59 protein-coding genes (2 of these 59 cut by a window edge) are annotated in these 54,455 nt (G+C 64.3%); 28 read left to right on the top strand and 31 right to left on the bottom strand.

Annotated elements, in window-relative coordinates:
- The 9 genes from M2S36_RS01835 to ureG form a co-directional block, all read left to right on the top strand.
- Positions 1-443, top strand: partial view of a site-specific integrase gene (locus M2S36_RS01835; protein WP_207838005.1) — the 3' end only. It extends 472 nt beyond the left edge of the window; 443 of the gene's 915 nt are visible here — the last part of the coding sequence; its start codon lies beyond the left edge, outside the window; its stop codon occupies positions 441-443.
- Between the two features lie 396 nt (positions 444-839).
- Positions 840-1,673 carry an urease accessory protein UreD gene (locus M2S36_RS01830; protein WP_233687430.1) on the top strand — a complete coding sequence of 278 codons (834 nt, stop codon included), beginning with the start codon at positions 840-842 and terminating at the stop codon, positions 1,671-1,673.
- A 9-nt stretch (positions 1,674-1,682) separates the two neighbouring features.
- Positions 1,683-1,985, top strand: a complete 303-nt coding sequence (locus M2S36_RS01825; protein ID WP_003256923.1) for an urease subunit gamma — start codon at positions 1,683-1,685, stop codon at positions 1,983-1,985.
- 19 nt (positions 1,986-2,004) lie between these two features.
- Entirely contained in the window at positions 2,005-2,322 is a 318-nt protein-coding gene (locus M2S36_RS01820) for an urease subunit beta (RefSeq protein ID WP_025339426.1), read from the top strand.
- Positions 2,319-4,022 carry an urease subunit alpha gene (gene ureC / locus M2S36_RS01815; protein ID WP_063913453.1) on the top strand — a complete coding sequence of 568 codons (1,704 nt, stop codon included), beginning with the start codon at positions 2,319-2,321 and terminating at the stop codon, positions 4,020-4,022. The genes M2S36_RS01820 and ureC overlap by 4 nt, the downstream gene beginning before the upstream one ends.
- A gap of 10 nt (positions 4,023-4,032) precedes the next feature.
- On the top strand, positions 4,033-4,530 hold the full coding sequence (gene ureE, locus M2S36_RS01810; RefSeq protein WP_241106629.1) for an urease accessory protein UreE: 498 nt from the start codon (positions 4,033-4,035) through the stop codon (positions 4,528-4,530).
- A gap of 17 nt (positions 4,531-4,547) precedes the next feature.
- A complete protein-coding gene (locus M2S36_RS01805) occupies positions 4,548-5,093 on the top strand; it encodes a HupE/UreJ family protein (protein WP_207838014.1) in 546 nt (181 codons plus the stop codon).
- Entirely contained in the window at positions 5,093-5,767 is a 675-nt protein-coding gene (locus tag M2S36_RS01800; protein ID WP_333956616.1) for an urease accessory protein UreF, read from the top strand. Before M2S36_RS01805 ends, M2S36_RS01800 begins: the two co-directional genes overlap by 1 nt.
- A gap of 11 nt (positions 5,768-5,778) precedes the next feature.
- Positions 5,779-6,402, top strand: a complete 624-nt coding sequence (gene ureG / locus M2S36_RS01795; RefSeq protein WP_010953755.1) for an urease accessory protein UreG — start codon at positions 5,779-5,781, stop codon at positions 6,400-6,402.
- Between the two features lie 145 nt (positions 6,403-6,547).
- On the opposite strand, the gene M2S36_RS01790 is transcribed toward ureG, so the two are convergent.
- The 11 genes from M2S36_RS01790 to mcpP form a co-directional block, all read right to left on the bottom strand.
- Positions 6,548-7,276, bottom strand: coding sequence for a DUF899 domain-containing protein (locus tag M2S36_RS01790; protein WP_333956613.1), 729 nt, complete (start codon positions 7,274-7,276; stop codon positions 6,548-6,550).
- A 95-nt stretch (positions 7,277-7,371) separates the two neighbouring features.
- Positions 7,372-9,573, bottom strand: a complete 2,202-nt coding sequence (locus tag M2S36_RS01785) for an LTA synthase family protein (RefSeq protein ID WP_333956612.1) — start codon at positions 9,571-9,573, stop codon at positions 7,372-7,374.
- 135 nt (positions 9,574-9,708) lie between these two features.
- Positions 9,709-10,989 carry a hypothetical protein gene (locus M2S36_RS01780; RefSeq protein WP_207835121.1) on the bottom strand — a complete coding sequence of 427 codons (1,281 nt, stop codon included), beginning with the start codon at positions 10,987-10,989 and terminating at the stop codon, positions 9,709-9,711.
- A gap of 46 nt (positions 10,990-11,035) precedes the next feature.
- Positions 11,036-11,788 (bottom strand): hypothetical protein, encoded by a 753-nt coding sequence (locus M2S36_RS01775; RefSeq protein ID WP_233687425.1) that lies wholly within the window; start codon positions 11,786-11,788, stop codon positions 11,036-11,038.
- Positions 11,789-11,833: 45 nt separating this feature from the next.
- Entirely contained in the window at positions 11,834-12,514 is a 681-nt protein-coding gene (locus M2S36_RS01770; protein WP_333956611.1) for a C39 family peptidase, read from the bottom strand.
- A gap of 62 nt (positions 12,515-12,576) precedes the next feature.
- Entirely contained in the window at positions 12,577-13,887 is a 1,311-nt protein-coding gene (locus tag M2S36_RS01765; protein WP_333956610.1) for a heme utilization protein, read from the bottom strand.
- A 49-nt stretch (positions 13,888-13,936) separates the two neighbouring features.
- Positions 13,937-14,515, bottom strand: a complete 579-nt coding sequence (locus M2S36_RS01760; RefSeq protein ID WP_333956609.1) for an adhesin — start codon at positions 14,513-14,515, stop codon at positions 13,937-13,939.
- Position 14,516: 1 nt separating this feature from the next.
- Positions 14,517-14,951, bottom strand: coding sequence for a hypothetical protein (locus M2S36_RS01755; protein WP_233687424.1), 435 nt, complete (start codon positions 14,949-14,951; stop codon positions 14,517-14,519).
- 297 nt (positions 14,952-15,248) lie between these two features.
- Complete coding sequence (locus M2S36_RS01750) at positions 15,249-15,818, bottom strand: AAA family ATPase (protein ID WP_207835110.1); 570 nt, start codon at positions 15,816-15,818, stop codon at positions 15,249-15,251.
- Positions 15,815-16,381: a nicotinamide riboside transporter PnuC gene (gene pnuC / locus M2S36_RS01745; RefSeq protein ID WP_207835108.1), complete on the bottom strand. Its 567-nt coding sequence runs from the start codon at positions 16,379-16,381 to the stop codon at positions 15,815-15,817. Before pnuC ends, M2S36_RS01750 begins: the two co-directional genes overlap by 4 nt.
- Before the next feature lie 260 nt (positions 16,382-16,641).
- Entirely contained in the window at positions 16,642-18,276 is a 1,635-nt protein-coding gene (mcpP, locus tag M2S36_RS01740) for a methyl-accepting chemotaxis protein McpP (protein ID WP_233694194.1), read from the bottom strand.
- A gap of 299 nt (positions 18,277-18,575) precedes the next feature.
- Between mcpP and M2S36_RS01735 the strand changes: the two genes are divergently transcribed.
- The gene (locus tag M2S36_RS01735) at positions 18,576-19,406 is read left to right on the top strand and encodes an undecaprenyl-diphosphate phosphatase (RefSeq protein ID WP_003258998.1); all 831 of its coding nucleotides are present in this window, start codon (positions 18,576-18,578) and stop codon (positions 19,404-19,406) included.
- The gene (locus M2S36_RS01730; RefSeq protein WP_333956608.1) at positions 19,399-19,812 is read left to right on the top strand and encodes a DUF1294 domain-containing protein; all 414 of its coding nucleotides are present in this window, start codon (positions 19,399-19,401) and stop codon (positions 19,810-19,812) included. Before M2S36_RS01735 ends, M2S36_RS01730 begins: the two co-directional genes overlap by 8 nt.
- A gap of 120 nt (positions 19,813-19,932) precedes the next feature.
- On the opposite strand, the gene M2S36_RS01725 is transcribed toward M2S36_RS01730, so the two are convergent.
- Complete coding sequence (locus M2S36_RS01725; RefSeq protein ID WP_207835096.1) at positions 19,933-20,292, bottom strand: MmcQ/YjbR family DNA-binding protein; 360 nt, start codon at positions 20,290-20,292, stop codon at positions 19,933-19,935.
- Positions 20,285-21,187, bottom strand: coding sequence for a LysR substrate-binding domain-containing protein (locus M2S36_RS01720; RefSeq protein ID WP_207835094.1), 903 nt, complete (start codon positions 21,185-21,187; stop codon positions 20,285-20,287). Before M2S36_RS01720 ends, M2S36_RS01725 begins: the two co-directional genes overlap by 8 nt.
- A gap of 133 nt (positions 21,188-21,320) precedes the next feature.
- Between M2S36_RS01720 and M2S36_RS01715 the strand changes: the two genes are divergently transcribed.
- Positions 21,321-21,932: an FMN-dependent NADH-azoreductase gene (locus M2S36_RS01715; RefSeq protein WP_049277030.1), complete on the top strand. Its 612-nt coding sequence runs from the start codon at positions 21,321-21,323 to the stop codon at positions 21,930-21,932.
- Between the two features lie 54 nt (positions 21,933-21,986).
- On the opposite strand, the gene M2S36_RS01710 is transcribed toward M2S36_RS01715, so the two are convergent.
- The 3 genes from M2S36_RS01710 to M2S36_RS01700 all read right to left on the bottom strand — a co-directional run bounded on the left by M2S36_RS01710 (position 21,987) and on the right by M2S36_RS01700 (position 25,850).
- On the bottom strand, positions 21,987-23,189 hold the full coding sequence (locus tag M2S36_RS01710) for an NAD(P)/FAD-dependent oxidoreductase (RefSeq protein WP_207835084.1): 1,203 nt from the start codon (positions 23,187-23,189) through the stop codon (positions 21,987-21,989).
- Positions 23,190-23,258: 69 nt separating this feature from the next.
- Complete coding sequence (locus tag M2S36_RS01705) at positions 23,259-23,858, bottom strand: helix-turn-helix domain-containing protein (protein ID WP_063914864.1); 600 nt, start codon at positions 23,856-23,858, stop codon at positions 23,259-23,261.
- Positions 23,859-23,897: 39 nt separating this feature from the next.
- Positions 23,898-25,850 carry an oxidoreductase gene (locus tag M2S36_RS01700; protein WP_207835082.1) on the bottom strand — a complete coding sequence of 651 codons (1,953 nt, stop codon included), beginning with the start codon at positions 25,848-25,850 and terminating at the stop codon, positions 23,898-23,900.
- A gap of 176 nt (positions 25,851-26,026) precedes the next feature.
- Here M2S36_RS01700 and M2S36_RS01695 point away from each other — a divergent pair, with 176 nt between their 5' ends.
- Together M2S36_RS01695 and M2S36_RS01690 are read left to right on the top strand one after the other, a co-directional pair.
- Positions 26,027-27,070, top strand: a complete 1,044-nt coding sequence (locus M2S36_RS01695; RefSeq protein ID WP_207835073.1) for an ABC transporter substrate-binding protein — start codon at positions 26,027-26,029, stop codon at positions 27,068-27,070.
- 23 nt (positions 27,071-27,093) lie between these two features.
- Positions 27,094-27,849, top strand: a complete 756-nt coding sequence (locus M2S36_RS01690; protein ID WP_333956607.1) for a class II aldolase/adducin family protein — start codon at positions 27,094-27,096, stop codon at positions 27,847-27,849.
- A gap of 84 nt (positions 27,850-27,933) precedes the next feature.
- Here the strand turns inward: M2S36_RS01690 and M2S36_RS01685 are convergent, their stop codons facing one another.
- Positions 27,934-29,331: a purine-cytosine permease family protein gene (locus M2S36_RS01685; protein WP_233687419.1), complete on the bottom strand. Its 1,398-nt coding sequence runs from the start codon at positions 29,329-29,331 to the stop codon at positions 27,934-27,936.
- 235 nt (positions 29,332-29,566) lie between these two features.
- On the opposite strand from M2S36_RS01685, the gene M2S36_RS01680 reads away from it, so the two are divergent.
- The 4 genes from M2S36_RS01680 to M2S36_RS01665 all read left to right on the top strand — a co-directional run bounded on the left by M2S36_RS01680 (position 29,567) and on the right by M2S36_RS01665 (position 31,682).
- Positions 29,567-30,451, top strand: a complete 885-nt coding sequence (locus M2S36_RS01680) for an EamA family transporter (protein ID WP_233687418.1) — start codon at positions 29,567-29,569, stop codon at positions 30,449-30,451.
- Between the two features lie 130 nt (positions 30,452-30,581).
- On the top strand, positions 30,582-30,902 hold the full coding sequence (locus M2S36_RS01675; protein ID WP_207835052.1) for a YbjQ family protein: 321 nt from the start codon (positions 30,582-30,584) through the stop codon (positions 30,900-30,902).
- Between the two features lie 139 nt (positions 30,903-31,041).
- Positions 31,042-31,230 carry a hypothetical protein gene (locus tag M2S36_RS01670; protein WP_003253897.1) on the top strand — a complete coding sequence of 63 codons (189 nt, stop codon included), beginning with the start codon at positions 31,042-31,044 and terminating at the stop codon, positions 31,228-31,230.
- Positions 31,231-31,370: 140 nt separating this feature from the next.
- Positions 31,371-31,682 (top strand): hypothetical protein, encoded by a 312-nt coding sequence (locus M2S36_RS01665; protein WP_207835050.1) that lies wholly within the window; start codon positions 31,371-31,373, stop codon positions 31,680-31,682.
- A gap of 46 nt (positions 31,683-31,728) precedes the next feature.
- On the opposite strand, the gene M2S36_RS01660 is transcribed toward M2S36_RS01665, so the two are convergent.
- Both M2S36_RS01660 and ampC read right to left on the bottom strand, forming a co-directional pair.
- The gene (locus tag M2S36_RS01660; RefSeq protein ID WP_003253895.1) at positions 31,729-32,061 is read right to left on the bottom strand and encodes a hypothetical protein; all 333 of its coding nucleotides are present in this window, start codon (positions 32,059-32,061) and stop codon (positions 31,729-31,731) included.
- Between the two features lie 301 nt (positions 32,062-32,362).
- Positions 32,363-33,505 carry a class C beta-lactamase gene (gene ampC, locus M2S36_RS01655; RefSeq protein ID WP_333956598.1) on the bottom strand — a complete coding sequence of 381 codons (1,143 nt, stop codon included), beginning with the start codon at positions 33,503-33,505 and terminating at the stop codon, positions 32,363-32,365.
- 119 nt (positions 33,506-33,624) lie between these two features.
- On the opposite strand from ampC, the gene M2S36_RS01650 reads away from it, so the two are divergent.
- Entirely contained in the window at positions 33,625-34,614 is a 990-nt protein-coding gene (locus M2S36_RS01650; protein ID WP_207835046.1) for a bile acid:sodium symporter family protein, read from the top strand.
- Between the two features lie 139 nt (positions 34,615-34,753).
- Here the strand turns inward: M2S36_RS01650 and M2S36_RS01645 are convergent, their stop codons facing one another.
- Both M2S36_RS01645 and M2S36_RS01640 read right to left on the bottom strand, forming a co-directional pair.
- The gene (locus M2S36_RS01645; protein WP_333956597.1) at positions 34,754-35,347 is read right to left on the bottom strand and encodes an eCIS core domain-containing protein; all 594 of its coding nucleotides are present in this window, start codon (positions 35,345-35,347) and stop codon (positions 34,754-34,756) included.
- Positions 35,334-35,897 carry a TetR/AcrR family transcriptional regulator gene (locus M2S36_RS01640; protein ID WP_207835042.1) on the bottom strand — a complete coding sequence of 188 codons (564 nt, stop codon included), beginning with the start codon at positions 35,895-35,897 and terminating at the stop codon, positions 35,334-35,336. The genes M2S36_RS01645 and M2S36_RS01640 overlap by 14 nt, the downstream gene beginning before the upstream one ends.
- 89 nt (positions 35,898-35,986) lie before the next feature.
- On the opposite strand from M2S36_RS01640, the gene M2S36_RS01635 reads away from it, so the two are divergent.
- Together M2S36_RS01635 and M2S36_RS01630 are read left to right on the top strand one after the other, a co-directional pair.
- The gene (locus tag M2S36_RS01635; RefSeq protein ID WP_207835040.1) at positions 35,987-36,718 is read left to right on the top strand and encodes an SDR family oxidoreductase; all 732 of its coding nucleotides are present in this window, start codon (positions 35,987-35,989) and stop codon (positions 36,716-36,718) included.
- A gap of 29 nt (positions 36,719-36,747) precedes the next feature.
- Positions 36,748-37,359: a 2-hydroxychromene-2-carboxylate isomerase gene (locus tag M2S36_RS01630; RefSeq protein ID WP_333956596.1), complete on the top strand. Its 612-nt coding sequence runs from the start codon at positions 36,748-36,750 to the stop codon at positions 37,357-37,359.
- A gap of 94 nt (positions 37,360-37,453) precedes the next feature.
- Here M2S36_RS01630 and M2S36_RS01625 read toward each other — a convergent pair whose 3' ends face one another.
- The 4 genes from M2S36_RS01625 to M2S36_RS01610 form a co-directional block, all read right to left on the bottom strand.
- The gene (locus tag M2S36_RS01625) at positions 37,454-37,999 is read right to left on the bottom strand and encodes a cupin domain-containing protein (RefSeq protein ID WP_046616603.1); all 546 of its coding nucleotides are present in this window, start codon (positions 37,997-37,999) and stop codon (positions 37,454-37,456) included.
- 81 nt (positions 38,000-38,080) lie between these two features.
- Positions 38,081-39,286 (bottom strand): MFS transporter, encoded by a 1,206-nt coding sequence (locus M2S36_RS01620; RefSeq protein WP_241106635.1) that lies wholly within the window; start codon positions 39,284-39,286, stop codon positions 38,081-38,083.
- Positions 39,287-39,371: 85 nt separating this feature from the next.
- Positions 39,372-39,905, bottom strand: a complete 534-nt coding sequence (locus tag M2S36_RS01615; RefSeq protein WP_233687415.1) for a cytochrome b — start codon at positions 39,903-39,905, stop codon at positions 39,372-39,374.
- Positions 39,902-40,954 (bottom strand): catalase family peroxidase, encoded by a 1,053-nt coding sequence (locus M2S36_RS01610; RefSeq protein ID WP_207835130.1) that lies wholly within the window; start codon positions 40,952-40,954, stop codon positions 39,902-39,904. The genes M2S36_RS01615 and M2S36_RS01610 overlap by 4 nt, the downstream gene beginning before the upstream one ends.
- Positions 40,955-41,078: 124 nt before the next feature.
- Here M2S36_RS01610 and M2S36_RS01605 point away from each other — a divergent pair, with 124 nt between their 5' ends.
- Positions 41,079-41,600 carry a sigma-70 family RNA polymerase sigma factor gene (locus M2S36_RS01605; RefSeq protein WP_233694185.1) on the top strand — a complete coding sequence of 174 codons (522 nt, stop codon included), beginning with the start codon at positions 41,079-41,081 and terminating at the stop codon, positions 41,598-41,600.
- Positions 41,597-42,349, top strand: a complete 753-nt coding sequence (locus M2S36_RS01600) for an anti-sigma factor family protein (protein ID WP_241106637.1) — start codon at positions 41,597-41,599, stop codon at positions 42,347-42,349. The genes M2S36_RS01605 and M2S36_RS01600 overlap by 4 nt, the downstream gene beginning before the upstream one ends.
- Positions 42,350-42,470: 121 nt before the next feature.
- On the opposite strand, the gene xthA is transcribed toward M2S36_RS01600, so the two are convergent.
- Positions 42,471-43,283, bottom strand: a complete 813-nt coding sequence (gene xthA / locus M2S36_RS01595; protein ID WP_063914848.1) for an exodeoxyribonuclease III — start codon at positions 43,281-43,283, stop codon at positions 42,471-42,473.
- 133 nt (positions 43,284-43,416) lie between these two features.
- Here xthA and M2S36_RS01590 point away from each other — a divergent pair, with 133 nt between their 5' ends.
- The 3 genes from M2S36_RS01590 to M2S36_RS01580 are packed head-to-tail and all read left to right on the top strand — an operon-like array spanning position 43,417 to position 49,533.
- The gene (locus tag M2S36_RS01590; protein ID WP_196188811.1) at positions 43,417-44,067 is read left to right on the top strand and encodes a GNAT family N-acetyltransferase; all 651 of its coding nucleotides are present in this window, start codon (positions 43,417-43,419) and stop codon (positions 44,065-44,067) included.
- Positions 44,068-44,119: 52 nt separating this feature from the next.
- Complete coding sequence (locus tag M2S36_RS01585) at positions 44,120-45,862, top strand: autotransporter assembly complex protein TamA (RefSeq protein ID WP_135002720.1); 1,743 nt, start codon at positions 44,120-44,122, stop codon at positions 45,860-45,862.
- A complete protein-coding gene (locus M2S36_RS01580; RefSeq protein WP_333956595.1) occupies positions 45,859-49,533 on the top strand; it encodes a translocation/assembly module TamB domain-containing protein in 3,675 nt (1,224 codons plus the stop codon). Before M2S36_RS01585 ends, M2S36_RS01580 begins: the two co-directional genes overlap by 4 nt.
- A gap of 18 nt (positions 49,534-49,551) precedes the next feature.
- On the opposite strand, the gene M2S36_RS01575 is transcribed toward M2S36_RS01580, so the two are convergent.
- The 4 genes from M2S36_RS01575 to M2S36_RS01560 all read right to left on the bottom strand — a co-directional run bounded on the left by M2S36_RS01575 (position 49,552) and on the right by M2S36_RS01560 (position 52,030).
- Positions 49,552-50,106, bottom strand: a complete 555-nt coding sequence (locus M2S36_RS01575) for a DUF2589 domain-containing protein (RefSeq protein WP_233687412.1) — start codon at positions 50,104-50,106, stop codon at positions 49,552-49,554.
- Positions 50,107-50,176: 70 nt separating this feature from the next.
- The gene (locus M2S36_RS01570; RefSeq protein ID WP_333956594.1) at positions 50,177-50,878 is read right to left on the bottom strand and encodes a DUF2589 domain-containing protein; all 702 of its coding nucleotides are present in this window, start codon (positions 50,876-50,878) and stop codon (positions 50,177-50,179) included.
- Between the two features lie 61 nt (positions 50,879-50,939).
- Complete coding sequence (locus M2S36_RS01565) at positions 50,940-51,320, bottom strand: Mor transcription activator family protein (RefSeq protein WP_063914843.1); 381 nt, start codon at positions 51,318-51,320, stop codon at positions 50,940-50,942.
- A 251-nt stretch (positions 51,321-51,571) separates the two neighbouring features.
- Positions 51,572-52,030 (bottom strand): hypothetical protein, encoded by a 459-nt coding sequence (locus tag M2S36_RS01560; RefSeq protein WP_207835013.1) that lies wholly within the window; start codon positions 52,028-52,030, stop codon positions 51,572-51,574.
- 151 nt (positions 52,031-52,181) lie between these two features.
- Between M2S36_RS01560 and M2S36_RS01555 the strand changes: the two genes are divergently transcribed.
- A complete protein-coding gene (locus tag M2S36_RS01555; protein WP_003248064.1) occupies positions 52,182-52,370 on the top strand; it encodes a hypothetical protein in 189 nt (62 codons plus the stop codon).
- A 36-nt stretch (positions 52,371-52,406) separates the two neighbouring features.
- On the opposite strand, the gene M2S36_RS01550 is transcribed toward M2S36_RS01555, so the two are convergent.
- Positions 52,407-52,781: a fe2+ zn2+ uptake regulation protein gene (locus M2S36_RS01550; RefSeq protein WP_333956587.1), complete on the bottom strand. Its 375-nt coding sequence runs from the start codon at positions 52,779-52,781 to the stop codon at positions 52,407-52,409.
- A gap of 198 nt (positions 52,782-52,979) precedes the next feature.
- On the opposite strand from M2S36_RS01550, the gene pvdQ reads away from it, so the two are divergent.
- Positions 52,980-54,455, top strand: the 5' portion of a protein-coding gene (gene pvdQ / locus M2S36_RS01545; protein WP_333956586.1) for a bifunctional acylase PvdQ. The gene runs 837 nt beyond the window's last position; only the first 1,476 of its 2,313 coding nucleotides appear in the window; the start codon lies at positions 52,980-52,982; the stop codon falls past the right edge of the window.

Raw genomic sequence — 54,455 nt, 5'->3', positions numbered from 1 at the left:
TGGACATCGACCTGGACCAGGTCGATTTCGAGGCGCGCAGCCTGCAGGTGCTGGGCAAGGGTAACCGCCAGTTGATCAAGTACGCCCCGCCATGGGCGTTCGAGAAGTTGCAGGCGTGGCTGGACCTGCGCCGCCAGGACCTGCCGGCAGGGGCTGAAGACGACCCGTTCCTGTTCAACCGCATCCGCCGTGGCAGCCACATCACCCGGGCGCGTATCACCAAGCATGCCATTTACTACATCGCCCGCCAGCGTGGCGCGCAGGTGGGCGTGAAGATCATGCCGCACGACTTCCGCCGGGCGTTCATCACCCGGGTGATCGAAGAGCATGACCTGTCGATTGCGCAGAAGCTGGCGCATCACGCCAATATCCAGACCACGGCCATCTATGACCGGCGTGATGACAACGAACGCCGGCGTGCGGTGGACCGCTTCGATTACTGAGGCTTTGCCGCTGTATAAAGGGCTAGCTCCAACCCTGTGGGAGCGGGTTCACCCGCGAACACGGGCGAAGCCCGTGCCATGCACTGGGTGGGATGCTTCGCGGGTAAACCCGCGCCCACAGAGGCCGTGTCACAGCATCGGGTAATTTTTTGCCTTGAGATGGCCCGGCACCGAAACAGGGCCGATGCACGCCCCCGCCTTGTGCGCCATCCCCCCGTATGCCCGATGCCAGAGCGGCTGCGGCAAAAGTTTCATTTTCGTTCACCTGCGGAGTTGGCCCGCAACCTGCTATATCCAGCCTGAGAATTTGATCGAGTGGTCAGGCCGCGCGCGCTGTAGCCGTGCGTGCCTGCCCCTCTAAACGGCCAGCAGGCCACGGATTTCAGGGGCCGCAGGATGTCGCTCGCGGAGCAGATTGAACAACAGCAAGACGATGCAGGCTGGAGCGCCCACCTGCAGTTGCGCTTCGTCAGGCGCGACGAGGTGACCCGCCTTGGTGCGTGGCGGCATTTCGGACCTCTTTTGGTGCAGCGGCCGTTCTATCCGGAAGGTGCACCGTGCCATGTCTACGTGCTGCACCCACCCGGCGGCATCGTCGCCGGCGACCGCCTGGAACTGGACATCCAGCTGGAACCGGGCAGCCACGCGCTGCTGACCATGCCCGGCGCCAGCAAGTTCTACCGCAGCATCGGCCCGACCGCGCGGCTGGCCCAGCGCTTCCACCTGGCCGCTGGCAGCACCCTGGAGTGGCTACCGCAGGACAGCATCTTCTTTTCCGGCGCCCGTGCCAGCCTGCAAAGCCGTTTCACCCTCGAACCGGGGGCGCGCCTGCTGGCCTGGGAAACCCTGTGCCTGGGGCGCCCGGTGATGGGCGAGCGTTTCGACCAGGGTGCCCTCGACAGCCGCCTGCACATCGAACTGCCCGACGAAGTCGGCCTGCACGAGCGCCTGCGTCTTGAAGGCGGGCGCCTGGACAAGCTAGGCGGGCATCCGCTGCTGGCCACCTTCTGCGCCGCACCAGCCGACCAGGCCGTGCTGGAGCTGGTGCGCCCGCTGCTTGACGAACTGGCCAACCCGGCTGGCGCGACCCTGCTCGGGTCGCTGCTGGTGATCCGCGTGCTCGACCATGACAACCAACACCTGCAACGCACCCTGCAACGCCTGTGGCATGTGCTGCGCCCGGCCGTCCTCGGCCTGCCTGCCTGCCCGCCGCGTATCTGGGCTACCTGAGAGAGCGCCATGGAGCTGACCCCGAGAGAGAAAGACAAACTGCTGCTGTTCACCGCCGCGTTGCTGGCGGAGCGGCGCCTGGCCCGTGGCCTGAAGCTCAACTACCCGGAAGCGGTGGCGCTGATCAGTGCCGCCGTGCTCGAAGGCGCCCGTGATGGCCGCACCGTCGCCGAGCTGATGAGCCTGGGGCGCGAAGTGCTGAGCCGCGAGCAGGTAATGCCCGGCATTGCCGAAATGCTCCACGACGTGCAGGTCGAAGCGACCTTCCCGGATGGCACCAAGCTGGTGACCGTGCATGACCCCATCGTCTGAAACTGCCCAGGAGCCCCGCATGATCCCAGGTGAAATCCAGGTCGCCGCCGGCGACATCGAACTGAACAGCGGCCGCGCGACGGTCAGCGTCAGCGTGGCCAACCATGGCGACCGGCCGGTGCAGGTCGGCTCGCACTACCACTTCTATGAAGTCAACGAGGCGCTGGTGTTCGAGCGCGCACCGACCCTGGGCTTTCGCCTGGACATCCCCGCGGGTACCGCCGTGCGTTTCGAACCCGGCCAGGCGCGTACCGTGCAACTGGTGGCCTACGCCGGCAAGCGCGAGGTCCATGGCTTTCAGGGCAAGGTGATGGGCGCGCTGGAGGGCAGGGCATGAGCCGTATTTCCCGCCAGGCCTATGCCGATATGTTCGGCCCCACCGTGGGCGACCGCGTACGCCTGGCCGACACTGCGCTATGGGTCGAGGTGGAGCAGGACTTCACCATCTATGGCGAAGAGGTCAAGTTCGGTGGCGGCAAGGTCATCCGCGATGGCATGGGGCAGGGCCAGATGCTGGCCGCCGAAGCCATGGACCTGGTACTGACCAATGCCCTGATCATCGACCACTGGGGCATCGTCAAGGCCGATATCGGCATCAAGCACGGGCGCATCGCGGTGATCGGCAAGGCTGGCAACCCCGATGTGCAGCCCGGCGTGAACGTGCCGGTGGGCCCCGGCACCGAGGTGATCGCGGCCGAGGGCAAGATCGTCACCGCCGGTGGCGTCGACTCGCACATCCACTTCATCTGCCCGCAGCAGGTGGACGAAGCGCTGAACAGCGGTGTCACCACCTTCATCGGTGGCGGTACCGGCCCGGCCACCGGCACCAACGCCACCACCTGCACGCCCGGCCCCTGGTACCTGGCGCGCATGCTTCAGGCCGCCGACAGCCTGCCTATCAACATCGGCTTGCTGGGCAAGGGCAACGCCTCGCGGCCGGAAGCACTGCGCGAGCAGATCGCGGCCGGTGCCGTGGGCCTCAAGCTGCACGAAGACTGGGGTTCGACACCGGCGGCCATCGACTGCTGCCTGGGTGTGGCCGAGGAAATGGACATCCAGGTGGCGATCCACACCGACACCCTCAACGAGTCCGGCTGTATCGAAGACACCCTGGCGGCCATCGGCGACCGCACCATCCACACCTTCCACACCGAGGGTGCGGGTGGCGGCCACGCCCCGGACATCATCCGCGCAGCGGGGCAGGCCAACGTATTACCGTCCTCGACCAACCCGACCCTGCCGTACACGGTCAACACCGTGGACGAGCACCTGGACATGCTCATGGTCTGCCACCACCTGGACCCGAGCATCGCTGAAGACGTGGCCTTTGCCGAGTCGCGCATCCGCCGCGAAACCATCGCCGCCGAGGACATCCTCCACGACATGGGCGCCTTTGCCATGACCTCGTCCGACTCCCAGGCCATGGGCCGGGTTGGCGAGGTGGTGCTGCGCACCTGGCAGGTGGCCCACCAGATGAAGCTGCGCCGCGGGCCACTGGCGCCAGATACCAGCTACAGCGACAACTTCCGGGTCAAGCGCTACATCGCCAAGTACACCATCAACCCGGCACTGACCCATGGCATCGGCCACGAAGTGGGCTCGGTGGAGGTCGGCAAGCTGGCCGACCTGGTGCTGTGGGCGCCGGCGTTCTTTGCGGTCAAGCCGGCCCTGGTGATCAAGGGCGGGATGATCGTCACTGCGCCCATGGGCGACATCAATGGCTCCATCCCCACGCCGCAACCGGTGCATTACCGGCCGATGTTCGGCGCCCTGGGCGCGGCACGGCATGCCACGCGCATGACCTTCCTGCCCCAGGCAGCGATGGACCGCGGCCTGGCCGAGGAGTTGAACCTGCGCAGCCTGATCGGCGTGGCCCACGGCTGCCGCCGGGTGCGCAAACCGGACATGGTCCACAACACCCTGCAGCCGCTGATCGAGGTCGATGCGCAGACCTACCAGGTGCGTGCCGACGGCGAACTGCTGGTCTGCGAGCCGGCCCGCGAACTGCCGCTGGCCCAGCGTTACTTCCTGTTCTGAAGGAGCATCGATGATTGTCTTGACCCGCCGTATCACCGACCCCGGCACGCTGGGCGAAACCGGTACCGTCACCCTGGACGTGGACAGCCGCATCAAGAGCCGCCTGCGGGTGACCCTGGATGATGGCCGCGAGGCCGGGCTGATGCTCGAGCGCGGCCACCTGCTGCGCGGAGGCGAACTGCTGGCCGATGCCGAGGGTACACAGCTGATCCGTGTGCTGGCGGCACCCGAAGCAGTGTCCACGGTGCGCTGTACCGACTCGCACTTGCTGGCCCGCGCGGCCTATCACCTGGGCAACCGCCATGTGCCGCTGCAGATTGAACCCGGCCTGTTGCGCTTCCAGCACGACCATGTGCTGGACGACATGTTGCGTGGTCTGGGCCTGACGGTAGAAGCCGAACAGGCACCCTTCGAGCCCGAAGCGGGCGCCTACCAAAGCGCGCCGCACAGCCATAGCCATGCCCACGGCCACGATCATCCGTTCGTGCGCCTGCCTGCCCATTCCTGAACTGCCTGGAGCAACCGATGAAAAAGACTTTCGCCCTGTTTCTGCTGATGCTGGCGCTGCCAGCCTTCGCCCACCCCGGGCACGACGCCAACCCGCTGCAGGACGGCCTGCTGCACCCGCTGACCGGGCTTGACCACCTGCTGATGCTGCTGGGCACCGGTGTGCTCGCCGCGTTGACCCGGCGCAGCCTGACGCTACCCCTGGCAACCCTCGCGGCGATGTTCGGCGGCGCGGTGTGCGGCCACCTGTTCGGCGATGTGCTGGGCATGGAAACCCTGATTGCCGTGTCGCTGCTGGTGGCTGCCGGGGCCGTGCTGCTGCCTCGCCGTCAACTGCTGCTGGCCATGGCCATGCCGGTGTTCGCCCTGTTCCATGGCTGGGCCCATGGCGTGGAGGCCACACCAAGCGCGTTCTGGCAATTCAGTGCCGGCTTCGTCACGGTCAGCGGCCTTTTGCTGGCGGCCGGCTTCGCGGTCGGTTGTCTGCTGCGCAGGCATAGTGGCTTGCAGAAAGCCTTTGGCGGTGGCCTGCTGGCCGGCGCCGCGCTGGTACTGGCCGGTTGATGGACAGCGACCTGGCGTTGCTGCGCCTGTTGCAGCTGGCCAGCCCTGGCTTGCCGGTGGGTGGTTTTACCTACTCGCAAGGCCTGGAGTGGGCGGTCGAAGTCGGCTGGGTACGGGACGTGGATGGTTTCGCTGCCTGGCAGCGCGAACAGATCGACGACACCCTGGCCTGCCTCGACTGGCCGGTGCTGGCGCGCCTGTACCGTGCCTGCCAGGCCGAGGACGCCGAGGCTTTCGGCCACTGGAGCCGCTTTCTGCTGGCCAACCGCGAAACCGCCGAACTGCGCCTGGAAGAGCAGCAGCGCGGCGCGGCGCTGGCACGGCTGCTGGATGGCTGGCAACTGGGTCAGGCGCCGGCCTGGCGTGCCAGCCTCGAACTCACCCAGCTGGGCGGTATGGCCTGGCTGGCTGCGCACTGGGCGATCCCATTGCGCGAGTTGGCCCTGGGTCATGGCTTTGCCTGGCTGGAGGGCGCGGTAATGGCTGGGGTCAAGCTGGTGCCGTTCGGCCAGCAGGCTGCCCAGACCTTGCTGCGCGACCTGGGGGCAGGGCTGCCTGCAGCCCTCGACCGGGCACTGGCCCTGGGCGATGACCAGCTTGGCGGCGGCCTGCCGTTGCTGGCCATTGCCTCATCGCGTCACGAAACCCAATACACCCGTTTGTTCCGTTCCTGAGGACTGCCTGCATGCAAAGCTATCAACAACCCCTGCGCGTCGGTGTCGGCGGCCCGGTCGGCTCCGGCAAGACGGCGCTGCTCGAGGCCTTGTGCAAGGCCATGCGCGACCACTACCAGATCGCTGTGGTCACCAACGACATCTACACCAAGGAAGACCAGCGCATCCTCACCGAAGCCGGGGCCCTGGAGCCGGAGCGCATCGTCGGGGTGGAAACCGGCGGTTGCCCGCACACGGCGATTCGTGAAGACGCCTCGATGAACCTGGCGGCGGTCGAAGCACTGGCGCGCAAGTTTGGCAACCTTGAGGTGATCTTCGTCGAAAGCGGCGGTGATAACCTGAGTGCCACGTTCAGCCCGGAGCTGGCCGACCTGACCATTTACGTGATCGATGTGGCCGAAGGCGAGAAGATCCCGCGCAAGGGCGGGCCGGGGATTACCAAGTCGGATTTCCTGGTGATCAACAAGACCGACCTGGCGCCCTATGTGGGCGCTTCTCTGGAAGTGATGGAGCGCGATACCCAGCGCATGCGCCCACAGCGGCCATGGACCTTCAGCAACCTGAAGAAGGGCGAGGGGCTGCAGGCGGTGATCGATTTCATCGTCGAGCGCGGGATGCTGGGCGTGCGCGGGTGATGTAACGGGTTGAACGCCGTCTGGACCATGGCGCAATTCCTGTGGGAGCGGGTTTACCCGCGAACACCGGCGCAGCCGGTGCCACCCACCGCGTTGGCTTCTTCGCGGCTAAAGCCGCTCCCACAGGGATATATGTTGCCTCACGTTATGTATGGCAGCAGTGAGGTTTGTCCGGCTGCCCTTCATAATGGTCATGGTGCCGCACCCAGTCCATGGTCCCACCCTCATTGCGCCCCAGTGGCGCAATGTCGAGGAAGTTGTAGGTATTGACCAGGATATCCAGCCCGCGGGCATAGGTTGAGTAGGTGTGGTACACGCTGCCATCCGGCTCGCGGTAGAACGCACTCAGCCCGGGAAGCTCGCTTTCGTTGCCGTCATAGGGCTCATAGTTGTACTGCCGCTGGCCCTCACTGCCAACGCTGACGCCAAAGTCCTCGTTGAACCCGCTGCCATGTGACGAATACCAGGGGAACTGCCAGCCCATGCGCCGGCGGAAGGCCTGGAACTCGGCATACGGCGCCCGCGACACCGCCACCAGTGACACGTCGTGATGCGCCAGGTGCAGGTTGGCGCCGTCAAAGTGGTCGGCCAGGAACGAGCAGCCGGGGCAGCCTTCGCTCCAGCCCTCGGCGAACATGAAGTGGTAGACCAGTAATTGGCTGCGGCCCGCGAACAGGTCGGCCAGGCTCAGTTCGCCGTCCGGCCCGTGGAAGCGATAGCCGTGCTCCAGCTTGACCCAGGGCAGGGCGCGACGGGCTGCGGCCAGCGCGTCGCGGTGGTGAGTAAAGGCTTTTTCGTGCAGCCACAGCTGCCGGCGGGCCGCCAGCCACTGGCTGCGGGAAACCACCGGGTGACTGCTTTCGCTCGTGCTCATGGTGCTATCTCCACATTGGGGGATTCACACACTAGTCGAGCACGGGCGGGTTGAATCGACAGGCCGCGCAGGCCGGGCGATGAGCGGTACTGCGCTTAGCCCGAATGGGCGATATGCCCCTCGCTCAGTTCATCCGCTGCCTCATCTTCCCCAGGCAGCGCGGTGATCACGCTGAAGTCGCTGATTTCCACCTGGCCACCGCCATAGCCCAGCAAATGGAAGGAAAACGCCTTGCGTGCGGTCGGGTTGTCGAAGCTGAACTCCATCTCCAGCGGCTCATCGGTGGTGACTTTCACTTCGTCAGGCAAGCCCAGCGGTACGTCCTGCTCCAGCTGCTTGGCCTTGAGCTGGATATAGGCTGCGCGCTGAGGGTCCAGCGAGCGTACCTTGACCCGCACGCGGGTATGCGAGCCCTCGGGCATTTCCAGGTACTGGGCGCCGATCAGGTTGTCGGCCCAGTCATCGTGAATGCGCTTGCGCAGCTTGATCGGCGATGGGCCGCCGAACTGGTAACGCAGGTTGAGCGGTGTTTGCAGCAGGGACTGGTCGAGCACCCCGGCGAGGGCAACGATCTGCTGGCCGAGCAGGCTGTCGCCAGGGCCAAGGTAACGTGCCTGGTCGGCGATGAAGCCCTCGCTGGCGTAACGCCGGCAGCGCTGTTGGAAGTCGCATTCGGTGAACACGCCCTGGCCGTCGTGATAACGCAGCATGCCGTTGGTGTAGGAGATCATCTCGCGACCGCTGTCGTAGTCGCGGTACAGCGAGCGACCGCCGAGCGCCACTGGGATGGGCAGGGCAAAGTAGTCGAGCAGGGAAGTGGCCAGGTCAATATGGCCGTAGGTTCCGCGCTTGATCCGTGGCAACTGCGCCTGCTCCGGCGCCAGGGTGAGGTTGAAGCCCCAGGACGAGGCCAGGCGCACACCGTCGATGCCGTGGGACTCGTCGGAAGTTACCACCACCAGGGTGTCCTTGAGTACGCCCTGGCGTTCGAGGTTGTCGAGGAACGCCCCGAGCGCGTCGTCCAGGTAGGCGACTGCCGCCTGTTTCGGCGTGTCATAGCGCTCCAGGTATTCGGCCGGTGCCGAGTACGGCTGGTGGGTGCCCACGGTGAGCAGGGTCAGCATCCAGGGTTTGTCCTGCTTTTGCAGCTGCCCGACATAGTCCAGCGCACCTTCGAAGAAGGCCCGGTCATCCTTGCCCCAGGGGAAGTCCAGGTAGTTCTTGTTGCGGAACCACTCCTGGCCGTGCACCGCGTCAAAGCCGATGTGCGGCATGATGCGGTCCTTGGCCATGAAGCGCAGGCCGGCGCCTTGCAGGTAGTGGGTGGTAAAACCGGCCTGGCGCAACTGCGCCGGCAGGCAGGCCTGGTTGCGTTCGTTCTGGGTCAGCAGTTCCATGCCCTTGGGCGTGCCGTTGGCCAGTTTGTCGTAGTCACCGCACAGCATCGCGTACAGGCCACGGATGGTCTGGTGGGTATGCAGCACGTAGTCCGGGGTGTTCATGCCGCGCTCGGCCCACTGGCTGAGCTTGGGCATCAGCTCTTCGTCGAAGCGGCTGTGCAGGGCCTGGCGGTTGGGCCGCAGGTAGGCCCCGGGGATGCCTTCCACGGTGATGACCAGCAGGTTGCGGGCGTTACCTGGGCCGGCTAGCAGGCGTTGGCCATGCAGGTCGGACTGGGTCAGGCCAGTGCTGGCCAGGGGCGTGAAGATTTGCGTCCGGCCCATCCAGCCTTCGACCTGGCGTTGCAGGTTACCGGCCCCGGCCGACAGCAGTTGGTGGGTGAGGTTGTATTGCCGCCATTGGTCGGCGTCGGAAGGTACCAGTTGCTGGCTGCCCCAATGGGCGCCAAACAGCAGCAGCGGAATGGCCCAGGCCTTGCGTGGCAGTGGCTGGCTGCGCTGTGTGCGGCTGCGCCAGGCGGTGGCCAGCCAGGCCAGCAGGCCGGCGCCCATGGCCCAGGGCAGCCAGGCATGGGCCAGACCGCCACCGGTCGAATTGCCCATGAACTGCGGGTCGACCAGATACGTCAGGTCGGCGCTGGTGGGCAGGCGGCCCACCGCGCTCACCAATTCGGCCGAAGCCACCCAGAGGGCCACCCAGGCCAGCAATACGGGCAGCGCCAGCCACCACGGCCGACGGTGCAGCAGCAAGACCAGCAGGCTGCCGAGGGCAAGGTCGGACAGGTAACCGAGCGGGTTGGACCAACCCAGCATGGCGCGCGTACCCAGTGGGATCACCAGTACCAGGGTCGCCAGGGCGACAAGCCGGGTACGTGGGTGGTCTGACAGGTTCTTCACAAAAACATCCCTTTTGCCATTAAAACGTCATGCATCTGTGCTTGATGATAACAGGACGGGGCAATGAAGGCGGTCCGGGACAAGGCTGGTAACCAAAAGCCGGGCCCGTTCGCGCGGGCCCGCCGATGGCAAGTCTCAGAAGTAGTAGGGGAATTTCAGGCTGAAGGAAAAGTCTGGCGCGTCATCGGTCAGACCAATGGCCAGGTTGGGCACGATGGTCAGGTTGTCGGTGGCGGCGAAGGTCATGCCGATATTGAAGTTGGCCGCGTTGTAGTCGCTGTTGGAGATCGACTGCCAGTCGCCGCCATCCGGTTTGATCTTGCTCTTGCGGGCGAACTGGTCGGACACCGAGAACGACATGCTCATCTTCTCGTTCAGGGCAAAGGCGATACCGCCGCCGATCTGCCAGGAGTCCCCCAGCTTCACGTCACCCGGCACCTTGCTGTTGGCCTGCGGGCTGATGTCGCTGAACGAGTCTTCCATGTTGTAGGTGTAGGACAGGCTGCCGAACAGCACGGCCGGGTCGAAGGTCTTGACCAGCGAGATGCCTGGCGTGATCGACCAGACGCCGTTGCCGGTCGGCAGGCTTTCCGGCACTGACAGGTTGTCGTTGCCGGGCACTTCGCGCAGCTTGATGCCATACGGGTCCTTGCCGGTGGGTGCCTTGATGCGCAGGGTGGCCACGGCGTCGGGCCAGGTCTCCGATTCGTCGAGGAACTTGTAGGCCACGCCAACGTTGATATCGCCGATTTCCGGATCGCGAGTGACGGTTTCGTCGGAGGTGCTCGGCCCGGCACCGCCCGCGCCGCCGGAGGAATAGGTGGACTGGCGATACACCACCGGTACGTTGATGTCGAACTGCCAGCGCTGCGCCACGTTATAGCGCGCGGTCATGTCCAGGGTCCAGTTGTCTGCCTTGATCCGGTCGAGGTTGATGCTGCCCAGGAAGATAGAGTCCAGCGCCAGGAAACCGTTGAGCACCAGTGCCCGGGTATCGTAGTGGGTGTAGGTGACGCCGGTCTCGAAGCTGAACTTGCCGCCGCCGAAGAAGCCGCTGGCCTCGTCATACAGGTTGGATACGCTCTGTGCCGGTTCGGCGTCGGCGGTCAGCGCCTGGCCATAGGAGCTGCCGGTGGTGCCCGGCGCGCCCGAGGCCACTGTCTGCGCGCCCTTTACCCCTTCGGCGGGGGACCTGACCAGGCGTTTGGGTGGCGGCGCTGCCGGGGTTTCCTCAACCTGGCGTACGCGTTGCTCCAGCACCATCAGCGCTTGCTGCTGGGCTTCGTAGCGCCGTTTCAGCTCGTTCAGTTCCTGCTTGAGAGCCTCGACCTGAGGGTCGGCAGCTGCATAGAGCAATGTGGCCGGGGCCAAGGTAGTCAAGCATACAAAAGCTTGTAGCGTTAAAGATCGGTGCATGGAATTGCCGTCCCTGCCGACTACTTTTGATGAGACTGAGCGTAGATCAGTATCCGAAAGTGCGAAGACCTTTGAGCTGGTCGAGACTGCCGTTCAGCGACGCGGCTGTCGGCACGTTCTCGCGCATGACCACGTTGAGGGATGTGACGTTGTTGACGTGGTTGCCATTGCCAAGCAGCGTCGAGTTCTGCATCAGGCCACCCTGGGCCAGGCGCTGTACGCTGCTACCCTGGTTGTTGCTGGCATTGATGTTGAGTTGCACGCCAACACCGGTCGACGACACGCTGAACGAGCCTGCACCGTTTTCGCCGACCAGGGTCTGGCCCGCGGCCAGTACCTGGCCCTGTGGTTGTGTGGCTGGTGCCTGGTTGGCCTTGGTCACATTGATGTCAACGTTGTTGTAGGCAGTGTTGTTGTCACCGGCCGCGCGCACCACCTGGGTCACCCCTTCGGTGTTGTTGAGCCCGCTGCCGCCGGTGACCGTACCGTTGCCGGCGGAGGCAGCGCCGGCGGCGGTCGAACCGCTGCCTTTTTCGTCGATCAGCGACACATAGAACTGTGGCTTGATGGTCGACTGCTGGATCTGCAGGGTGGAAGTCGCACCGATCACCTCACCGTTGGCGTTCTGCCAGGTGCTGGTCATGACGATGCCGAAACTGACGATGCGCCCCGGCAGCACATAGCGCCCGCGCAAGTTCGCCAACTCCTGGTCTTTCAGTTCGATGGGCTTGAACGTTTCGGCGTGGGCCGGCAGGCTGGCTGCCAGGCAAACCACAGCGAGCCAGAATGGATTCTTCATTGGGTGCTCCCCGGAGCGTCGTGCTCCTTGTCGTTGCAAGCGTCGTTAGAAGAAGTCGCTTTTGATGAAACCGAAGTCCAGAAGCTCTGCGTCCTGCACCGGGGTGAAGTTGTTCACCCGGCCCTTGGCGGTCAGGGGCAGGGGCGGATCGAGCAAGACGTTGTTCTTGTCGTAGCCCTGGCCGATCACGGCGAAGATGATGCCGTTCCAGCCCTTGAGAAAATCATCGACCTTGTAGCGCTTGTGGCCCAGTACCGGGTCACCGATGTACACCCAGCCCTTGTCGACCTTCTGCATGACCACGAAGTGCTTGTAGCCGCGCACGTCCATCAGTACCACGACCGGGATGCGCACGCTGTGCAGGGTCTCGGGTGCTACCCGGTAGCCGCGGGCACGCATTCCCAGGCTTTCCACGTAGCGTTTCATGTCGAGCATCGAGAAGCCTTGCGTGCGCACCAGGTCCTGGTCGGCGTGGGCCAGCATGCCCTCGATGATCTGTTGTTCGTCGACATCCAGCCAGTAGGCCTGGCGCAGGATGGTGGCCAGTGCGGCGGCGCCGCAGCTGAAGTCGGTCTTCTGTTGCACCAGGTCGGCGAACTTGCGTTCGCGTACGCTCTGGATGGGCTTGAACACCACGGCACCACCCGGCAAGACGGACAGCGGCATTTGTGCCGCTTCGCTCACGCTGGTCAGGCACAGCAAAAACGCCAAGGCAATAATGCGCATTGTCGGATGCCTTCCGGTTCTGTTGAAGAAAGGCCCCCCGAAGGGGGCCTCAAGCACAACGATCAGAACGAGGTGTTGGAGATGGCCAGCGAGTTGCTCTGCTGGTTGCCCACACCGGCTGCCACGTTCACGCCCAGGTTGCCGCTGCCACCGTTCACCGAACCGCTCAGGGTTGCGGTGTTGGTCACAGGGTTAGCCCAGCCGGTCGGGGTCAGTACCTGGAAGGACACGGTATTGCTCAGGTCGTACGAGCTGCTTTCGCTGTAGCTCTTCACCACGTCTTTCGACGACTCCTTCTGCTTGCTACCCGATTTCTCGAAGGAGGAGTCGAAAGCTTCCTCGAACGAGGAGTCAAACGACTTCTGGAACGACGAACTGGACGACTTGTCGCGGGTTTTTTCGATGGACGCCTCAAGCGATGCGCTCAGCGAAGCGTCCACAGACTCGCTGCGAGTGTGGTCGTGACGGCCATGGTCGCGGGTGACGGTGTGCGAAGCTTCGGCGGCCGCTTCCAGGGTCGCGCTCAGCGTCGCGTTGTAGCTGGAGCTCGATTCCTTGTTGCGCGAGCCGCTGACATCCACCGACTTGGAGCCGCTGGCATCCCAGCTGTTGCTGCCCCGCTTCTCGAAGCTCGACGACGAGCTCTTGTCGATGCTCAGGTTCGACGCGCTTTCCCGAGAGGCACTGCCGCTGGCCGATTTGGTGAAGGTCAGCGTATCAACCCGGTAGGTGCGGTCGGCGCTGTTGTTCACCACCAGGCCTGGGCCGTCCTGGTCGGCAGAGGCGGTGGCCGTGGCGTTACCCAGTGGTGCGTGGGTGTTGGCAATGGCCATGGTGTTTTTCTGCTGGTTCAGGTCGCCGCCAGCAATGTTGACACCCACGTTGCCTTCAGCGCCGTCGGCCGAGCCGCTCATGATCGCCGAAGACTGGGTAGACCAGTTGTCGACGCGGTTGCCGTTGCTGTACTGGCGAACGTCAGCGGTGGCTTCGGCGGTGCCGAAGACAAAGCTGTTGTCCAGGTTCGAGTCGGACGCTGCGTTGGCAATGGCCGCGGCATTGTCCTGCTGGTTGCCGTTACCGGCCGCAACGTTGACACCAACGTTACCGCTGGCGCCAACGGCCGACTGGTTCATCTCGGCTTCGTTGATGGTCCCTTGGTTGGTGATGGTGTTGTCGGTGCTACTCTGGTTGTCCCAGGCATTGGCCGTTGCATACACAGGGATCTTGGTTGGAGGAGGCGTGTGATGACCATTGTTATGGTGGTGGCCGTTATGGTGGTCATTACGCCGATCATTTTGCCCAGCTTGTACAGCAACAGCCATGATCGCAGCAATTGCGAAAACCAGAGGCTTGATTGCCATCGAGGGTTTCATGGTGATTCTCCGTACTTTATAGGTTAAGTGTTGTTCTTAACTGGATGGGTCAATCCGCGACCCGTATGCTCAAGGTGTTGGCCATTCGGTTTCCCACCCCGGCACTCTGATTCAGCTGGATCACCCCGCGGCCACCGGTGAATGCCTGGTCACTGGTGGTGACCTGGCGATGGCCGGGTGGGGTGTCAGCTGGATCGGAGTTGTTGAACAGCGCCACGTTCTGTTGCATGAGGACGCTGTCGTCGATGCTTTGCGGCTGGGCACTGAGGCTTATGCGCAGTGCATTGGCTTGCTGGGTGTTGGCGCCGGCGCTCTGGTTCACCCCGAGGGCACCGCTGCCGTTGCTGAAGGCGTTGCCCTGGATGCTCGAGCGGGCATCCATCGCCGGGGCTGCGGGGGTGTTCAGGCGTTGGCGGATCAGCGTAGTGGCGCTGGCCCCGGGCCCCACGGCGAAGGCGCGGGCGTTGGCTTGTTGCTGCTGGTCACCGGCTGTCTGGTTGACCGACAGGTTGCCCTGGTAACGGCTGCCCGAACTATTGATGTCTGCGTTGTTGATCACCGGAACCGGGGATTGCGCGAAGGCCGAAGTACTGCACAATGTGGCCAGGATCAGCAGCGTGTGCTTCATCTCACTTGCCTCCGGTCAGGATCTGCAGCGGCGCCAGGCCGCGCTGCAAACTCGAATTGACCATGTTCGAGATGCCACTGCCCGAGCCTGTACCACGGCCACCGGCCAGGTTGGGCAACTGGGTCTGATTGTTGAGGTTGCCGCCCAGGTTGTTGGTCTGCTGGGTAATCAGTGTGCTGATACCCGCACCGCTGCTGATGTTGGCGAAGTCGCCATCACTCAGTTCGCTGGTTTGCTTGAGGATGTGGGCGGAAGGGTTGGCGTTGGCGGTGGTGGGGTTCGGGTCGGGTCGCAACGGCGGGACCACGGCGTTGCGTGTCTGCACATCACGGGTTATCACGATGATGCCGTTGTCGGCCTGGGCCGTCAGGCTCAACGAGCCCAGCACACAGCTCATCAGCAACAGGTAATAAAGGCCTTTGTCAGGTTTCCTCACGACGGCAACTCCTTCTATAGAACGCTGGCCCTGTTCAGCGATACGAAGGAGCGAGCAGAAGGTGTGCCGCTTTTGAGAAGCGTTTTCAGATCAACAGCTTAAGGTCAATGCCTGACAAACTGCGGCGTATTCTGTCTCAGGGTTGAAACAGGCAGCCGTGAGCGCTGCCGGCAAAGCCCGTGGTGGCCTTGATTGGAAGGGTCTTTGCAAGGGTGTATCAGCGGCTTGACACTACCCCCGAAGCAGGGGGAAACCCCGCAATTTCGGGGCCTTTGCCCCTTGGAGTGTGTCAGTGGGTTAACATTCGGTGGGGCAGGATGGCGCATCGCTATCAATGAGCTTAGCCACTGTTTGCAGTGCCAGCAACTGGCGCTGTGGCCAATTGCCTTCAATTATTTGGTATGCCTGGTCATGCCGTTGCAGCCAGTGCAGGCTGTCGTCGAAAAAGCGCTGGCGGTCGCTCAGTTCGGGCTGGCTGCGCTGGCCATCGGCAACCCAATCCACGCCCTGCGGGCTTAGCAACAGATGCAGGTGGTAATGCCGCGCCAGCAAAGCCTGTTCCAGCCAGGCAGGGCAGTCGTCGAAGAGGGCGTGGCTCCAGAGCATGTTGCTGAGCAGGTGGGTGTCGAGAATCAGTAGCGGCGGCGCCTGCTCGCGGGCGTGGTCTTCCCAGGCCAGCTGGCCGCGGGCGATGGTGGGGATATCGGCGTAGCAGGTGTCGCGGCCTTCCTGGTCGATGAAGTGGCGCACGTATTCGGCCACCACCACGCCGCCGAAATGCGCCTGGATCACCCCGCTGAGCCAGCTTTTGCCGCTGGATTCCGGGCCGCACAGCACCACCACTTTCATGGCCTGCGCCGCGCTCATGGCTGCACCAGCGCCGGGTCACGGCGCCATTCCAGCCAGCCGCGCACGGCAATCAGGGTCAGCACGGCGAAGAAGCCCGCGGTGAAGTACAGCTGCTGGTGCAGGTACAAGCCCACGTAGACGATGTCTACCACCACCCACAGCGGCCAGCACTGCAGGCGCTTCTGCGCCATCCACAGTTGTGCCACCAGGCTGAAGCCGGTCAGGCTGGCGTCCAGCCAGGGCAGGGCGGCGTCGGTCCAGTTGGCCATGGCCGCGCCCAGGGCGGCGCTCAGCAGCACCCCGACGGCGAGGCCGGTGAACAATGCCGGGCGTTGCAGGCGTGAGACCTGGCGGGCGTCTTCAGCATGGCCTGGGCGCTTCCATTGCCACCAGCCGTAAACTTGCAGGATGGCGTAGGCCAGTTGCAGCAGCATGCCCGAATACAGCTTGACTTCGTAGAACAGCCAGCCATAGATCAGCACCATGACCAGGCCGATCGGCCAGCACCAGGCGTTCTGCTTGACCGTGAGCCAGACAGCGGTGACGCCGAGGACGGCGGCGATGAGTTCAAGGCCGGACATCGGCGATCCTTGGAGACTACGGGGGAGGGGCGCGATTGTAGCGGGTCGGCCGGGGAAGGTGTAGGGCGTTGGGGCCACTCCCACAGGACTGCACATGACTCATTGAGTTAGCAGGGAGCCTGTGGGAGCGGCTTTAGCCGCGAATACCGGCGCAGCCGGTGCCAAGCACCGCGCTGGATTCTTCGCGGCTAAAGCCGCTCCCACAGGGTACGCGGATTGCTTGCAATTTCAGTTATCTACGCGACCACAGGGGCTTGGCCTTATACCCGGAACTGCCGCAACAGCTGCTCCAGCTCTTCGCTCAACTGCCCCAGTGCCACCCCGGCATCGCTGGACTGTCGCGCCGCATCGGCGGTCTGCTGGGACAACCCCGCCGTATCCAGCACATTGCGGTTGATCTCTTCGACTACATGCGACTGCTGCAAGGTGGCGCTGGCAATGGAGGCATTCAACGCGGTGAGGTTGTTCAGCGCCTGGTTGATGGCATCCAGACTGGCACCGGCCTCGCGGGCCTGCTCGACGGTCTGGCGCGAGGCCTCGCTGCTGGTGTCGATGGCTTTGACCGCAGCGTCCGACTGGCTTTGCAGGTGCTCGATCATGGTATGGATCTCGGCCGTCGACTGCGCCGTGCGCTGGGCCAGCAGGCGGACCTCGTCGGCGACCACGGCAAAGCCACGGCCTTGCTCGCCGGCCCGCGCCGCCTCGATGGCTGCGTTCAGCGCCAGCAGGTTGGTCTGTTCGGCGATGGAGCGGATCACGTCCAGCACACCACCGATGCGCGTGCTGTGCCCGGCCAGGTCACGGATCACCTGCACGGCCTGGTCGATGGTCAGCGACAGCCGGTCGATCTGCGCCAGGCTGCCGTGAATGGCCTCCTGACCGTGTGCCACCTGCTGTTGCGCGGTGCGCATTTCCCCGGCAGCCTGCTCGGCGGTCTTGGCCACGTCCTGCACGGCGTAGGTCACTTCGTTGACCGCAGTGGCCACCTGGTCCATCTGCAACGATTGCTGGGCGCTGTGCTGTTGCGCGGCCCCGGCATTGTCACCGACATGCCCGGCGGACTGGGCCAGGGCATGGGCCGCCCCTTGCAACTGGCCGATCACGCCTTGCAGCTTGCCGTTGAAGCGGTTGAAGTGCTCGCCCAGCTGGGTGATTTCGTCGCGGCCGTGAGTGTCCAGGCGCCGGGTCAGGTCGCTTTCGCCGCTGGCGATGTTACCCATGGCCTGCACTGCCTCTTGCAACGGGCGGGCGATGCTGCGGGCAATCAGCATGACCACCAGCGCCATCAGCAGAGCAATGGCCACGCCCACCAGCGAGGCATCGCGCAACTGACGGGCGAATTCGGCCTGCACGTCGTCGACGTACACGCCTGAGCCGATGATCCAGCCCCACGGCTTGAACAGCTGGATATAGGACGTCTTGGCCACCGGCTCGCTGGCACCGGGCTTGGGCCAGCGGTAGTTGACCGGCCCGGCATCCTGCTGTCGGGCCAGGGCGACCATCTCGTTGAAGACGGCAAAGCCATCGGGGTCGCGGATGGCCGACAGGTCCTGGCCGTCGAGCTTGGGGTTGGCCGGATGCATGATCATCTTCGGCCCCAGGTCGTTGATCCAGAAGTAGTCATCGTGGTCGTAGCGCAGCGCGCGTACCACTTGCAGTGCCTGTTGCTGGGCGGCTTCGCGGCTGAGCGTGCCGGCCGCCTCCAGGCCTTGGTAATAGGCCAGCACACCGGCTGCGGTCTGCACCACGTGGCGGGTCTTTTCCGCTTTGGCCTGGTACAGGTCACCGTGGATCTGGCGCAGCATCAGCAGGCCCAATACCACCAGCATGGCCACCGCCACCAAAAGGATCAGCCACAGACGGCGGCTGATAGACATCGATCTCAGGGTTTTCATCCCACAGCTCCCGCATTGTTCTTTTTATTCAGGCGCATCCAAGCATGCTTTGCGTCTGGCCCCCACCCGACTAATGGCTAAGTGCTATCCATCCAATAGTCTGCAGCAGGTTGTACAAGGCGTTTGCAAAGGCGCTCTGCTAGGATTTCGGCCGCGCCAGATGAAACCTTTAGGCGGCGTGAACTTTTCTACTGGCATTGCGCCCAACAGTCGCTGTAAAACAGCCGGGCCGCGTGCGGCAATTTCAAGCAAATCAAGAACAAGGGGCCTGCAACGAGCAGCGCTCCATCGGGGGAACGATGGATTTTTGGACTGCCTTCCAGGCAATCATCTTAGGCGTGGTCGAAGGGCTGACGGAGTTTCTGCCGATCTCCAGTACTGGCCACCAGATCATCGTCGCCGACCTGATCGGGTTTGGCGGCGAACGGGCCATGGCCTTCAACATCATCATTCAGCTGGCGGCGATCCTGGCGGTGGTATGGGAGTTTCGCGGCAAGATCTTCGACGTGGTCTTCGGCCTGACCAGCCAGCCCACGGCGCGGCGTTTCACCGGTAACCTGTTGCTGGCGTTCCTGCCGGCAGTGGTGCTGGGTGTGCTGTTCGCCGACCTGATTCACGAATATCTGTTCAACCCGATCACCGTGGCGGCGGCGCTGGTGGTGGGCGGGGTGATCATGCTGTGGGCCGAGCGCCGCGAGCACCGCGTGGAGGTGGACCACGTGGACGACATGCGCTGGAGCCACGCGCTGAAGATCGGCTTCATCCAGTGCCTGGCGATGATCCCGGGCACTTCGCGCTCCGGCTCGACCATTATCGGTGGCCTGCTGTTCGGCCTGTCGCGCAAGGCAGCGACCGAGTTCTCGTTCTTCCTGGCGATGCCGACCATGGTCGGTGCTGCGGTGTACTCGGGCTACAAGTACCGCGACCTGTTCCAGCCCGGCGACCTGCCGGTCTTTGCCATTGGCTTCGTGACCTCGTTCATCTTTGCCATGATTGCCGTGCGTGGCCTGCTCAAGTTCATTGCCAACCACAGCTACGCGGCGTTCGCCTGGTATCGCATTGCCTTTGGCCTGCTGATTCTGGCGACCTGGCAGTTTGGCTGGGTCGACTGGGCGACGGCTCATGGCTGAGGCCGCACGGGGGCAAGGGGGGGAGGGCGTACGTAATGTGCGCCTGAAGCTGCTGGTGTTGGGCCTGCTGTGCCTGCTGCCGGGTCTGGGCGCGGCGCGCATGGCCTGGGTCGATCAGGCCTGGTGGCCGCTGGCGCTGTACCCGGCAATGAGCCTGATCAGCCTGTTGCTGTATTGGCAGGATAAACAGCAGGCGCGTACCCAGGCCTGGCGAACGCCCGAGAAAGTGCTGCATGCCAGTGAGCTGCTGGGCGGCTGGCCGGGGGCGCTGCTGGCGCAGCAGCTGTATCGGCACAAGACGCGCAAGGTGTCGTACCAGTTGGTGTTCTGGGGCATTGTCCTAGTGCACCAGGTGTTCTGGGCGGACTGGCTGTTTCTTGGTGGGCGCTATCTGGCTTTTGGTTGACAGGTGGCTGTGCCGGCCTCTTCGCGGGCTTGCCCGCTCCCACAGGTACTACACAAGTCTTGAGGGCAGTGAAAATCCTGTGGGAGCGGGCAAGCCCGCGAAGAGGCCGGCACAGGGTATCTAGATCACCAACCCCACCTGCAACCGCTTCGGCAACCGCCGCACCACCAGCTGGTGCGAGCGTTGCAACGCATCACACAGCTCATCACGCCCCATGGGGTAGGGCAGCGCCATGCTGATCCATCGCGCCCTCGCCAGGTACGGCGCAGGCCGCACCCCCGGGCGGTCGCAATAGCCGAGAAACAGTTCGTCGGCCACCTTGAACGACAACCCCGCACCTGCCAGGTCGAGCACCGCGAACATCTTGTTGCCTGCCACCGAAAACACCCGAATGCCGCCCCATTTGTAGTCTTCCCGCGCACCCGGCAGGCTCAGGCAAAACGCCGCCACCTCGGCTTCGCTCATGGTTCGCTCAGACATACTTTTCTCCACAGGCCTCGAACGACGTCGCCAGATGATCGATCCACACCCGTACCGCAGGCAGCAAACCGCGCCGGTGCGGGTACACCGCCTGCAAGTAGCCACCCGGTAGCGACCAGTCGGGCAGCAGGCGCACCAGTTCGCCGCGTTCCAGCTCTTCCTCGCAGAACATGCTGGGCAGCGCGGTAAATCCGAGGCCAGCGCGTACAGCAGCATTACGTACTACGAAATCATCGATGGCAAGGCGCGGTTCAAGGGCGATTTCCTGCTGCTTGCCATGGGGGCCGAACAGGCGGAAGTGTACCAGCCGGTCTGCCTCGGCGGCGCCCAGCACCGGCAAGGAGGCCAGTTCGCCCGGTTCGCGGATGTGGTCGGCGAAACCAGGCGCGGCAACCAGTTGCATCTGTGCCTGGCGCAGGCGGCGGGTGACCAGGGCCGGGTCTTCATCGCCCAGGTCGCGCACGCGCAAGGCTACGTCGATGCCTTCGGAAATCAGGTCGACCCGGCGGTTGAGCAGCACCATGTCCAGTTGCACCAGCGGGTACTGCGCGAGAAATCGGCTGATCACATCTGGCAGGAAGGCGTGGGCCAATGCCACCGGGCAGGACACCCGCAAACGCCCGCGCGGTTCGCTGCTCATGCTGGCCACGGCTTCATCGGCGGCTTCGGCTTCCAGCAGCATGGCCTGGCAGTGGTGCAGGTAGCGCTCGCCCACCGCGGTGAGCTTCAGTTGCCGGGTGGTGCGTTGCAGCAAGCGTGTGCCCAGGCGTTCTTCAAGCTCGGCGATACGCCGCGACAGGCGCGACTTGGGGATGCCCAGCTGGCGGCCGGCAGCGGCGAAACCACCGGCTTCGACTACGCGGGCAAAGTAGAAGAGGTCGTTGAGGTCTTGCATGGGAATGTCTCACTGTTCCATCTGTGGGACAAACTAACGCATTTTTGCCGACTTATCAGCCATTGGTGAGGTCGGTAGGATTCTCCCCATCGTGATCGCCCAACATCGCGGTCTTCATTCACAGGAGAGTCCCATGAAACTGTTGCATATCGATTCGAGCATCCTGGGCGACAATTCCGCCTCCCGCCAACTGAGCCGCGAAGTGGTCGAAGCCTGGAAAGCCGCCGACCCGAGCGTGGAAGTGGTGTACCGCGACCTGGCCGCTGATGCCATCGCCCACTTCTCTGCGGCTACCCTGGTAGCGGCTGGTACCCCGGAAGACATGCGCGACGCAGCCCAGGCCTTCGAAGCCAAGCTGAGCGCGGAAACCCTGGAAGAGTTCCTGGCTGCCGATGCCGTGGTGATTGGTGCGCCGATGTACAACTTCACCGTGCCGACCCAGCTCAAGGCCTGGATCGACCGCGTCGCCGTCGCCGGCAAGACTTTCCGCTACACCGAAGCCGGCCCGGAAGGCCTGTGCGGCAACAAGAAGGTAGTGCTGGTTTCCACCGCTGGTGGCCTGCACGCTGGCCAGCCGACTGGCGCCGGGCATGAGGACTTCCTCAAGGTGTTCCTGGGCTTCATCGGTGTCACCGACCTGGAAATCGTCCGTGCCCATGGCCTGGCCTATGGCCCTGAGCACCGCAGCCAGGCGATCGATGCTGCCCAGGCGCAGATTGCCAACGAGCTGTTTGCTGCTGCCTGATCCTGCTGTCTTGCGCAAGCCTCTAAGGCTTGCGCGAACTCTGTGGGAGCGGCCTCAGGCCACTGGAATAGCAGGGTCAGCCGCCGCCAGCGCCGTGGCACGATCGGCTGCTGGCGGATAGATCCACACCGTATTGATCTGCGCCTTCAACACCTTGGCCTCGGCCTTGTCCTCCGGTGGCGACACCGTGCGCTCCCACCCTTCGGTATACACCGCTCCCCAGGCCCCAAGGTCCAGGCAGGTCACGTACTTGGGCTGGCTGTAGGTCTTCGGTGCCACGCCAATCAGCTCGGCCGCCGCATTGTTGCCTGCATGACGTCCCAACGGAATCGCATGCTGGCAGGACATCACCGCGTAGTTGCCAAGCTCGTCGCAGGCGGCGTAGGCCACATCACCCGCTGCGTACACGGCAGCATTGCCTGCCACCTTGAGATTGCCATCGACATGCAAGCGGCCCTGGCGGTCGCGCTCGCCACTGATCTGTTCGGTGAGCGGGTTGGCCTTGAAGCCCACGGTCCAGATCACCGTGCTGGCGTCGATGCGCTGGCCGTTGTCCAGCTGCACGCCGGCAGGGTCCACCGAGGCTACCGTGGCGCCACAGATCCACTCCACGCCCAGGGCCTCGGAGGCCTGCTCGATGGCGGGGCGGATGCCATCACCCAGGGATGCGCCAATCCTCGCCCCACGGTCGACCACCACCACGCGCAACGCCGGGCCCTCTCCGAGGATTTCGCGCAGGCGGGCCGGCAGTTCGGTGGCGGTCTCGATGCCGGTAAATCCACCGCCGGCCACCACTACGGTATTGCGTGCCGGTGTGTCGGGCAGGCTGGCCAGTGATTTCAGATGGGTTTCCAGGCGCGCGGCGCTGTCGAGCTTGTCGACATCGAACACATGCTCGATGCCGACCATGTCAGGCCGGTTGAGCTCGCTGCCGCAGGCCATGATCAGCCGGTCGTAGGGCAGGGCGCACTGGGTGCCGCTGCGGGTGCGGTAGCTGACGCGGCGGGCCGCTTCATCGATGTGGAAGGCCGTGCCTTGCACGAAGCGGACGTTGACGGCATCGAACAGCTCCTGCAACGGCGCGGCCATGGTGTGTACGTCGGGTTCGTAGAAGCGCGGGCGCACATGCAGCTCGGCCTGGGGGGCAAGCAAGGTGACCTCGACATCCTTGCGGCCATGGAGGTCAAGCTGGCGGACGGCGCTGAGCGCGCTCCACAGGCCGGCAAAGCCCGCGCCAATGATCAGGATCTGCTTCATGGTGGTGCTCCTCTAAAGTTCGGTTAACAAGGTAGACCCTGTTGCTGGATATTGGGGAGCGAGCATGCTTCAGAATGTTGGCGGCGTGATTACCCAGATCACCACGGCATCCACCTCGCCGGGGTTGCCATAGCGATGCGGTTCCTGGCTCGAGAAGCTGAAACTGTCCCCCTCACCCAGCTGGAAATGCCGTTCGCCCACCCATAGCTCGAAGCTGCCACTGAGGATGTAGCCAGCCTCTTCACCGTCATGGCTGTAGCTCTGCTGGCTGTAGCTGCCCGGGGGGAAGCGCGAATGCAGGATTTCCAGCTGGCGGTTGGGCTGGGGCGTGAGCAGTTGATCGACGATGCCATCTTCGTAGTGCACGCTCAGGCGGCTGTTGCGTCGTACCACATAGCCCTGGTCCTCGGGCGCAGTGGTGGCTTCACTGGCGAAGAACCACTGGATGGTTACACCCAGGCTGCGGGCGATGTTGAACAGCGCCGGGATCGACGGATAGGAGAGGTTGCGCTCCAGCTGGCTGATGTAGCCAGCGGTCAGTTCACTGTGCGTGGCCAGCTCCGCCAGGGTCATGCCACGGCGCTTGCGCAGGCCGCGAATGCGGCTGCCGAGAAACTGCGGCGCGGCGCCCCCGGCTTCGCTGGTGGGGGGCTGGGGGAGTTGGCTCATGCACGTCGGTCCATCGTAAAAGCTGCAGTATGTACAGCCTCAGAGCGCCCAGGCAACCGTCAGGCCATCATGAATCGCTTCTTCGACGGTACGCGGCGCCAGGCAGTCGCCAACGCGGCGCACCTCCACCAGGCCAGCCAGCTCCATGGCCAGGCGGTCTTCCGGTTGATGGCCCAGGCACAGTACCAGGGTGTCGATGCCTTCGAAGATCATCGGTTCGCCGCTGGCGGTGTGCTGCAGGTACACCGTGTTGTCGTCGCTGCCATACAGGCGGGCATAGGGTGTGATGGGGATGCCCAGGCGATGCAGCTCGCCGGCCAGTTGGTCGCGCACGTACAGCGGCAGGCTTTCGCCGCAATGAGTGCCATTGACCGCCAGTTGTACCTGGTGGCCCTCGCGCACCAGGCGTTCGGCGATGCCTGGGCCGATCCAGTCGCAGCGCCAGTCGATCACCAGCACCGAGCGCCCCGGTTTTGCTTCATTGCGCAGTATTTGCCAGGCATCCACTACCTGTAGATCACCGGTACGCTCGAACGCCGGCCAGTAGGGGGTGGCACCGGTGGCCGCGATCACCAGGTCGGGGCGTTCACGCGCGACCAGTGCGCGGTCGACCCGGGTGTTGCGCACCACTTCCACGCCCGCCAGGGCCATTTCCCGTTGCAGGTTGGTACTGGCGCCACCGAACTCGCTGCGCCGTGGCAGCAACTGGGCCAGCAGCACCTGGCCGCCGAGCTGCGGGCCCGCTTCGTACAGCGTGACCTGATGCCCGCGCGCAGCGGCTACTGCGGCGGCTTTCATGCCGGCGGGCCCGCCACCGGCCACGAGAATACGTTTGGGATGGGGGGTGGGTGTCAGCTGCCCGTACTGCAACTCGCGGCCGGTTTCCGGCCGCTGGATGCAGGAAATGGGCAGGCCACGGTGGAAATGGCCGATGCAGGCCTGGTTGCAGGCAATGCAGGCACGTACGTCCTCGACCTGGCCCTGCTCGGTCTTGTTCGGCATCTGCGGGTCGCAGATCAGCGCACGGGTCATGCCGCAGACATCGGCCTGGCCACGGGCCAGGATCAGTTCGGCTTCCTGTGGCTGGTTGATACGGCCGGTGACGAACAGCGGGATATCCAGGTGTTGCTTGAAGGTGCCGGCCTCACGGGCCAGGTATGCCGGCTCGATGGCCATCGGCGGCACGATATGCACCGCGCCGCCCAGGGACGCCGACGTGCCGGCAACGATGTGCAGGTAATCGAGCTGGCCCTGCAGGGCAACCGCTGCGGCCAGCGACTCGTCCTCGCTCAGCCCCTGGCTGTCGCGCTCGTCGGCACTGATGCGCAGGCCGATGATGAACTGCTCGTCGGTGGCCGCGCGTACGGCGGCCAGCACTTCGCGCAGGAACCGCAGGCGCTGCTCCAGTTCACCGTTGTAGCCGTCTGTGCGCTGGTTTACCCGCGGGTTGAGGAACTGCGCAGGCAGGTAGCCATGGCTGGCCACCACTTCAACGCCATCCAGCCCGGCCTGGTGCAGGCGGCGTGCAGCGCTGGCATAGCCCTGAACGATCTCGTCGATCATTGCCTGGTCCAGTGCGCGCGGCATCACCCGGAAGCGTTCATTGGGCACCGCGGATGCCGAGTAGGCCACCGCCAGCAAGCCGTCCGCCGATTCCATGATCTCCCGCCCAGGGTGGAACAGTTGCGACAGCACCACGGTGCCATGCTCATGGCAGGCCTCGGCAAGCTGGCGGTAGCCCTCGATGCAGGCATCGTCGGTGGCCATCAGCACATGCGAGGTGTAGCGGGCGCTGTCATGAACCCCGGCCACCTGCAGCACGATCAGGCCGACGCCACCGGCAGCGCGGGCGCGCTGGTAGGCGATGAGCTTGTCGTTGACCAGGTTGTCGGTGGGCAGGCAGGTGTCGTGGCCGGTGGACATGATGCGGTTTTTCAAGCGTTTGCCGCGGATCTGCAAGGCGTCGAACAGGTGAGGGAAGGCGGTCTGCATACAGGCGGCTCCGGTGCGGTGTTGTTCTTGTTTTGTTATGAAAGTGTAGCGCCAGTAAAAAATCAACTTGTTTTTTTACTGCTCGGCGACTAGGTTTTTCTCACCCTCGTGGCGAGGGCGTGACCTCACTACAACAAGAAAACGGGCCCCTCGGGCACCGGCAGGAGGCAACTACGATGCAGGTATTCCCACGTGTAAGCGGCTTTTGCGCAGCGTTGCTGGCCATGGGCCTGGGCAGTGCGCAAGCGGCACCGCAGATGGTCGTGGTCGGCTACGGTGGTGCAGGCCAGAAAGCCCAGGACGAGGCGATCTTCAAGCCGTTCAGTGCCCAGGATGGCAGCAAGCTGATCCAGAGCGAGTACAACGGTGAAATGGCGCGGATCCAGGTAATGGCAGATACCGGCAATGTCGACTGGGACGTGGTGCAGATCGAAGGGCCTGACCTGATGCGCGGCTGCGACGAGGGTATTTACGAGCAGCTGGACTGGCAGCGCCTGGGGCACGCGGGCGAACTGATTGCCGATGCTGCGCAGGCCTGTGGCTCGGCCGCGCTGGTATGGAGCGTGGCCATCGCCTATGACCGCAGCAAGCTGGCCCAGGCGCCGGCGTCGTGGGCCGACTTCTGGGACGTGAACAAGTACCCGGGCAAGCGCGGCCTGCGCAAGCGTGCGGTGTACAACCTGGAGTTCGCCCTGATGGCCGACGGGGTCAAGGTCGAGGATGTGTACCAGGTGCTGGCCACGCCGGCCGGGGTCGAGCGTGCTTTTGCCAAACTCGGCGAACTGAAGCCGTATATCCAGTGGTGGGACGCCGGCGCCCAGCCTGCCCAGTGGCTGGCGGCGGGTGACGTGGTGATGACCTCGACCTACAGCGGGCGCATCGCCGTGGCGGCTCAACAGGGCAGCCCGCTGGCGGTGGTCTGGCCTGGCAGCCTGTATGGCATGGATTACTGGGCGATCATCAAGGGCTCGCGGCATGTCGACCAGGCCAAGCGGCTGATCGCCTATGCCAACCAGCCGGATACCCAGGTGCGCTATGTGGAGCAGATTCCGTATGGGCCGACCAACACCCGGGCGGCAGCGAAGCTTGACCCGTCCTTGGCCAGTTGGGTGCCTACTTCGCCGCAAAACCTGCAAGGGGCGTTGGCGATGAATGTGGAATTCTGGGTCGACCATGGAGAAGAGCTGGAGCAGCGCTTCAATGCGTGGGCCAGCAAGTAGCTTTCTGCACAGGGACAACGATGATGAACGCTACGGAACAAAGCCTGCGCCAGGAGCTGGCCGCCTGCTATCGACTGATCGCCCATTTGCGCATGAGCGACCTGATCTTCACCCATGTTTCCCTGCGCCTGCCGGGGCCGCAACATCACTTCCTGATCAACCCGTACGGCCTGTTGTTCGATGAGATCACGGCCTCGAGCCTGGTGAAGATCGACCTGCAGGGCCGGCCGGTCGAACCGACGCCGCACCCGGTCAACCCGGCCGGTTTCGTCATTCACAGTGCCATCCACGCCGCCCGCGAGGATGCCCATTGCGTGCTGCATACCCACACCCGGGCAGGTTGCGCAGTGGCGGCGCTGGAGTGCGGGCTGCTACCGCTCAACCAGATGTCCATGGAGTTTTACGGCAAGGTGGCGTACCACGCCTACGAAGGGATTGCGCTGGATATGGATGAGCAGCAACGCCTGGTGACCGACCTGGGCGACAAGCCGGTGATGATCCTGCGCAACCATGGTCTGCTGACCACCGGGCGCAGCGTGGCCGAAGCGTTCCTGCGCATGTACTACCTGGAGAAGGCGTGCGAGATCCAGTTGGCGGCACAGAGTGCCGGGCAGGTGATTTTACCGCCCGCCGAAGTGTGTACGCATACCGAGCGGCAGTTCAATGATCCGGGGCGGGGCTTGAAGCAGGGCGAGCTGACGGATCCGGATGCGATGCAGCTGGCGTGGGCGGCGTTGTTGCGGATGCTGGAGCGAGTCGCGCCGGACTATCGTCGTTGACATTGGCGCGCTCGCGGTGAAAGCCGTCTTGCCCTCGCATCGCGTTTGCGAGGGCAAGACGTTTCTACGCTGTCGGCGAGGGGCTTAGCGGAGCTCAGGCACGATCATCGCTGCCGGTGCCTCTTGCGCCCGCCGCCGTGCCACCCAGTAGTACAGCACGCTCGGCACTACCAGGCCGATCAGCCACGAGATATCCACACCGCCCAGGTGCGCGACCAGCGGCCCTGTGTACAGTTTGGTGTCGATGAACGGCATCTGTATCAACACGCCCACCGTGTAGACGATGATTCCTGGCCAGTTCCAGCGGCCGTATCGGCCCTGCGGGTCGGCAAGGGCGGGGATATCGTATCGCTCCTTGGTGATGAAGTAGTAGTCGACCAGGTTGACCGCGCTCCACGGCACAAAGAACGTCAGCAGGAAGAGGATGAAGGATTTGAACGCGCTGAGAAACGAATGCTGGCCAAGCAAAGCCACCAGGGTGGCGGCGCCGACGATGCCCAGCACGAACAGCAGGCGCTGTGCACGGCTGATCGCCAGGTGGCCACGGAAGCCGCTGATGATGGTGGCAATGCACATGAAGCTGCCATAGGAATTCAGCGTCGAGATGGTCACCTTGCCAAAGGCGATGCAGAAATACAGCAGCGCTGCGGTGCTGCCGGCGCCACCCAGGCCGACGATGTAGGCCACTTCGTGACCGGAGAACCGGGCACCGGCGATGGCGGCGGCGAACACCCCGAGGATCATTGACGCCTGGGCGCCGATCACCGAACCCAGACCCGCGGCGAGGAAGGTTTTGAGTGGTGACGTGTTACTGGGCAGGTAGCGCGAGTAGTCGGCCACATAGGGGCCGAAGGCGATCTGCCAGGACGCCGCCAGCGATACGGCGAGCAGGAACGATGCCCAACTGAAGTGGCGGTTGTCGAGTAACTGCCCGATGTCGGCCAGCAGCATGATGCGACTGAACAGGTAGACGAAGGCGATGATGCCCAGCACGCTGGCGACTCGGCCGATCCAGTGGATCACCCGGTATCCGGCCAGGGTGGCGAGCACGATTATGCTGGCGAACATCAGGATGCCGGTGCTGTCGCTGACGTTGAGCAACTGGCCGATCGCCTGTCCGGAGAGCACCGTGCCGGTGGCGGTGAAGCCCAGGTACATCAGGCATACCAGCACCATCGGGATGGCCGCGCCGTAGACACCGAACTGCACGCGGCTGGAAATCATCTGCGGCAGCCCCAGACGAGGGCCCTGAGCGGCATGGAGGGCCATGACCGCGCCGCCGATCACTTGACCGAGCAGCAGGCCGATCAGCGACCAGAACACATCGCCACCGAGCACCACGGCAAGGGCGCCGGTCACGATCGCCGTGATTTGCAAGTTGGCGCCGAGCCACAGGGTGAACTGACTGTACACGCGCCCATGGCGTTCAGTCTCGGGGATGTAGTCGATCGAGCGCCGCTCGAGTACGGGTTTGCTGGACATACAGTGGCTCCGCTTCATTGTTCTTGTCTAAGCGAGTCAGTCATCGGCGGGGACGCGAGGCGGATGACCTGGTCATCATGTGAGCATGTATATACAAGTCAGGTCAAGCAGTGTGTTGGGAGTTGAACAGTGTGCTGTTGCGCAATGATCGGCGGCAACTGTGCTGGTCCCTGGCAACGAAATAACCTTATGCTGTAACGAAATATGTCTAGAAAACCTGAAGAAGGAAGCTGCAATGCCACTCAAGGACCTGCTCATCGCGCTGGTGGTGATTGTCGCGTGGGGAGTCAACTTCGTGGTCATCAAGGTTGGCCTCGATGGCTTGCCGCCGATGTTGCTGGGGGCATTGCGCTTCTTGTTGGTGGCGTTTCCGGCGATCTTGCTGGTCAAGCGGCCGAAGCTGCCCTGGCGCTGGCTGATCGCCTACGGTGCGACCATTTCGCTGGGCCAGTTCGCGTTCCTGTTCCAGGCCATGTACAGCGGCATGCCGCCAGGGCTGGCCTCGCTGATCCTGCAGTCGCAGGCGTTCTTCACCCTGGGTTTCGCCGCACTGTTCCTCGGTGAGCGGCTGCGCCTGGCCAGCGTGCTGGGGCTGCTGGTAGCGGCCAGCGGCCTGGCGCTTATCGGCAGCGAAGACGGTGGCCATGTGCCGATGCTGGCGCTGGTGCTGACCCTGTGTGGCGGCGCCATGTGGGGCTTGGGCAACATCATTACCCGGCGCTTTGGCTCGGTTGACCTGGTGGCGCTGGTGATTTGGGGCGGGCTGATCCCGCCACTGCCGTTCCTGGCACTCTCCTGGTGGCTGGAAGGGCCAGAGCGCATTGGCCATGCCCTGGCCAATATCAGCTGGAGTTCGGTATTGGCCCTGGCCTACCTGGCGTTTGTCGCCACCATGCTCGGCTACAGCCTGTGGAGCAAACTGCTGTCGCGCCACCCGGCCGGCAAGGTGGCGCCATTCTCGCTGCTGGTGCCAGTGATTGGCCTGAGTTCGTCGGCGTTGTTGCTGGGCGAGCGTTTGACTGCAACCCAGGGTTGGGGCGCCTTGCTGGTAATGGCCGGGTTGCTGGTGAACGTGTTCGGCGCCCGCATTGGCCAGCGGCTACGCGCGGTCAGCGCGTAGTTGTCCCCTTCAAGCACAGCCTGACTGAAAATCTGAAAAACTGCGCGCTCCCACAATGGAGGCGTATCCGCGAGGGGAATTGCGCTCTGTTAGAATCGGCCTTTTTTGCCAGGCCAATGGAGTGCACCCCATGATCATTTCCACCACCAGCCAGCTCGAAGGCCACCCGATTGCCGAATACCTGGGCGTGGTCAGTTCCGAATCGGTGCAGGGCATCAACTTCGTGCGCGATTTCTTTGCACGTTTTCGCGACTTCTTCGGCGGCCGTTCGCAAACCCTGGAAAGCGCACTGCGCGAAGCGCGGGAACAGGCCACCGAAGAACTGAAGGCGCGGGCACGCCAGTTGCAAGCCGATGCGGTAGTGGGGGTGGATTTCGAGATCAGCATGCCGTCGGTACAGGGCGGCATGGTCGTGGTATTTGCTACCGGCACGGCGGTGCGCCTGAAGTAGAGCGTTCTGCCGCTGGTCGGGTCCAGGGCATCAGCCTGGGCGGTCTGCAAATGACCAGCTAGTCTCACTTTCACTGGTCGCGTTTACCTGGGCAACTGTTCTGGTTGCCGGCGCGTCCGCCACTGGAGGGAGACAGGGCATGAGCGAATCCTTTTTCGAAGACCTGAACGACGCGTTCCCGATCAACAGCCAGGTGCGTTGCGGCCAGGCGGCATTCCGCCTGGGCTTCGCCCACATGACGCTGGATGATTCCGAACAGCTCCAGCCTGCACACCTGCAGCGCAGTAAAAAAGGCCGCTTCATGCCGCGGGTTCCGCTGAAGAAGTGATCCCGCTCCAGCACAACCCCGCCGAATGGCGGGGTTTTTATTGCCATTTCTTGATCCGCCTCATGGCATTGTCGGGTAGCGCTCGCAGGATGGCCAAGGCTGTGGTTTTCTGGCGCGGCATTCCAGCAACGGAGGATTGAATGCGCATGCGAGTCAGGGAAGAGACCTATTGGCAGTGGGCCGACGCCCAGCTGCACAGCCGCTGCCACGACGAAGCACTCAGTGACGGTACCACCCTGGACGTGCAGGTTCGCTTGTCGCGCCTGGGGGCGACCCAACTGTTCCTGGGGCTGTATGCCGGGGATGGGCGGGCACTGCTGGAGGAGTACTACCCCGCACGGCCAGGCGAGACCATGACCCGCGCCCTGGTGTGGGGTGTTGACCGCGCCCGGGCGATGGCAACCGGCGCCTTGCCGCTGCCGGAACGCGCCAGCCAGCGGCGCCAGGCATGAAAAAGCCCGGCCTATGCGGGCCGGGCTCAGGTAAGGGTGGGAACCCTCAGTTGAGCGGTTCGATCACCTTGACTGCCTGCTGCTCACGGGCAGCGGGCCATTCTTGTTGCAGGGTCTGCAGGACGCGGCCAACGAACTCGGTGTCGGCGGCGGCCTTCTTGCCGACGTAGCCTTGGCCACGGCGGTAGACCTTGAAGCGGGCACGCATGCTGGGCAGGTGCTCTTCGAATTCATCTTCGACGGTGTTCGGTGGCAGGCGGTCGAGGCGCACTTCACCGGTCTGGCTGACCCACAGCAAATGGTCGTCAAGGCTGTCCTTGCGCACGGCGAACAGCTGGGCCAATTGGTCGATAGTCGGATTGTTGTTCAAGTTCATCATAAAGCCCCCATTACCCATTCATAGGTGATTTTTCACAGTTGGCGCTACCACGGTGTAGCGCTCTACCAAGGCTGCTACAGCAGCATCGCAACAGGGGCTTTCTCACGCTGCCTTTTGGACAGTTTCCCTCTCCACGGACGGCCTGCGTTACCGCGCAGGCCGTCTGGAACACCCTTGCCACCGCTCCCGATCGGGGAGACGGCTTCATCATGCCCAAGGGCGATGAACGGCGTCAACCGTTTTGTAGTGAATATTTTTTCTCACTACATTCTGTCGTTTTGTTCGACAATCGTTGCCGGCACTACAGCCCGGACAGAATGTCGAAGGCTGCGCGCACCCGGGCTTCGTTCGGGTAATTTCGGTTGGCCAGCAACACCACGGCCAGTTGTTCGGCGGGCACGAAGGCGGCGTAGGCGCCGCAACCATTGGTCGAGCCGGTCTTGTTGTACCAGGCTGCCGACAGCGCAGGCTGGGCGGGTTGCAGCCGCGTGGTTGCCTGCGGTTCACGGATAAGCTGCGGGCCATTGCCATCTACCAAGGTGCTTAGCGTGACCGGGTAGGGGTAGCGCTCCCAACCCAGGCCCTGGGTCATGGCGCCGACCTGGAAGTAGCCCTGCCGGGTAATGGCCGTGGCTTGCACCAGCGCCGGGGGCAGGCCCTCCGGCTGCATGTGCAGGCGCACATAGCGCAGCAGGTCGCTGGCGCTGGTCTTGATGCCGTAGGCTTCGTCGGCGTAAGGGCCGGGGCTGACACGCACTGGCTTGTCGTCAGCGTCATAACCTTGGGCGTACAGCCCCTGGGCGCTCGCCGGGACCTGCAGATAGGTGTTTTCCAGGCCCATCTGTTTCAGCAGGCCCTCGCTCATCAGTGTGGAAAACGGCTGATGTTGCGCGCGGGCGGCCAGGTCGCCGAACAAGCCCAGGCTGGGGTTGGAGTAGCAGCGCTGGGTGCCGGGTTTGGCGCGGGGTTGCCAGTGGCGGAAGAAATCGACCACCTGCTGCGGTGTCTGCACCGCATCCGGGAACTGCAACGGCAGGCAGTCGGCACTGTAGGCGCCCAGCTCCAGCACGCTCGCCTCGCCGATGGAGGTACCGGCAAGGGCCGGGTGATAGCGCTTGGCCGGGGCATCGAGGTCCAGCTTGCCTTCGGCACTGGCCAGTGCGGCCAGGGTGGCGGTGTAGGTCTTGCTCAGCGAGCCGATCTCGAACAGCGTGTCGCGGCTGACCGGCACATTGTCGGCCTTGCTGGCCACGCCATAGCTGAAGTAGTGCGCGTGGTCGCGAGCATAGATCGCCACGGCCATGCCGGTGATGCCTTGCTCCTGCATCAGCGGGCGGATGATCTGGTCGACCTTGGCCTGCAACTGGTCATTGGCGTGGGCGGCACTGTGGCCCAAGGTGAGGGTGAGGGCGGCAGCAAGTGCAGCCAGGCGGGAGAGGGGCATGGGCGGGTCCTGTGCTGGAGCGTGTCCGTTGAGCGATACCGGTGGGGGTTCCGGCGTTAGCGGCGAAAAGCCGAAGACCTTATCGTCTGCCCTTGCACAATGACAAGACGGAAACTGTGATGAAGTATTTGCGCATGTTATTCGACAATTTCACCCTGGCCTTGCTCGGGGTGGTGCTGATAGCCACCGTGCTGCCTTGCTCGGGCGACGGCGCGGTGTATTTCGGTTGGCTGACCAACCTGGCCATCGGCCTGCTGTTCTTCCTGCACGGCGCCAAGCTGTCGCGCGAGGCGATCATCGCCGGTGCCGGGCACTGGCGCCTGCACTTGCTGGTGTTTTCCTGCACCTTCGTGCTGTTCCCGCTGCTGGGCCTGGCGTTCAAGCCGCTGTTCGTGCCGTTGGTGGGCAACGAACTGTACCTGGGCGTGCTCTACCTGTGTGCCTTGCCGGCCACCGTGCAGTCGGCCATCGCCTTCACCTCGCTGGCGCGTGGTAATGTGCCAGCGGCCATTTGCAGCGCGGCGGCATCCAGCCTGCTGGGCATCTTCCTCACGCCGTTGCTGGTGATGATGTTGCTGGGGGCCAGCGGTGATACCGGTTCTGGCCTGGATGCAGTGCTGAAGATCACCCTGCAGCTGCTGGTGCCGTTCGTGGCCGGGCAGGTCGCCCGGCGCTGGATCGGCGCCTGGGTCAAGCGCAATGCGCGCTGGCTCAAGGTGGTGGACCAGGGCTCGATCCTGCTGGTGGTCTACACCGCGTTCAGCGAGGCGGTGGTTACCGGGCTGTGGCACACGGTATCGCCGCAGCACCTGGCCGGGTTGTTTGCCGTGTGCGGGATATTGCTGGCGGTGGTGCTGTTCGGTACCCGGCTGCTCGGCAAGCTGCTGGGCTTTGACCTGGAGGACCGCATTACCATCCTGTTCGCCGGTTCGAAGAAGAGCCTGGCCACCGGCGTTCCCATGGCCCAGGTACTGTTCGTCGGCAGTGGCATAGGTGCGATGATCCTGCCGCTGATGCTGTTCCATCAGATCCAGCTGATGGTTTGTGCGGTGCTGGCGCAGCGTTATGCCAGCCGTGAGCAGGTGGCTGAAGAAGCTTCGGCGGCGTAACGGTTGTGGGAGCGGCCTTGTGTCGCGAAAGGGCCGCAAAGCGGCCCCGGCAATATATGCCCCACGCCGAACTCAGGGGGCTGCTGCGCAGCCCTTTCGCGATACAAGGCCGCTCCCACAGGGTAAAGCGCCGCTGCTACTATCTCGCCTGCCCTGAACCACGCTCGCGCAGCGCCTTGCTGACCTCGGCCTCGACCTTGTAGGCCGGCGCTTCCAGGTCGTCGTAGTTGCGCGTATAGCGCCGGGCGAACTCTTCCACACCCAACTGCTGATACTGCTGCACATGCTTGAGCTCGTGGGCCCACAACGCCACGTTGTCCTCGGCATCGGCGGGGCGGCGGAAGATGATCGTGTCGATCAGCGTCACGGCGTTCACGTCGGGGTTCTGCAGCAGCGCATTGGCCGCGCTCATCTGCTGTTCGTCACCTACCCGGAAGCGTGCCGCGTCGAGTACGGCAAAGTCGTACCAGGGTTCGAGTTGCGCGCGGATATGCAACGGGATCGGCTCGACGCCGCTGGCAGTGGCTTCGTCGCGTGCCTGGTGCAAGGCGTAGGTCAGGCTGGACGAAGCCAGCACTTCCACGTCCTTGAAAATCTGCCCGGCTTGCCCGGGGTCGATGGGCGCACAGAAACACCCCATCAGGCACACCTGGTACTGCCCTGGCGGGCAGGCCTGTTCGGCGAGGGCAGGCAGGGCCAGCAGCAGCCCCAGCAGGAGGCTAATCCGCTTCATGCAGGGCCTTCTCGACGAAGTGGCGGCTGGCGTCCAGTACCTGCGACTGCACGCTTTCTGTGGCCAGCATGCGCCCGATCAGCAAGGCGCCGACGCACTGACTGATCAGCACCCAGGCCAACTCGTCGTCCTCCAGGGTCGCGCTCCAGGCCCGGTGCAGTTCCACCAGCCAATGCTCGGCCACCGCGCGCACGGGGGCTTGGGCCCGGGCAATCTCCACTCCCAACGGCGGCAGCGGGCAGCCACCTTCGGCATTGTGCAGGTGGGCCAGGCTCAGGTACTGCTGCAGGCAACGGCCCAGGCGTTCGCGGCTGGCCGCCTGGTTGGCCAGGCGCGCCAGCGGGCTGTTGCACAGTTCCTGCCGCACTACCTCGGTGAACAGGTCGTCCTTGGACGGGAAGTGGTTGTAGAAGGCGCCACCGGTCAGGCCGATTGCCTTCATCAGCCCGGCCACACCGGTGCTGGAAAACCCCCCTCGTTTGGCCAGCGCGCCGCTGCTGGCCAGCAACCGCTGACGGGTTTGCTGCTTGTGTTCGTTGGTGTAGCGCATTCACTTGCCTCTGCAGGCGGGCTTGACGGTGGCGGCGATCATAACATAGCGTTCGTTTACTAAACGATCATTTACCTATGGAGGCAGGCATGGCAGAACAACAAAAAGTAGTGCTGGTGATAGGTGCGGGGGATGCCACCGGTGGCGAGATCGCCAAGCGCTTTGCCCGCGAGGGCTACATTGCCTGTGTGACCCGGCGCCAGGCTGACAAGTTGCAGCCGCTGCTGGACGAAATCCGCGCTGCCGGCGGCCAGGCCCACGGTTTTGGCTCCGATGCGCGCAAGGAGGAGGAGGTGGCCGCGCTGGTCGAAACCATCGAGCGTGATATCGGCCCGATCGAAGCATTTGTGTTCAATATCGGCGCCAATGTGCCCTGTAGCATTCTTGAGGAAACCCCGCGCAAATACTTCAAGATCTGGGAGATGGCCTGTTTTGCCGGTTTCCTTACCGCTCAGGCGGTGGCCCGGCGCATGGTCCAGCGCGAGCGCGGCACCATTCTGTTCACCGGTGCCACCGCCGGCACCCGTGGCGCGGCGGGCTTTGCGGCTTTCGCCGGGGCCAAGCACGCCTTGCGCGCCCTGGCCCAGAGCATGGCACGCGAACTGGGGCCGCGGAACATCCATGTCGCCCATGTGGTGGTGGACGGGGCTATCGACACTGCTTTCATTCGTGACAGTTTCCCTGACCGCTACGCCCTCAAGGACCAGGATGGCATCCTCGCCCCGGCCCACATCGCCGACAGCTACTGGTTCCTGCACGCCCAGCCCCGCGACGCCTGGACTTTCGAGCTGGACCTGCGCCCCTGGATGGAACGCTGGTAAACCTCTTTCACCGAGCAAGGACCGTAACCATGCACAAGACTGTCGATTTCTTTTTTGACCTAGGCAGCCCGGCCAGCTACCTGGCCTGGACCCAACTGCCTGGCCTGTGTGCCCGCCAGGGTGCCACGCTGCGCTACCGGCCGATGCTGCTGGGCGGGGTTTTCCAGGCCACCGGCAACGCCTCGCCTGTCATGATTCCGGCCAAGGGTCGTTACATGTTCACCGACCTGGCGCGCTTCGCCGCGCGCTATGGGGTTCCGTTCGAGTTGCCGCCGGGTTTCCCGGTCAATACCTTGACCCTGATGCGCGGGGCAATGGGCACCCAGCTGCGTTCGCCGGAACGGTTCGAGGCGTTAGTGGCGGTGCTGTTCAACGGGCTGTTTGTGCAGCGCCGTAACCTGGGCGATAGCGCCGTCCTCGACGAGACGCTCAGCCAGGGCGGCTTCGACCCGCAAGCATTTCGCGCGCTGGCGGGTGATGACGAGGTGAAGGCTGCGCTCAGGCACGCGACCGAAGAGGCAGTGGGGCGCGGGGTGTTTGGCGCGCCGACCTGCTTCGTCGGTGACGAGATGTTCTTCGGCCAGGACCGCCTGGACTTTGTCGAAGAGGCTCTGCGTCAGGGCGCCGGCAGCCCCACCTGAATGCGCGCTCCCACAGGGTTGGCGCTTTACCTGTGGGGGCGGCTTTAGCCGCGAACACCGGCGAAGCCGGTGCCATCCCCCACGCATGAAGCAATCAGAAGTTAGCCGGGGTGTTGGCGCTGATGATCTCGGCCTCGTCCGGGCCGATGTTCTTGAAACTGTGCGGCAGGGTAGTGGGAATGTAGTACCCGTCGCCCGAGTTGAGCACGCTCACCTGGCCATCGACCCACAACTCGACGGTGCCGCGGGTGACCAGGCCACACTCTTCACCCTCGGCATGCACGATCGGTTCGCCCGAATCGGCACCCGGTGCATACAGCTCACGCAGCATGCGCATCTGCCGGCCTTCGACACTGGCACCGACCAGCAGCATACGCAGGCCGTTGCGGCCCAGGTCTGGCTGTTCGCTGCCACGGAACACGTAGCGCTCTTCGCGCACCGGCTCGTCGAAGCTGAAGAACTCCGCCAGGCTCATCGGAATGCCTTCGAGCAGTTTTTTCAGGGAGCTGACCGAAGGGCTGACGCGATTCTGCTCGATCTGTGAGATCGTCGAATTGGTCAGCCCGCTGCGGCGGGCCAGTTCCCGTTGGGAGAGGTTGTTGCGTTCACGCACCAGTTTGAGTCGCGTCCCCGTGTCCATAGCCGCCTTGTAATCAGAGGTGTCAAAAATAATGAGCGATGCGCATTAAAACACACTCTGCACACTTGCGCGCTGTGCTTGTCAGGCCCGCTGATCGCGCGGTATCGGCCATAACCCGACCAGCAGCAACAGCGCTGCCACCGCCAGGAATGGCAAGCGTGGATCGATGGCATATACCAGGGTGCCGGCCAGTGGTCCGATCACTGCGCCCATGCCTTGGGCAGCACCGATGGAGCCGGCCGTGGCGCCTTGCTCGGAGGCGTGCATGGCATTGGCTGCCAGCGCCGAAAACGCCGGGAAGACAAAGCCCATGCCCGCCGCCGCGACGAAGTAGCAAGCCCACAGCCAGGGTGCCGTGGTGGCGAGCGAGCCGCAGGCAAAGCCCAAGGCCGACACCGTGGCGCCGACCCGGATCATCTTCAGCGGCGGCCATTCCAGCTGGCGCAGCAGCACCTGTGCCAGGATCAGTGCCACGCCCACCGTGGTCAGGGCGATGCCGGCGGCCTGGGCCGCTTGGGCCGGGCCCAGGTGCAGGCGGTCAAGGGCGAAGAAACCGACGATGATCTGTGACACCGTGACGCTGAGCATGGCGCTGAACGCCACCAGCAAGGGCCGGCGCAGGCGCGGGTCGTTCAGCCGCACCGGGCTGGGGGCATGGCTGTGCGGCAGCGCCTGCGGCTTGAGGGTGAACAGCAGGACCAGGAAGGCACTGGCTGGCAGCAGCGACATGATATGGAACGGCAGGCTCAGGCTATGCCGCGCCAGCAGCGCCGCCAGCGCCGGCCCCACCACCAGGCCAACGGCGTTGGCCGCCCCCAGCGAGGCCATGGCCCGGGCCCGGCGTTGCGGTTCGACATGGTCGGCGATCAGCGCATTGCAGCCCACCGGAATGGCCGCATAGAAGGCGCCGATGCAGCCGCGCGCGACCATCAGGCCGATGAAGGCAAGGCTCGCCCCCGGCAGCCAGCGCAGTGCGCCTTCGACGAACAGGCATAGCAGCCAATAGGCCAGGGTGAAGCCGGCGCTGCCCAGCAGCAGGATGCGCCGACGGCCCAGGCGGTCCGCCGCGCGCCCCCAGGGCCGGGCCAGCAGCACCCAGACCACGCCCGCCACGGTAACGGCGGCACCGGCTTGCCAGGTGGCCATGCCGAGCTGACGGGCGATCGGGCCGATCAGGGCGACGAAGGCCATCATCGACATGGTACAGGCCATGTTGGCCAGCAGCAGGGGACGCAGGTCCAGGGTGCTGGCGGGGGTAAGGGTGGCAGGATCCTTTGCGACGTTCATAGGGCAGTCCAGGGCGGTGCGGCAAATAAAAAGCCGAAAATGATAAGAATTATTATCGATTGTCTAGGCCCTGGGTTGCCGAGCGTCATTCGCTGCGGCGCAGTGGGCCTGGCCACATGCTACGCAACACGCCGTCGCGGCGCACCCACCCGTGCATCAAGGCGGCGCCCACATGCACCAGCACCGTGGCGAACAGCAGGTAGCCAGCCCAGCCATGGGCCTGGCGCAGCACGGCGTACAACTGCAGGTCATGGGGGGCGATGGCCGGTAAACCCAACGGGCGTGGGTAGCCACCGGCCGACAGCATGGCCCAGCCCAGCAGCGGCATGGCCAGCATCAGGCCATAGAGCAGCAGGTGCGAGGCCCCGGCGGCCCAGCGCTGCAGTGTGGGCAGGTCGTGCGGCAGGGGCGGGTGGGGCAGGGCCAGGCGTACGCCGATGCGCAGCAACACCAGTACCAGCAGGGCCAGGCCGGTGGCCTTGTGCAGCCCGATCAGCACGGGGTGGCGTGGCGACAGGTCGGCGACCATGCTCACACCGATGAACAACATGGCCAGGATCAGCACGGCCATCAGCCAGTGCAACAGGCGGGCAAGGGGGTGGAAGGTGTCGGTTTTCATGGGCGGGCTCCGGTGCCGAGCGATTCGCGGCTGCGGCGGTTGAAGGATTCCGAGTAGGCGGCCGAACGGGCCGCGAGGATCGGGTCGGCGGAGGCCTGGATGCCCCGGGGCAGGATCAGCGGGTCGAAGTTGAGGTCGCGGCAGGCCCCTTGCTCGGGGCCGTCGACCTGCTCCAGCACCAGCGTGCCGGCGTCCACGCTGCGCCGTTCGGCAGGCCAGGGTCTGGCAGGGTCGTCCACCGCATCGCCAGGCTCCGCCAGCACCAGGCGCAGCGTCCAGCGCAGCGGGCCTTGGGCCAGGCGTTGCTGCAGGTCGTGCTGCAGGAACTGTTTGTCATCGACTTGGGCAGGCAGGGCGGCAAACGCCGTTTGCGGCTCCAGTTGCCAACGCACCGGGTGGGCCGCACCGCTTGCGTCGATCAGGCGGAAGGCGTTGATGCTGTGGTATTGCGTGCTGGCGAAACTGTTGCTGGGCGTGTAGCCCGCCGCCCACTGGCGAAACGCCGCGCTTTCCGGGTGGGCGGCGAAAAATGCCTGCAGTTTGCCCGGGTCCGGTTTGCCGGTGGCCGGGTCTGGTGCTCCCGCCAGTACCTGCTCATAGAAGGCTTGCGGCGTGCTTACCGCCAGCACCGGTGGGTTGTTCATGCCAGTACGCCAGACCTGCCCGTCGTCGGTGCTCAGCTCGATGGCCAGGCTGCGCACCGGTATGCCGGTGTCCGGCGCGAACGGGTTGGCGCCGCCAATGGCGAAGCGGCCGATCACTGGCACCCGCGGCTGGCTGAACGCCCGCGCCGTGGACAGGCTGGCGGCCTGCCCGCTGGGCTGGAAGTAGCCGCTGACGCACAGGCCCTTGGCGTGGTTTTTCCGGTAACCCGGGTAATGCCCGGCCTGGGCTTCGAAGGTGTCGATGATGCGCTGTGGGGTCAGGCGGGTTTCGCCAAACCAGCCGGCGGCATAGGCAAAGCCGGCGCCCGCGGCCAGCATCACGGCGCCGATGGCGGCCAGGCGCAGGGCCTTGGCCGGGCCGTGCAGGGGTGAGTTCATGGTGATTGTCCGGTTCAGTGAAGGTGCCGGTACGACGGTGCAGGGAAAAACTTATTCCCTTTTCGGGAATAGAATTTCCTCACAGGCGTCAGCCTTTTACACTGACAACCCCAGAGGCCGGGACTTTGCCATGCATGATCTGGACGACCACCAGTGGCGCGAGCTACTGGCCCGCCTGCGCCGCTTTGCCGTGTGGCTGACCCGCGAGCCGGGCAGTGCCGACGACCTGGTGCAGGCCGCGGTCGAGCGGGCCTTGAGCCGGCGCGACCAGCAACGCGACGCCGATGCACTGCGGGCCTGGCTGTTCACCATCCTTTATCGGCTTTTCCTCGACGGTAAGCGCCGCGAGCGCCTGCATGCGCGCTGGCTGTCCTGGTTCGGCCGCGGCGAGCGCGACGACGAGCCGGTTGGCGACAACCTCGAGGCCATTGTCCTGGCCCAGGCCGACCTGCAGGCTTTCGCCCGGCTCACGGCAGAACAGCGTGCGTTGCTGCTGCTGGTCAGCATCGAAGGTTTGAGCTACAAGGAGGCCGCCCAGGCCCTGGGTATCCCTATCGGCACTGTGATGTCGCGCCTGTCGCGCGCCCGCAATGCCTTGCGCGAACTCACCGAGGGCAGCCCCCAGCCCCCGGCCTTGCGGAGACTGAAATGACGCGCCTGATCCCCAGCGAAGACGAACTGCACGCCTATGTCGACGAGCGCCTGGAGCCTGTGCGCCGGGCCGAGGTGCAGGCCTGGCTGGCGGCCAATCCGCAGGCTGCGGCCAAGGTCGAGGGCTGGCGTGCCGATGCCCGGCGCCTGCGTGCGGTGTTGGCCGGGTTTGGCGAAGTGCCCGGGGCTGCGCAGCTGGACCTGGGGCAGTTGCGCCGGCAATTGCGCCAACGCCGCCAGCGCCGCTGGGCCACGGCGGCGGTATTGTTGTTGGCGTTGGGCGTGGGTGGCCTTGGTGGTTGGCAGGTGCGCGATGCCACCTTGGCGCGTGCCGACCTGCCGATGGCCGATGCGGTTCAGGCGCACCGCCTGTTTGCCGGCAGCGAGGCACTGGATATTCAGGCCAGCGACCCGGAGCAGTTGCGCGACTGGCTGGGGCGCCACTTCAAAAGCGTGGGCCAGTTGCCGGACCTGGCCGGCTACGGTTTCAAACCGGTGGGTGCGCGCCTGCTCAGCAATGAGCGAGGGCCGGCGGCATTGCTGGTGTTCGAGGATGGCAAGGGCCAGCGCATCAGCCTGTTCCTGCGCTCACCGGGCGATCAGTACCGGCGCATGCCTGACGGGCAGCGGGTGGATGGCCAGCTGGAGGCGCGGTACTGGTCGCATGGGGCTTACAACTTTGCGTTGGTCAGCGCAGCGGACGATGTGCGCGGGGCGGGGGTGGGGGAGGCGTTGCGGTTGGGTTTGTGAGCAGGAGGCTCAAGGGGCATGCCATGGGTCTTGTGTTGCCTGTGGGATCGAGCGCCGCCCGCGCGGNNGCGCTCGATCCCACAGGCAACACAAGACCCAAGTCTAGTGGCTCATCCCAAATTCAGCTCAATTCCAGCCAGATCGGCGCATGGTCCGACGGCTTTTCCATCCCGCGCAGTTCATAGTCCACACCCGCCGCCTTGATCCGCGGCACCAGGTGCTGCGAGGCCATGATCAGGTCGATGCGCAGGCCGCGCTTGGGCTCGTCCTCGAAGCCGCGGCTGCGGTAGTCGAACCAGCTGAAGCGGTCGCTCACCTCCGGGTACAGGTGGCGGAAGCTGTCCACCAGGCCCCAGCCTTTCAAACGTTCCATCCACTCGCGCTCCTCCGGCAGGAAGCTGCACTTGCCGGTCTTGAGCCAGCGCTTGGCGTTGTCCGGGCCGATGCCGATGTCGCAGTCCTGCGGCGAGATATTCATGTCGCCCATCACCAGCAGTGGCTGGTCGTTGCGGAACTGGCCTTCCAGCAGCGCCTGCAGGTCGCTGTAGAAGCGCTGCTTGGCCGGGAACTTGGTGGGATGGTCACGGCTTTCACCCTGGGGGAAGTAGCCGTTCATGATGGTAATAGGGGTGCCATCGGCATCGGCGAAGGTGCCCCAGATGAAGCGGCGCTGGGCGTCTTCTTCATCGCTGGCGAAGCCCTTGTGCAGGCTCAGCGGTGCCTGGCGCGACAGCAGGGCCACGCCATAGTGGCCTTTCTGGCCGTGGTAATGCACGTGGTAGCCCAGCGCCTGCACGTCGGCCAGCGGGAACTGATCGTCGCTGACCTTGGTTTCCTGCAGGCCGATCACGTCCGGCTGGTGCTTTTCGATCAGCGCCGCCAGCTGGTGCGGGCGGGCCCGCAGGCCGTTGATGTTGAAACAGACGATCTTCATGGAAAGATAATCCCGGTAAAAGGCGCGATGCTAGCCGACATCGCTTGCCATCACCAGCATGGCGGCTTCGGGAGCCTGCTGCTAACGTCCTTGCCAGGGCACTTGTACGCCCATTCCAGGAGGACTGCCCGCAATGCCTGAAACCACTGCCGTTACGGCCCGAGTCTGCCTGCTCGATGACGGCTACAGCCGCGAGGCGCGTTCGCTGTTGTACAACGCCTACCGTCATGAACCTACCTTCGCCTATATCTTCGAGGCCCAACGCCCAGGCTATGAGCAGCGCCTGCGGGTGATGGTGCGCGAATGGGTACGCCAGCATTTCTACTTGCAGTTGCCTGCCATCGGCCTGCTGGTGGAGGACCGTCTGATCGCCCTGGCCCTGATCGTGCCGCCCCTGCGCCGGCTGGGGGTGGCCGATAGCTGGGCCTGGCGCCTGCGCATGATATTGGGTACCGGCCTGCGCTGTACGCGTCGCTACATGGACTATCAGGCCGCCCTGGCCACCTGCCTGCCCACCGATCAGGTGCATGTGCTGCCGCTGTTGGGCGTGCACCCGCAATTTCAGGGCAAGCACTACGGCGAGCAATTGTTACAAGCTGTGCATGACTGGTGCGCGGACGACCCTGGCACCCAAGGTGTGGTGCTGGACACTGGCAACGAGCACTACCTGGCCTTTTACCAGCGCCAGGGCTATGAGGAAATTGGCGAGGTAGCTGTAGGACCAATCCGGGAGAGGGTGTTCTTCCATCCCAATCCGGTCTCTTCCAATTCTGCTTTTGCCTGAGCAGACCGTGCGGCGGCTCCCTTGAGCGCCCGGCTCTGGTAGCATGCGCCGCATGACGTATTCAGGAAGATTGACCTGGGGCCTGGTTATCTGGGTCGCCAGTTTCGCAGCATGGGGCCAGAGTGAGTTGCTGGTGAAGGTCAAACCGGCCAACAAGGCGCTCAAGGCCAATGTCGAAGGCTATATCGGTACCCTTGGCGACCGCGATGAAGAAGCGCTGCTGCGCTTCAGTCGCGGCGCCCAGGAGCAGGCGCGCAAAGCTGCGCAGGCACTTGGCTACTACCAGGCGCAGATCGATACCGAGGTCAAGCCCGCCAGCGAGGCTGACCGTTCCCCGCAACTGATCATCACCATCGACCCCGGCGAGCCCATTCGCCTGCGCAACGTGACCGTGCGCATCGAAGGCCCCGCCAGCGAGATGAAGGCCTTTCGCGTGCCCGACAGCAAGGCCCTGCGCGCGGGCGAACAACTCAACCACGGCCATTACGAAGATGCCAAGCGGCTGATCCAGAACCAGGCGTCGCGCTATGGCTTCTTCAGTGGGCGCTTCAGCCGCCAGCGTCTGGCGGTCGACCCCCAGGCCGGGGTGGCCGATATCGAACTGGTCTACCAGAGCGGCCCGCGCTATCACCTGGGCGCCGTCACCTTTGGTGGCGACACACCGCTGGACGACGACCTGTTGCAACGCATGGTCTCGTTCAAGCCGGGTACACCTTACGACTCGGAACTGATCGCCGAGCTGAACAATGACCTGCAATCGAGCGGCTACTTCGAAGGCGTGCGCGTGGATGCGGCGCCCACCGCCGCCGTGGGCGAAGAAATCCCCGTGGATGTCCGCCTGGAAACCCGCAAGCCGCGCACCATGGGCCTGGGCCTGGGCTTCTCGACCGACGTCGGGCCACGCGGCAAGGCCAACTGGACCCGCCACTGGGTCAACCCGCAGGGCCATAGCTACGGCTGGGAAACCGAACTGTCGGCGCCACGGCAGAACGTCGGTCTTTGGTACGACATTCCCCTCGACCCACCGCTGACCGACAAGTTGCGCTTTGCCGGCGGCTACCAGAACGAAGAAATTGCCGGCACCGATACCCTCAGCAAACTGCTGACGGTGGGCCCCGAGTGGCACAGCAAGCTGGCCAGCGGCTGGCAGCGGGTGATTTCCCTCAAGTACCAGCGCGAGGAATACCGCCTGGGTGATGACTCCGGGTTGAGCAACCTGCTGATGCCGGGTGTGAGTTTCTCCTTCCTGCGCAGTGACAACCGCATCGACCCACATAACGGTTACCGCCTGCAGTTCGATGTGCAGGCGGCCAAGGAAGGGCTGGTCTCGGACACCAACCTGCTGCATGGCAACGTGCTGCTCAAGGGCCTGACCACCCTTGGCCATGACCACCGCCTGCTTGGCCGGGTGCAGTTCGGTGGCAGCGCGACCAATGGCTTCAAGAACAACATTCCGCCCTCGCTGCGCTTCTTCGCCGGTGGCGACCAGAGCGTGCGCGGCTACGACTACCAGACCCTGTCGCCGAAGAACAGCGACGGTGACCGCATTGGCGGGCGCTACCTGGTGGCCGGCAGTGTCGAGTACCAGTATTCGTTGACCGAAAAGTGGCGGCTGGCAACCTTCGTCGACCAGGGCAACTCGTTCAACGACCTGGAACTGCCAAGCCTCAAGACCGGTGTCGGTTTTGGCGTGCGCTGGGTGTCGCCAGTCGGGCCGCTGCGCCTGGACCTGGCCAAGGCGCTGGATGATGAAGGGGGAATTCGCCTGCACTTTTCCATGGGGCCTGAGTTGTGAAACGCGTGATCAAGTACATTCTGCCGGGCCTGCTCGGGGTCGTTGCGAGCCTGGGCCTGGCACTCGGCCTGCTGCTGGGGACCGAGGCTGGCAGCCGCTGGGTGCTGGGTAAGGTGCCCGGGCTTGAGGTCGCTGACTTCCAGGGCCGCCTGGCAGGTAGCTGGCAAGCCAGCCGGCTGAGCTGGGCCGATGGTGGCAGCACGGTAGAGGTGCAGGCACCGCTGCTGGCCTGGTCACCGGCATGCCTGTTGCGCTCTGCCTTGTGCATTGACCAATTGCAGGCGCAGCGTATCGACATGGCCTTTGCGCCCGGCGCCGAGTCAGCCGACAGTGGCCCGCTGCAGTTGCCGGCCCTGCACTTGCCGCTGGACATCGAACTGGGTGAGGTCAAGGTTGGCCAGTTGCGCCTGGATGGCAGTGACCTGCTTGGCGACTTGCAACTGGCGGCGCACTGGACCAGCACCGGGCTGCGCATCGACAGCCTGCACCTGCAGCGTGACGCCCTGCAATTGAACCTGCAGGGCGACCTGCAGCCCGAAGCTGACTGGCCGGTGCAACTCCAGGCGCAGCTGCAACTGCCTGCGGTAGACGGCAAACCCTGGCAGCTGGCGCTGACCGCCACTGGTGAGTTACAGAAAACCCTGAAGCTTGCCGGCGCCAGTAGCGGTTACCTTGACGCCACGTTGAGCGGGCAATTGCAGGCGTTGGCCGAGCACCTGCCGGCGACCTTGCAGATCCGCTCCGAGGCATTCAAGCCGGTTGGCTCGTTGCCCGATACCGTGCAGTTCAACCAGCTCAAGCTCGATGCCAGTGGTGACCTGCTCAAGGGCTATCAACTGTCGGGGGCGGCCAGCCTGCCGGCCGAGCAGTCGCCGATCGCCCTGCTGTTGTCCGGGCTGGTCGACAGCAAAGGCGTCAGGCTCGATGCCCTGGACCTGAATGCCAGCGATACCCAGCGGGTCAAGTTGCAGGCCACGGCTGACTGGCAGCAAGGCCTGGTCGCCGATGCCCGACTGGACTGGCAGGACTTCCCGTGGCTGCGGCTGTATCCACTGGAGGCGCCGCCCGAGGTCACGCTCAAGCGCCTCGGGGCCCAGGTGCATTATCGCGATGGCAACTACCAGGGCACCTTCAATGGCGACCTGATCGGCCCGGCCGGCGCGTTCAGCCTGGCCAGCCCGTTCGAGGGTGACCTGAGCCAGGTGAAGCTGCCGCAATTGGCGCTGACCGCCGGGCAAGGCAAGGCTGCCGGCAGTGTCGCCGTGCGTTTTGCCGACAACCTGGCATGGGATGTCGACCTGCAGCTGTCGGCGCTCGACCCGGCCTTTTGGCTGGCCGAGCTGCCGGGTACCCTGGCGGGGCCGCTGCGCAGCAAAGGCGAAATGAAAGGCGACGCCGTGAGCCTCGATGCCCAGCTTGACCTGAAAGGCCGTTTGCGCGGCCAGCCGGCAATGCTCAAGGTGCAGGCCCAAGGGGCAGGGCAGAGCTGGACCTTGGGCGCCTTGGCAGTCCAGTTGGGTGATAACCGTATCAATGGCAGTGGCAGCCTGCAGCAGCGCCTGGCCGGGCGGCTCGACCTCGACCTGCCGCGCCTGGGCCAGTTGTGGCCAGGGTTGCAGGGCCAGGTCAAGGGCCGGCTGGACGTTGCCGGCACCTTGCAGGCCCCGCAAGGTACGCTGACCCTGCAGGGCCTGCGGCTGGCACAGGCGGAAAACCGCCTGCAGCAGCTGGACCTGGATGCCCGCCTGGACAACGCCCAGCGCGGCGTGATCGAGCTCAAGGCCAGCGCCATTCACCTGGGTGACACGGCATTGGGCACCTTGCAGGCCAACGGCAAAGGCGACATTCGCCAGCAAGCGCTGACCCTGGCGCTGGACGGCCCGCAACTCAAGCTCGACCTCGGCCTGGATGGCCAGTTGAACAAGGGTGACTGGCGTGGGCGCCTGGCCAGTGGACGGGTCCAGGCCGGCGGCCAGGACTGGCAATTGCAGGCACCGGCGCGCCTGCAGCGGCTGGCCAGCGGGCAACTGGACTTTGCTGCGCACTGCTGGCGCTCCGGCCAGGCCAGCTTGTGTGGTGAAGACCAGCGCCTGGCCCCCGAGCCACGCTTGCGTTACCACCTCAAGCAGTTTCCGCTGGACAGCCTGGCCCAGTGGCTGCCGAAGGACTTTGCCTGGCTGGGCCTGCTCAATGCCGACATCAATCTGGACATCCCGGCCAGCGGTCCCAAGGGCAGCATCGTCGTCGACGCCAGTGGCGGTACCCTGCGCGTGCGTGACAAGGACCGCTGGCTCGACTTCCCGTACCAGGCCCTGCGCCTGGATAGCACCCTGGCGCCGCGGCGCATCGATACCCGGCTGGCGTTCCGCGGCGAGCGCCTGGGCGAGCTGAACGTCAACACCCGCCTCGACCCACTGGGCAAGAACAAGCCACTGTCGGGTGATTTCCGCCTGGCCGGCCTTGACCTGTCAGTGGCGCGTCCGTTCGTGCCGATGGTCGAGCGCCTTGCCGGGCAGCTCAATGGCAGTGGCCGGCTGTCGGGCACCTTGCTGGCCCCGCAGGTCAACGGCAACCTGATGCTCAGCGGCGGCGAAGTCAGTGGCGCCGAGCTGCCGGTCAGTCTCGAGGACTTGTCATTGCAGGCATTGATTGCTGGCGAGCAGGTACAGCTCAATGGCAGCTGGCGCAGTGGCGAGGCGGGGCGTGGCCAGTTGAGTGGTAACCTCACCTGGGGCCAGGCACTGGGCATGGACCTGCGTCTGCAGGGCCAGCAACTGCCTGTCACGGTCGAGCCCTATGCGACGCTGGAGGTCGCCCCCGACCTGACCTTGCGCCTGATCGATGACAAGCTGGCGGTGACCGGCAAGGTCCAGGTGCCCAAGGGCACGATCACCGTGCGCGAGCTGCCACCCTCCACTGTCAAGGTCTCGGATGACACGGTGATCGTCGGCCACCAGACCGAAGAGGGCAAGCCACCCATGGCGATGGCCATGGACATCGATGTCGAAGTGGGCCGCGACAAGCTTTCGTTCAGTGGCTTTGGCCTCAAGGCCAACCTGCTCGGCCATGTGCACATCGGCGACAACCTCGATACCCGTGGCGAGCTGAGCCTGGCCGACGGCCGCTACCGTGCCTACGGCCAGCGCCTGACCATCCGCCGTGCGCGGCTGCTGTTCGCAGGCCCGATCGACCAGCCCTACCTGGACATTGAGGCGATCCGCAAGGTCGACGACGTGATTGCCGGTATCCGCCTGAGCGGCAGTGCCGAACAGCCCACCAGCAAAGTGTTCTCCGAGCCGGCCATGAGCCAGGAGCAGGCGCTGTCGTACCTGGTATTGGGACGGCCGCTGGGCGCCTCCGGCGAAGACAACAACATGCTCGCCGAGGCGGCCTTGGGCCTGGGGCTGGCGGGTAGCGCCGGCATCACCGGCAGCCTGGCCTCGAACCTGGGCATCGACGACTTCCAGCTGGACACCGAAGGTTCGGGCAATACCACCAGCGTGGTCGCCAGCGGCAACCTTACCGAGAAACTGAGCCTGCGCTACGGGGTAGGGGTGTTCGAGCCCGCAAACACCATTGCGTTGCGCTACAAGCTGAGCAAGAAAGTGTACCTTGAGGCCGCCAGCGGGCTGGCCAGCTCACTGGACATCTTCTACAAGCGTGACTTCTGAGCCGGTGCGGGGCGGCCATCAGCGGACGGTGGCCGCCTCGATGAATTCATTGGTATCGGGCGAGGGCGGCGGGCTGGGGGCACGTACCGGGACGATCATGCTGGTGTATTCCTCGATCAGCCGGTTGAGGGCTTCTGGTGGTTCGCTGGCCTGGAACTGCATGCGGATCTGCACTTCATCAGGGTCACGGCTGTCGCCCTGACGGCCTTGGCCGCCAATGGTGACCTTGAAGCTCGCGGCCTTGTTTTCGCCCTCGGTCAGCACAGCCTGTTGTGCTTCGGTGCCTTTGACCCTTACCGACAGGTCGACCTGCATGCGTTCAAGGGCCAGGCCCTTGGGCGACACCAGCGCGAACAGCGGCACGCGCATGATGTGTTGGCCGTCCATGGCCACCTCGACCATCTTGGCTTTCATCGGGGCGCCCAACGCCTCGGTGTCGCAGTCGAAGAACTGGTCGAACAGGTTGATGTACTGCTGCGCGATCAGGCTGTTGGTAGCGCTGGCGGCTTCCTGCAGGCCGCGGGTGATTTCGCGCAGGTCGATGGAGGTCATGGGGGCGGGGGCTTTGTCCATTCACTTGCTTCCTCTGTGCCGATGGTGCCCCCATTCACATAATGGGGGCTGCTTTGCAGGTGGCAGCAGTTCAAGGTATTTCGGCTCCGGCATCAGCACCAACACCAGCACCAACATCAGCACCAACATCAGCACCAGCGCTCGCACCGACCGATTTGCCATTCAGGGTGTCAGCCTGCGAGATTTCGTCGGGGCTTTTCAGGGCTGCCGTCTTGACCACGGTCGGTTTGGTGGCCGCGTCTGTAAGGAATTCGATCACCCGCATCATCGCCTCAGGCGGTTCCTGGCGTTTGAGCGTGGTGTTGAAGGCATAGCGGGCGCGGGTGTCGGTCTTGCGGGTTTGCGTGGACTTGTGGCTGATGCTGCCCTTGACATTCAGCCGGAACGGTCCCCAGCCCAGTGAACCGGTCGCGGTTGCACTCATGTCCTTGGTGGATACGTCTTCCGACATCTGATTGATGGTCAATTCGAACTCGACATTACCCTCTTCGATGGCGATGTTCGGGTGGGTGATGGCCGCCACCAGCGGCACTTTCATGGTCTTGCTGACCACGCCCTTGTACTCGCCTTGTTCGTCGACGATGGTTTCGTCGTAGTCGAACTGGATGGCAACGGCCTTGCCATCCTGGACGCACACTTGCATCAGGAAGTCAGCGTACGACTTGCTTGCGGTGACCTGCGCCTGGACCATGGCCTGCAGGGGGCCTGCGATCATGCGGTCCATCGGCAGGGCATTGATTACGGAGCCGATGAGGCTGTTATCGATCGACATATCGGGATGCTCTTTCTAGTGGGGTAAGGTGGCCGTCAATGGCGGCCACGATGCTTGGGCTTCAGCGAGCGCAAGGTTCCTGGCGACGGATGTTGCCGATCTGGCGCAGGCTCAGGCCGTACTTGTCGGCCAGCAGGCTGCGGGACAAGCCGCTGGCGCTTTCCTTCTGGATCTGCAGGTTGCGCAACTGGCGCAGGAAGTGGTCAGCCTTGGGGATTTCCAGGGCCACACCGGCAAAGCGCTTGATCAGCGCGTCGAGCGCTTCGGCCGGCAGCACGTCGGCAAGCTTGGTGCGCTCGCGGTGCTTGGGGATGTACTTGGGCCTGCCGCCGTAGGCGCAGGTCAGCTGGTAGGCGTTGTCGATGCCGATGCAGTCGATCAGGGCCTGCAGCGAGTGGGGCAGTTGGCTGATATCGATGTGGCTCAAGTCTGGCAATTGCATATGGCGCTCCTTCGGGGCGGATGGGCTGTGCTACCCGATCACCAGCGGCGTTATGTCGAAGGTGTGACTGGATTTTCTGTGACAGCCGAGGCGCGTCGCTAGGCGGCATATGGGTTGGGGGTTGTAGCTTCAGCGAACAGGTTTTGCAGGCAGCGATATCCGGCGTTGTAGGACATGGCTTCAACATTTGGATGTGGCGAGTGATTTCCCATCTGGTTTCTCCCTGTGTTGCGTACTGGGTCTGGTAACCCTCATTCGCACGGATAGCTGCTCAGCAGACTGGCGCTGCGCAGATAGGCCTGTGGCGTGTCGCGCATGCCTTGTGGCAACGTGCGCCAATCGACCAGCAGGCACAGCGCATGCAGCGGCTGCCCGCCACGCCGGCCGATGATCTGGTCGGCAAAGCTGCGGCGGTACAGTGCCTGGGTCTGGTGCAGCGCTTGTACCTGGTCGGCCCGGGCCAGGGTTTGCATGGCCAGTTCGGGTAGTTGCGCCGGCGGTGCGCTGAAATGCAGCGGAGCACCCTGCGCCTGCAGATAACCCGCCTGGCGCACGCGCTGCCAGAGTTGTTGCCATTGGCTGGCACCGGCATGGGCAGCCAGTTCGCGGCCCAGTTCGAGCAGTTGCTCGGCCGGGACCTGGTGGGTGTCCAGTGCATGAAGGGAAAAGGGTGTCAGAAACAGCGATGTGAACAGCAGGGGTTTGTACATGGTGCCTCCGGCATGAGTGCTTGGGAGCCCCATGCTTTCAGGCAGTCGCCGCCCCACCCAGCAGGAAATGCAGCGCCGGGGCTGGTGGCCGTTGTATCATTGGCGCGGCTCGTTGCGAGCCATTTGCCCCTGATGTTGCAAGGAACCTTCGATGACACACGTGCAGCGCCTCAAATATTCTCTTCTGATCATCCTGGTGGTACTGGGCCTGATGCTGGGCCTGTCCCACCTGCAGAAGCAGGGCACGATCAGTGAGCAGACCTTCCAGATGCTGGCCATCGCCATCGCCGTGGTGGTCGTGGTGATCAACGGCATTCTGCGGCGCAAGGTCAAGCCTTGAGCCTGGCGGGCCGGCCAGTCATGGCCGGCCATGCGCTCAGCGCGAAGGCGTTTGCTCCAGCACGGCGCGCGCCTGGGGGTTGAGGCTGTAGCATTTGTCGCTGCCCAGCTGGATGACGCCCTCGGCGCACAGCCGCTTGAGCACTTCGCGCACGCTGAGGAACGACAGCGGGATGTCCAGCTGTTCCAGTTGCGCGTGCACGCCGCGCACGCCAATGCTGCGGCCATTGCGGTCGGCGGCGTGCAAGGCATCGATGACCTTCAGGCGGATCAGGCTGGTGCGCAGGCCGAAGCTGCGCAATAGTTCGCGGATATGTTCGTTGCCGATGCGTTCGTCAGCAAATACGCCCTGTCCCTTGGGTGCTTTGCCTGGGACGCGCCCAGCCTGGATCGAGGTTTGCGGGTTGTACATGTGAATGCTCCTTTTCGTGGACGAACCCGAAATATGGGTGCCTCACTGACTAGGACGAATGAGAACGGAAAAACTGCAGCCCACTCGCAAAAAAAAAATTGCCTGGTTCTGTTCAAGACGTTCCATTGCCTTGTAGTACGTAAAATTTTCACCTGGCCATTCGTCTGATCGGGATGACCCCGAAGCCGAGGAGTGCCCGTGTTTCCACTTTCCCGTCCCATGACTTGCGCTGGCCTGGCCGCAGCCCTGATAGCCTTCAGCGTCGGTGCAGCGCCGGCGCAGTCCGCCGCAGCCGATGCCAGTGCGCAGATTCGCCGAACCAGTTACGGAGTGCCGCACATCGTGGCCAAGGACGAGCGTGGCCTGGGCTACGGCATCGGCTACGCCTACGCCCAGGACAACCTGTGCCTGCTGGCCAATGAAGTGCTGACCGTGAGCGGCGAGCGCTCACGCTACTTCGGTGCCAAGGGCAAGACCCTGGAGCAGCGTGACAACCTGGCCAGTGATGTGTTCTTCACCTGGCTCAACACGCCGGCGGCAGTCGATGCGTTCTTGCAGGCGCAGCCGGTGCCGGTACAGGCACTGCTGGCAGGCTATGCCAGCGGCTACAACCGGGCGCTGGTCGAGCGCCGCAGCCAAGGGTTGCCCGCCGAATGTGGCAACGGCGAGTGGCTGCGGCCGATCAGCAGCGAGGACCTGGTCAAACTGACTCGTCGGCTGCTGGCTGAAGGCGGTGTCGGGCAGTTCGTCGAAGCGCTGGCGGGGGCGCAACCGCCAACACTGGCCAGCCAGCAAGCGCCGACAGGGTTTGCCACGGCGCTGGCCCGGCAGCAACGCTTTGCCACGGAACGCGGTAGCAATGCAGTGGCCGTCGGGGCGCAGCGTTCGGCTAATGGTCGCGGCCTGTTGCTGGCCAACCCGCACTTCCCATGGATGGGCGGCCTGCGCTTTTACCAGATGCAACTGACCATTCCCGGCCAGCTCGATGTGATGGGGGCGGCATTGCCGGGCCTGCCAGTGGTCAACATCGGTTTCAACCAGCATCTGGCCTGGACGCACACCGTCGATACGTCGAAGCACTTTACCCTGTACCGCCTGCAACTAGACCCCAAGGACCCGACCCGCTACCTGCTTGATGGCAAATCGCTTCCGCTGACCCGGCAAACCGTCAGCGTTGCGGTCAAGGCAGAGGATGGCGGCCTGAGCCAGGTACAGCGCCAGGTCTACAGCTCGCAGTTCGGCCCAGTGGTGCAATGGCCAGGGCGCCTGGACTGGGATGCACATGTGGCCTACAGCCTGCGCGACGCCAACCTCGAAAATACCCGGGTGTTGCAGCAGTGGTACCAGATCAACCGTGCCGATAGCCTGGTGACGTTGAAAGGCTCTATCGAACAACTGCAAGGCATTCCCTGGGTCAACACGCTGGCGGTGGACCAGGCTGGCAAGGCCCTGTACCTGAACCAGTCAGTAGTGCCTTATGTGGATCAGCAACTGCTGGGCGCATGCAGCAACCCGCAGGCGCAAGGGCGCCTGGTGATACTGGATGGTTCACGCAGCGCATGCCAGTGGAAGGTCGATGCGCAGGCCGCGCAGCCGGGGATCTTCCCGGCACGGCTGCTGCCGAGCCTGGAGCGCGAAGATTTCGTGCAGAACTCCAACGACCCGGCCTGGATG

The organism is Pseudomonas sp. SF2 (assembly GCF_036858055.1).
GTDB lineage: Bacteria > Pseudomonadota > Gammaproteobacteria > Pseudomonadales > Pseudomonadaceae > Aquipseudomonas.
This window is presented reverse-complemented; position numbering and strand designations above follow the sequence as displayed.

Coding starts and splice junctions, on each gene's coding strand:
- M2S36_RS01830 (WP_233687430.1), top strand. CDS start 840: ATGTCGCTCGCGGAGCAGATTGAACAACAGCAAGACGATGCAGGCTGG.
- M2S36_RS01825 (WP_003256923.1), top strand. CDS start 1,683: ATGGAGCTGACCCCGAGAGAGAAAGACAAACTGCTGCTGTTCACCGCC.
- M2S36_RS01820 (WP_025339426.1), top strand. CDS start 2,005: ATGATCCCAGGTGAAATCCAGGTCGCCGCCGGCGACATCGAACTGAAC.
- ureC (WP_063913453.1), top strand. CDS start 2,319: ATGAGCCGTATTTCCCGCCAGGCCTATGCCGATATGTTCGGCCCCACC.
- ureE (WP_241106629.1), top strand. CDS start 4,033: ATGATTGTCTTGACCCGCCGTATCACCGACCCCGGCACGCTGGGCGAA.
- M2S36_RS01805 (WP_207838014.1), top strand. CDS start 4,548: ATGAAAAAGACTTTCGCCCTGTTTCTGCTGATGCTGGCGCTGCCAGCC.
- M2S36_RS01800 (WP_333956616.1), top strand. CDS start 5,093: ATGGACAGCGACCTGGCGTTGCTGCGCCTGTTGCAGCTGGCCAGCCCT.
- ureG (WP_010953755.1), top strand. CDS start 5,779: ATGCAAAGCTATCAACAACCCCTGCGCGTCGGTGTCGGCGGCCCGGTC.
- M2S36_RS01790 (WP_333956613.1), bottom strand. CDS start 7,276: ATGAGCACGAGCGAAAGCAGTCACCCGGTGGTTTCCCGCAGCCAGTGG.
- M2S36_RS01780 (WP_207835121.1), bottom strand. CDS start 10,989: ATGCACCGATCTTTAACGCTACAAGCTTTTGTATGCTTGACTACCTTG.
- M2S36_RS01775 (WP_233687425.1), bottom strand. CDS start 11,788: ATGAAGAATCCATTCTGGCTCGCTGTGGTTTGCCTGGCAGCCAGCCTG.
- M2S36_RS01770 (WP_333956611.1), bottom strand. CDS start 12,514: ATGCGCATTATTGCCTTGGCGTTTTTGCTGTGCCTGACCAGCGTGAGC.
- M2S36_RS01765 (WP_333956610.1), bottom strand. CDS start 13,887: ATGAAACCCTCGATGGCAATCAAGCCTCTGGTTTTCGCAATTGCTGCG.
- M2S36_RS01760 (WP_333956609.1), bottom strand. CDS start 14,515: ATGAAGCACACGCTGCTGATCCTGGCCACATTGTGCAGTACTTCGGCC.
- M2S36_RS01750 (WP_207835110.1), bottom strand. CDS start 15,818: ATGAGCGCGGCGCAGGCCATGAAAGTGGTGGTGCTGTGCGGCCCGGAA.
- pnuC (WP_207835108.1), bottom strand. CDS start 16,381: ATGTCCGGCCTTGAACTCATCGCCGCCGTCCTCGGCGTCACCGCTGTC.
- mcpP (WP_233694194.1), bottom strand. CDS start 18,276: ATGAAAACCCTGAGATCGATGTCTATCAGCCGCCGTCTGTGGCTGATC.
- M2S36_RS01735 (WP_003258998.1), top strand. CDS start 18,576: ATGGATTTTTGGACTGCCTTCCAGGCAATCATCTTAGGCGTGGTCGAA.
- M2S36_RS01730 (WP_333956608.1), top strand. CDS start 19,399: ATGGCTGAGGCCGCACGGGGGCAAGGGGGGGAGGGCGTACGTAATGTG.
- M2S36_RS01725 (WP_207835096.1), bottom strand. CDS start 20,292: ATGTCTGAGCGAACCATGAGCGAAGCCGAGGTGGCGGCGTTTTGCCTG.
- M2S36_RS01720 (WP_207835094.1), bottom strand. CDS start 21,187: ATGCAAGACCTCAACGACCTCTTCTACTTTGCCCGCGTAGTCGAAGCC.
- M2S36_RS01715 (WP_049277030.1), top strand. CDS start 21,321: ATGAAACTGTTGCATATCGATTCGAGCATCCTGGGCGACAATTCCGCC.
- M2S36_RS01710 (WP_207835084.1), bottom strand. CDS start 23,189: ATGAAGCAGATCCTGATCATTGGCGCGGGCTTTGCCGGCCTGTGGAGC.
- M2S36_RS01705 (WP_063914864.1), bottom strand. CDS start 23,858: ATGAGCCAACTCCCCCAGCCCCCCACCAGCGAAGCCGGGGGCGCCGCG.
- M2S36_RS01700 (WP_207835082.1), bottom strand. CDS start 25,850: ATGCAGACCGCCTTCCCTCACCTGTTCGACGCCTTGCAGATCCGCGGC.
- M2S36_RS01695 (WP_207835073.1), top strand. CDS start 26,027: ATGCAGGTATTCCCACGTGTAAGCGGCTTTTGCGCAGCGTTGCTGGCC.
- M2S36_RS01690 (WP_333956607.1), top strand. CDS start 27,094: ATGAACGCTACGGAACAAAGCCTGCGCCAGGAGCTGGCCGCCTGCTAT.
- M2S36_RS01685 (WP_233687419.1), bottom strand. CDS start 29,331: ATGTCCAGCAAACCCGTACTCGAGCGGCGCTCGATCGACTACATCCCC.
- M2S36_RS01680 (WP_233687418.1), top strand. CDS start 29,567: ATGCCACTCAAGGACCTGCTCATCGCGCTGGTGGTGATTGTCGCGTGG.
- M2S36_RS01675 (WP_207835052.1), top strand. CDS start 30,582: ATGATCATTTCCACCACCAGCCAGCTCGAAGGCCACCCGATTGCCGAA.
- M2S36_RS01670 (WP_003253897.1), top strand. CDS start 31,042: ATGAGCGAATCCTTTTTCGAAGACCTGAACGACGCGTTCCCGATCAAC.
- M2S36_RS01665 (WP_207835050.1), top strand. CDS start 31,371: ATGCGCATGCGAGTCAGGGAAGAGACCTATTGGCAGTGGGCCGACGCC.
- M2S36_RS01660 (WP_003253895.1), bottom strand. CDS start 32,061: ATGATGAACTTGAACAACAATCCGACTATCGACCAATTGGCCCAGCTG.
- ampC (WP_333956598.1), bottom strand. CDS start 33,505: ATGCCCCTCTCCCGCCTGGCTGCACTTGCTGCCGCCCTCACCCTCACC.
- M2S36_RS01650 (WP_207835046.1), top strand. CDS start 33,625: ATGAAGTATTTGCGCATGTTATTCGACAATTTCACCCTGGCCTTGCTC.
- M2S36_RS01645 (WP_333956597.1), bottom strand. CDS start 35,347: ATGAAGCGGATTAGCCTCCTGCTGGGGCTGCTGCTGGCCCTGCCTGCC.
- M2S36_RS01640 (WP_207835042.1), bottom strand. CDS start 35,897: ATGCGCTACACCAACGAACACAAGCAGCAAACCCGTCAGCGGTTGCTG.
- M2S36_RS01635 (WP_207835040.1), top strand. CDS start 35,987: ATGGCAGAACAACAAAAAGTAGTGCTGGTGATAGGTGCGGGGGATGCC.
- M2S36_RS01630 (WP_333956596.1), top strand. CDS start 36,748: ATGCACAAGACTGTCGATTTCTTTTTTGACCTAGGCAGCCCGGCCAGC.
- M2S36_RS01625 (WP_046616603.1), bottom strand. CDS start 37,999: ATGGACACGGGGACGCGACTCAAACTGGTGCGTGAACGCAACAACCTC.
- M2S36_RS01620 (WP_241106635.1), bottom strand. CDS start 39,286: ATGAACGTCGCAAAGGATCCTGCCACCCTTACCCCCGCCAGCACCCTG.
- M2S36_RS01615 (WP_233687415.1), bottom strand. CDS start 39,905: ATGAAAACCGACACCTTCCACCCCCTTGCCCGCCTGTTGCACTGGCTG.
- M2S36_RS01605 (WP_233694185.1), top strand. CDS start 41,079: ATGCATGATCTGGACGACCACCAGTGGCGCGAGCTACTGGCCCGCCTG.
- M2S36_RS01600 (WP_241106637.1), top strand. CDS start 41,597: ATGACGCGCCTGATCCCCAGCGAAGACGAACTGCACGCCTATGTCGAC.
- xthA (WP_063914848.1), bottom strand. CDS start 43,283: ATGAAGATCGTCTGTTTCAACATCAACGGCCTGCGGGCCCGCCCGCAC.
- M2S36_RS01590 (WP_196188811.1), top strand. CDS start 43,417: ATGCCTGAAACCACTGCCGTTACGGCCCGAGTCTGCCTGCTCGATGAC.
- M2S36_RS01585 (WP_135002720.1), top strand. CDS start 44,120: ATGACGTATTCAGGAAGATTGACCTGGGGCCTGGTTATCTGGGTCGCC.
- M2S36_RS01575 (WP_233687412.1), bottom strand. CDS start 50,106: ATGGACAAAGCCCCCGCCCCCATGACCTCCATCGACCTGCGCGAAATC.
- M2S36_RS01570 (WP_333956594.1), bottom strand. CDS start 50,878: ATGTCGATCGATAACAGCCTCATCGGCTCCGTAATCAATGCCCTGCCG.
- M2S36_RS01565 (WP_063914843.1), bottom strand. CDS start 51,320: ATGCAATTGCCAGACTTGAGCCACATCGATATCAGCCAACTGCCCCAC.
- M2S36_RS01560 (WP_207835013.1), bottom strand. CDS start 52,030: ATGTACAAACCCCTGCTGTTCACATCGCTGTTTCTGACACCCTTTTCC.
- M2S36_RS01555 (WP_003248064.1), top strand. CDS start 52,182: ATGACACACGTGCAGCGCCTCAAATATTCTCTTCTGATCATCCTGGTG.
- M2S36_RS01550 (WP_333956587.1), bottom strand. CDS start 52,781: ATGTACAACCCGCAAACCTCGATCCAGGCTGGGCGCGTCCCAGGCAAA.